Source organism: Exiguobacterium sp. HSB13 (assembly GCF_056764755.1).
The window spans coordinates 168,639-225,693 of sequence record NZ_JBUZOM010000003.1 but is presented as its reverse complement, the minus strand read 5'-3'; the positions used below and the strand labels follow the sequence as shown (position 1 = coordinate 225,693).

57 protein-coding genes and 3 riboswitches (2 of these 60 only partly in view) are annotated in these 57,055 nt (G+C 46.7%); of the genes, 30 read left to right on the top strand and 27 right to left on the bottom strand.

What is annotated here, in order from left to right:
* From ACZGCQ_RS14700 to ACZGCQ_RS14685, 4 genes are all read left to right on the top strand, one after another.
* A protein-coding gene (locus tag ACZGCQ_RS14700) for a S1C family serine protease (RefSeq protein WP_481266717.1) crosses the window boundary here: on the top strand, window positions 1–450 show its end. 840 nt of this gene lie to the left of the window's left edge; the window shows 450 of its 1,290 coding nt (coding positions 841–1,290); the start codon falls outside the window, past its left edge; it ends in the stop codon at window positions 448–450.
* Between the two features lie 143 nt (window positions 451–593).
* Complete coding sequence (locus tag ACZGCQ_RS14695) at window positions 594–755, top strand: CxxH/CxxC protein (protein ID WP_023469838.1); 162 nt, start codon at window positions 594–596, stop codon at window positions 753–755.
* A 72-nt stretch (window positions 756–827) separates the two neighbouring features.
* A complete protein-coding gene (gene rlmH, locus ACZGCQ_RS14690) occupies window positions 828–1,307 on the top strand; it encodes a 23S rRNA (pseudouridine(1915)-N(3))-methyltransferase RlmH (RefSeq protein WP_023469837.1) in 480 nt (159 codons plus the stop codon).
* A 119-nt stretch (window positions 1,308–1,426) separates the two neighbouring features.
* Complete coding sequence (locus ACZGCQ_RS14685) at window positions 1,427–2,605, top strand: protein kinase family protein (protein ID WP_481266716.1); 1,179 nt, start codon at window positions 1,427–1,429, stop codon at window positions 2,603–2,605.
* A gap of 129 nt (window positions 2,606–2,734) precedes the next feature.
* On the opposite strand, the gene ACZGCQ_RS14680 is transcribed toward ACZGCQ_RS14685, so the two are convergent.
* Window positions 2,735–4,504, bottom strand: a complete 1,770-nt coding sequence (locus ACZGCQ_RS14680; protein WP_481266715.1) for a hypothetical protein — start codon at window positions 4,502–4,504, stop codon at window positions 2,735–2,737.
* 271 nt (window positions 4,505–4,775) lie between these two features.
* Here ACZGCQ_RS14680 and ACZGCQ_RS14675 point away from each other — a divergent pair, with 271 nt between their 5' ends.
* Window positions 4,776–5,534, top strand: a complete 759-nt coding sequence (locus ACZGCQ_RS14675) for a hypothetical protein (RefSeq protein WP_481266714.1) — start codon at window positions 4,776–4,778, stop codon at window positions 5,532–5,534.
* 103 nt (window positions 5,535–5,637) lie between these two features.
* A complete protein-coding gene (locus ACZGCQ_RS14670) occupies window positions 5,638–6,036 on the top strand; it encodes a GNAT family N-acetyltransferase (RefSeq protein ID WP_481266713.1) in 399 nt (132 codons plus the stop codon).
* Between the two features lies 1 nt (window position 6,037).
* Here the strand turns inward: ACZGCQ_RS14670 and ACZGCQ_RS14665 are convergent, their stop codons facing one another.
* From ACZGCQ_RS14665 to ACZGCQ_RS14650, 4 genes are all read right to left on the bottom strand, one after another.
* Window positions 6,038–6,412 carry a hypothetical protein gene (locus ACZGCQ_RS14665; protein ID WP_481266712.1) on the bottom strand — a complete coding sequence of 125 codons (375 nt, stop codon included), beginning with the start codon at window positions 6,410–6,412 and terminating at the stop codon, window positions 6,038–6,040.
* A 27-nt stretch (window positions 6,413–6,439) separates the two neighbouring features.
* Window positions 6,440–6,592: a hypothetical protein gene (locus ACZGCQ_RS14660; RefSeq protein ID WP_481266711.1), complete on the bottom strand. Its 153-nt coding sequence runs from the start codon at window positions 6,590–6,592 to the stop codon at window positions 6,440–6,442.
* Window positions 6,593–6,748: 156 nt separating this feature from the next.
* Window positions 6,749–6,988, bottom strand: a complete 240-nt coding sequence (locus ACZGCQ_RS14655) for a hypothetical protein (protein ID WP_481266710.1) — start codon at window positions 6,986–6,988, stop codon at window positions 6,749–6,751.
* A gap of 15 nt (window positions 6,989–7,003) precedes the next feature.
* Complete coding sequence (locus ACZGCQ_RS14650) at window positions 7,004–7,624, bottom strand: HNH endonuclease family protein (protein ID WP_396133879.1); 621 nt, start codon at window positions 7,622–7,624, stop codon at window positions 7,004–7,006.
* Window positions 7,625–7,816: 192 nt separating this feature from the next.
* On the opposite strand from ACZGCQ_RS14650, the gene ACZGCQ_RS14645 reads away from it, so the two are divergent.
* From ACZGCQ_RS14645 to ACZGCQ_RS14625, 5 genes are all read left to right on the top strand, one after another.
* Window positions 7,817–8,014, top strand: a complete 198-nt coding sequence (locus ACZGCQ_RS14645) for a hypothetical protein (RefSeq protein ID WP_481266709.1) — start codon at window positions 7,817–7,819, stop codon at window positions 8,012–8,014.
* Window positions 8,015–8,096: 82 nt separating this feature from the next.
* A complete protein-coding gene (locus tag ACZGCQ_RS14640; protein WP_481266708.1) occupies window positions 8,097–9,284 on the top strand; it encodes a DUF4317 domain-containing protein in 1,188 nt (395 codons plus the stop codon).
* A 192-nt stretch (window positions 9,285–9,476) separates the two neighbouring features.
* Complete coding sequence (locus ACZGCQ_RS14635; protein WP_481266707.1) at window positions 9,477–10,541, top strand: alpha/beta hydrolase; 1,065 nt, start codon at window positions 9,477–9,479, stop codon at window positions 10,539–10,541.
* Between the two features lie 16 nt (window positions 10,542–10,557).
* Window positions 10,558–13,317: a glycoside hydrolase family 3 protein gene (locus tag ACZGCQ_RS14630; RefSeq protein WP_481266706.1), complete on the top strand. Its 2,760-nt coding sequence runs from the start codon at window positions 10,558–10,560 to the stop codon at window positions 13,315–13,317.
* 31 nt (window positions 13,318–13,348) lie between these two features.
* Entirely contained in the window at window positions 13,349–13,861 is a 513-nt protein-coding gene (locus tag ACZGCQ_RS14625; RefSeq protein ID WP_481266705.1) for an SF0329 family protein, read from the top strand.
* Window positions 13,862–13,906: 45 nt separating this feature from the next.
* Here ACZGCQ_RS14625 and ACZGCQ_RS14620 read toward each other — a convergent pair whose 3' ends face one another.
* Window positions 13,907–14,902: a tRNA dihydrouridine synthase gene (locus ACZGCQ_RS14620; RefSeq protein ID WP_029343007.1), complete on the bottom strand. Its 996-nt coding sequence runs from the start codon at window positions 14,900–14,902 to the stop codon at window positions 13,907–13,909.
* A 230-nt stretch (window positions 14,903–15,132) separates the two neighbouring features.
* On the opposite strand from ACZGCQ_RS14620, the gene ACZGCQ_RS14615 reads away from it, so the two are divergent.
* Together ACZGCQ_RS14615 and ACZGCQ_RS14610 are read left to right on the top strand one after the other, a co-directional pair.
* Window positions 15,133–15,627 (top strand): LURP-one-related/scramblase family protein, encoded by a 495-nt coding sequence (locus ACZGCQ_RS14615; RefSeq protein ID WP_047394907.1) that lies wholly within the window; start codon window positions 15,133–15,135, stop codon window positions 15,625–15,627.
* Window positions 15,628–15,645: 18 nt separating this feature from the next.
* On the top strand, window positions 15,646–16,167 hold the full coding sequence (locus ACZGCQ_RS14610; RefSeq protein ID WP_481266704.1) for an NUDIX hydrolase: 522 nt from the start codon (window positions 15,646–15,648) through the stop codon (window positions 16,165–16,167).
* Between the two features lie 42 nt (window positions 16,168–16,209).
* On the opposite strand, the gene ACZGCQ_RS14605 is transcribed toward ACZGCQ_RS14610, so the two are convergent.
* Window positions 16,210–17,433, bottom strand: coding sequence for an MFS transporter (locus ACZGCQ_RS14605; protein ID WP_050678565.1), 1,224 nt, complete (start codon window positions 17,431–17,433; stop codon window positions 16,210–16,212).
* Window positions 17,434–17,611: 178 nt separating this feature from the next.
* Window positions 17,612–18,151, bottom strand: coding sequence for a histidine phosphatase family protein (locus tag ACZGCQ_RS14600; protein ID WP_481266703.1), 540 nt, complete (start codon window positions 18,149–18,151; stop codon window positions 17,612–17,614).
* Window positions 18,152–18,360: 209 nt separating this feature from the next.
* Window positions 18,361–18,438: riboswitch (glycine riboswitch) on the top strand.
* Window positions 18,439–18,598: 160 nt separating this feature from the next.
* On the opposite strand from ACZGCQ_RS14600, the gene ACZGCQ_RS14595 reads away from it, so the two are divergent.
* Window positions 18,599–19,966 carry an amino acid permease gene (locus tag ACZGCQ_RS14595; RefSeq protein ID WP_481266702.1) on the top strand — a complete coding sequence of 456 codons (1,368 nt, stop codon included), beginning with the start codon at window positions 18,599–18,601 and terminating at the stop codon, window positions 19,964–19,966.
* Between the two features lie 40 nt (window positions 19,967–20,006).
* On the opposite strand, the gene ACZGCQ_RS14590 is transcribed toward ACZGCQ_RS14595, so the two are convergent.
* Window positions 20,007–21,536, bottom strand: coding sequence for a cryptochrome/photolyase family protein (locus ACZGCQ_RS14590; protein WP_481266701.1), 1,530 nt, complete (start codon window positions 21,534–21,536; stop codon window positions 20,007–20,009).
* 244 nt (window positions 21,537–21,780) lie between these two features.
* On the opposite strand from ACZGCQ_RS14590, the gene ACZGCQ_RS14585 reads away from it, so the two are divergent.
* The gene (locus ACZGCQ_RS14585) at window positions 21,781–23,274 is read left to right on the top strand and encodes a malate:quinone oxidoreductase (RefSeq protein ID WP_481266700.1); all 1,494 of its coding nucleotides are present in this window, start codon (window positions 21,781–21,783) and stop codon (window positions 23,272–23,274) included.
* A gap of 44 nt (window positions 23,275–23,318) precedes the next feature.
* On the opposite strand, the gene ACZGCQ_RS14580 is transcribed toward ACZGCQ_RS14585, so the two are convergent.
* A complete protein-coding gene (locus ACZGCQ_RS14580) occupies window positions 23,319–23,861 on the bottom strand; it encodes an ECF transporter S component (RefSeq protein ID WP_481266699.1) in 543 nt (180 codons plus the stop codon).
* Between the two features lie 250 nt (window positions 23,862–24,111).
* On the opposite strand from ACZGCQ_RS14580, the gene ACZGCQ_RS14575 reads away from it, so the two are divergent.
* Entirely contained in the window at window positions 24,112–24,681 is a 570-nt protein-coding gene (locus tag ACZGCQ_RS14575; RefSeq protein ID WP_481266698.1) for a hypothetical protein, read from the top strand.
* 43 nt (window positions 24,682–24,724) lie between these two features.
* Here the strand turns inward: ACZGCQ_RS14575 and ahpF are convergent, their stop codons facing one another.
* From ahpF to ACZGCQ_RS14545, 6 genes are all read right to left on the bottom strand, one after another.
* Window positions 24,725–26,254, bottom strand: a complete 1,530-nt coding sequence (ahpF, locus tag ACZGCQ_RS14570) for an alkyl hydroperoxide reductase subunit F (RefSeq protein WP_411212228.1) — start codon at window positions 26,252–26,254, stop codon at window positions 24,725–24,727.
* 14 nt (window positions 26,255–26,268) lie between these two features.
* Window positions 26,269–26,832, bottom strand: coding sequence for an alkyl hydroperoxide reductase subunit C (ahpC, locus tag ACZGCQ_RS14565; protein WP_023469815.1), 564 nt, complete (start codon window positions 26,830–26,832; stop codon window positions 26,269–26,271).
* A 221-nt stretch (window positions 26,833–27,053) separates the two neighbouring features.
* On the bottom strand, window positions 27,054–28,454 hold the full coding sequence (gene gnd / locus ACZGCQ_RS14560) for a decarboxylating NADP(+)-dependent phosphogluconate dehydrogenase (RefSeq protein WP_481266697.1): 1,401 nt from the start codon (window positions 28,452–28,454) through the stop codon (window positions 27,054–27,056).
* Window positions 28,455–28,474: 20 nt separating this feature from the next.
* A complete protein-coding gene (locus ACZGCQ_RS14555; protein ID WP_238238290.1) occupies window positions 28,475–29,821 on the bottom strand; it encodes a GntP family permease in 1,347 nt (448 codons plus the stop codon).
* 24 nt (window positions 29,822–29,845) lie between these two features.
* Complete coding sequence (gntK, locus tag ACZGCQ_RS14550) at window positions 29,846–31,387, bottom strand: gluconokinase (RefSeq protein WP_481266696.1); 1,542 nt, start codon at window positions 31,385–31,387, stop codon at window positions 29,846–29,848.
* Window positions 31,380–32,096, bottom strand: coding sequence for a GntR family transcriptional regulator (locus tag ACZGCQ_RS14545; protein ID WP_432238582.1), 717 nt, complete (start codon window positions 32,094–32,096; stop codon window positions 31,380–31,382). Before ACZGCQ_RS14545 ends, gntK begins: the two co-directional genes overlap by 8 nt.
* A 182-nt stretch (window positions 32,097–32,278) precedes the next feature.
* Between ACZGCQ_RS14545 and ACZGCQ_RS14540 the strand changes: the two genes are divergently transcribed.
* From ACZGCQ_RS14540 to mmuM, 4 genes are all read left to right on the top strand, one after another.
* Window positions 32,279–33,193: a ketopantoate reductase family protein gene (locus tag ACZGCQ_RS14540; RefSeq protein ID WP_481266695.1), complete on the top strand. Its 915-nt coding sequence runs from the start codon at window positions 32,279–32,281 to the stop codon at window positions 33,191–33,193.
* 205 nt (window positions 33,194–33,398) lie between these two features.
* Entirely contained in the window at window positions 33,399–34,865 is a 1,467-nt protein-coding gene (locus ACZGCQ_RS14535; protein ID WP_481266694.1) for a polysaccharide pyruvyl transferase family protein, read from the top strand.
* Between the two features lie 109 nt (window positions 34,866–34,974).
* Window positions 34,975–35,076, top strand: a riboswitch (SAM riboswitch).
* 77 nt (window positions 35,077–35,153) lie between these two features.
* Complete coding sequence (locus ACZGCQ_RS14530; RefSeq protein WP_481266693.1) at window positions 35,154–36,557, top strand: amino acid permease; 1,404 nt, start codon at window positions 35,154–35,156, stop codon at window positions 36,555–36,557.
* Window positions 36,532–37,467, top strand: a complete 936-nt coding sequence (gene mmuM, locus ACZGCQ_RS14525) for a homocysteine S-methyltransferase (RefSeq protein WP_481266692.1) — start codon at window positions 36,532–36,534, stop codon at window positions 37,465–37,467. Before ACZGCQ_RS14530 ends, mmuM begins: the two co-directional genes overlap by 26 nt.
* 67 nt (window positions 37,468–37,534) lie before the next feature.
* Here mmuM and ACZGCQ_RS14520 read toward each other — a convergent pair whose 3' ends face one another.
* On the bottom strand, window positions 37,535–37,957 hold the full coding sequence (locus ACZGCQ_RS14520) for a MarR family winged helix-turn-helix transcriptional regulator (RefSeq protein ID WP_029342988.1): 423 nt from the start codon (window positions 37,955–37,957) through the stop codon (window positions 37,535–37,537).
* 182 nt (window positions 37,958–38,139) lie between these two features.
* On the opposite strand from ACZGCQ_RS14520, the gene ACZGCQ_RS14515 reads away from it, so the two are divergent.
* The gene (locus ACZGCQ_RS14515; protein ID WP_481266691.1) at window positions 38,140–38,595 is read left to right on the top strand and encodes a CBS domain-containing protein; all 456 of its coding nucleotides are present in this window, start codon (window positions 38,140–38,142) and stop codon (window positions 38,593–38,595) included.
* Between the two features lie 27 nt (window positions 38,596–38,622).
* Window positions 38,623–39,861, top strand: a complete 1,239-nt coding sequence (locus ACZGCQ_RS14510; RefSeq protein WP_050678549.1) for an MFS transporter — start codon at window positions 38,623–38,625, stop codon at window positions 39,859–39,861.
* A 49-nt stretch (window positions 39,862–39,910) separates the two neighbouring features.
* On the opposite strand, the gene ACZGCQ_RS14505 is transcribed toward ACZGCQ_RS14510, so the two are convergent.
* On the bottom strand, window positions 39,911–40,336 hold the full coding sequence (locus ACZGCQ_RS14505; RefSeq protein ID WP_481266690.1) for a DUF1801 domain-containing protein: 426 nt from the start codon (window positions 40,334–40,336) through the stop codon (window positions 39,911–39,913).
* A gap of 85 nt (window positions 40,337–40,421) precedes the next feature.
* Between ACZGCQ_RS14505 and ACZGCQ_RS14500 the strand changes: the two genes are divergently transcribed.
* Entirely contained in the window at window positions 40,422–40,769 is a 348-nt protein-coding gene (locus ACZGCQ_RS14500) for a hypothetical protein (RefSeq protein ID WP_481266689.1), read from the top strand.
* 66 nt (window positions 40,770–40,835) lie between these two features.
* Here ACZGCQ_RS14500 and ACZGCQ_RS14495 read toward each other — a convergent pair whose 3' ends face one another.
* Window positions 40,836–42,008, bottom strand: coding sequence for a M20 family metallopeptidase (locus ACZGCQ_RS14495; protein ID WP_481266688.1), 1,173 nt, complete (start codon window positions 42,006–42,008; stop codon window positions 40,836–40,838).
* Window positions 42,009–42,147: 139 nt separating this feature from the next.
* Window positions 42,148–42,978, bottom strand: a complete 831-nt coding sequence (locus tag ACZGCQ_RS14490) for an SDR family oxidoreductase (RefSeq protein ID WP_481266687.1) — start codon at window positions 42,976–42,978, stop codon at window positions 42,148–42,150.
* A 135-nt stretch (window positions 42,979–43,113) separates the two neighbouring features.
* Between ACZGCQ_RS14490 and ACZGCQ_RS14485 the strand changes: the two genes are divergently transcribed.
* Window positions 43,114–43,983: a hypothetical protein gene (locus ACZGCQ_RS14485; RefSeq protein ID WP_481266686.1), complete on the top strand. Its 870-nt coding sequence runs from the start codon at window positions 43,114–43,116 to the stop codon at window positions 43,981–43,983.
* A gap of 83 nt (window positions 43,984–44,066) precedes the next feature.
* Entirely contained in the window at window positions 44,067–45,929 is a 1,863-nt protein-coding gene (gene htpG, locus ACZGCQ_RS14480) for a molecular chaperone HtpG (protein ID WP_481266685.1), read from the top strand.
* A 65-nt stretch (window positions 45,930–45,994) separates the two neighbouring features.
* Here htpG and ACZGCQ_RS14475 read toward each other — a convergent pair whose 3' ends face one another.
* From ACZGCQ_RS14475 to ACZGCQ_RS14465, 3 genes are all read right to left on the bottom strand, one after another.
* Window positions 45,995–47,578, bottom strand: coding sequence for a Na+/H+ antiporter NhaC family protein (locus tag ACZGCQ_RS14475; protein WP_481266684.1), 1,584 nt, complete (start codon window positions 47,576–47,578; stop codon window positions 45,995–45,997).
* Window positions 47,579–47,689: 111 nt separating this feature from the next.
* Window positions 47,690–47,868, bottom strand: a riboswitch (Lysine riboswitch).
* Window positions 47,869–47,961: 93 nt separating this feature from the next.
* Window positions 47,962–48,699 (bottom strand): uracil-DNA glycosylase family protein, encoded by a 738-nt coding sequence (locus ACZGCQ_RS14470; RefSeq protein ID WP_047394122.1) that lies wholly within the window; start codon window positions 48,697–48,699, stop codon window positions 47,962–47,964.
* Window positions 48,700–48,823: 124 nt separating this feature from the next.
* Window positions 48,824–49,144 carry a heme oxygenase gene (locus ACZGCQ_RS14465; protein ID WP_023469797.1) on the bottom strand — a complete coding sequence of 107 codons (321 nt, stop codon included), beginning with the start codon at window positions 49,142–49,144 and terminating at the stop codon, window positions 48,824–48,826.
* A gap of 89 nt (window positions 49,145–49,233) precedes the next feature.
* Here ACZGCQ_RS14465 and ACZGCQ_RS14460 point away from each other — a divergent pair, with 89 nt between their 5' ends.
* From ACZGCQ_RS14460 to ACZGCQ_RS14440, 5 genes are all read left to right on the top strand, one after another.
* Window positions 49,234–49,893: a class I SAM-dependent methyltransferase gene (locus ACZGCQ_RS14460; protein ID WP_481266683.1), complete on the top strand. Its 660-nt coding sequence runs from the start codon at window positions 49,234–49,236 to the stop codon at window positions 49,891–49,893.
* Between the two features lie 12 nt (window positions 49,894–49,905).
* Complete coding sequence (locus ACZGCQ_RS14455; protein WP_481266682.1) at window positions 49,906–50,787, top strand: ABC transporter ATP-binding protein; 882 nt, start codon at window positions 49,906–49,908, stop codon at window positions 50,785–50,787.
* Complete coding sequence (locus ACZGCQ_RS14450; protein ID WP_029342975.1) at window positions 50,784–51,590, top strand: ABC transporter permease subunit; 807 nt, start codon at window positions 50,784–50,786, stop codon at window positions 51,588–51,590. Before ACZGCQ_RS14455 ends, ACZGCQ_RS14450 begins: the two co-directional genes overlap by 4 nt.
* 124 nt (window positions 51,591–51,714) lie before the next feature.
* Entirely contained in the window at window positions 51,715–52,788 is a 1,074-nt protein-coding gene (gene rlmN / locus ACZGCQ_RS14445) for a dual-specificity RNA methyltransferase RlmN (protein WP_023469793.1), read from the top strand.
* 63 nt (window positions 52,789–52,851) lie between these two features.
* Window positions 52,852–54,288, top strand: a complete 1,437-nt coding sequence (locus tag ACZGCQ_RS14440; RefSeq protein ID WP_481266681.1) for a DEAD/DEAH box helicase — start codon at window positions 52,852–52,854, stop codon at window positions 54,286–54,288.
* Window positions 54,289–54,309: 21 nt separating this feature from the next.
* Here the strand turns inward: ACZGCQ_RS14440 and ACZGCQ_RS14435 are convergent, their stop codons facing one another.
* The 4 genes from ACZGCQ_RS14435 to ACZGCQ_RS14420 form a co-directional block, all read right to left on the bottom strand.
* Entirely contained in the window at window positions 54,310–55,626 is a 1,317-nt protein-coding gene (locus ACZGCQ_RS14435; protein ID WP_481266680.1) for an NAD(P)/FAD-dependent oxidoreductase, read from the bottom strand.
* 76 nt (window positions 55,627–55,702) lie between these two features.
* Window positions 55,703–56,338: a nitroreductase family protein gene (locus ACZGCQ_RS14430; RefSeq protein ID WP_023469790.1), complete on the bottom strand. Its 636-nt coding sequence runs from the start codon at window positions 56,336–56,338 to the stop codon at window positions 55,703–55,705.
* A 49-nt stretch (window positions 56,339–56,387) separates the two neighbouring features.
* Window positions 56,388–57,023 (bottom strand): nitroreductase family protein, encoded by a 636-nt coding sequence (locus tag ACZGCQ_RS14425; protein ID WP_050678777.1) that lies wholly within the window; start codon window positions 57,021–57,023, stop codon window positions 56,388–56,390.
* 1 nt (window position 57,024) lies between these two features.
* Window positions 57,025–57,055, bottom strand: partial view of a MarR family winged helix-turn-helix transcriptional regulator gene (locus ACZGCQ_RS14420; RefSeq protein WP_029342970.1) — the final stretch only. Its footprint extends 425 nt past the window's final position; the window shows 31 of its 456 coding nt (coding positions 426–456); the start codon falls outside the window, past its right edge; its stop codon occupies window positions 57,025–57,027.

Genomic DNA, 57,055 nt, shown 5'->3' with positions numbered 1-57,055 from the left:
CAATTGATCGGGATCAACTCGATGAAGATTGCAGAAGCAAGTGTTGAAGGAGTCGGATTTGCGATTCCGATCAACGAAGCGTTACCAATCATGCGTGACCTCGAGCAAAATGGTGAAGTCGTTCGTCCACAGCTCGGGATTCAGATTCGTGACGTGCAGGAATTCCCAAGCGGGTACCGCGAAGATCGTCTGAAATTACCGAATGATGTCACGAAAGGAATCGTCGTCGTTGGTCTAACCCGTAATAGTGGAGCCGAAAAAGCGGGAATGAAGGCAAACGATGTCATCGTTGAGATCAACGGAAAAGCGATCGCATCGTTCGCGGATTTAAAAAGTGTCCTCTACCGGGATGCAAAAGTCGGTGATACAGTCAAAGTCACGTTCTACCGTGGCGGTGAAAAACAGACAGCAGATGTGAAGTTGTCGGCTCAGTCACCAACTGTTCAATAAGGCATAACCTGAAAAACCATCCACAGGTCCGACCTGTGGATGGTTTTTTGAGTGAGGAAACCTGCCCTTTTCCGGTCAGGAAGGTTGATATTTGTTATACTGGAAGCGGATAAATGTGGATAAGTGAAAGGAGGAGACCACCTGTGGATAAGTACGTTTGTTTAGAACATGTCGAGCTCGCACTTGACGAAATCGTGGATGAAACAGAACAATACCCGATTCTCGATCAGCTAAATCCAGAAAAAAACATCACCTGTGAATACTGCGACGCACCGGCAACATATCTTGTGTCAAGCAAAAAATAAATATCAACATGTGGATTTGTGGATAACTCTGTGGATAACTCCTGAATTTTCTGTCAGAAAGCGAGAAAAAAGATGCAAATTACCATCATTACGGTCGGAAAGCTAAAAGAGAAGTATTTGAAGCAAGGTATCGCCGAATATACGAAGCGTCTCGGCGCCTACTGTTCGATCCAAGAAATCGAGGTCGCGGACGAAAAGGCACCAGAGCAGTTGAGTGAAGCGGAGATGGCGCAAGTGAAGAAAAAAGAGGGCGAACGGATTTTAGCGAAGATCGGACCTGACGTTCATGTCCTTGCACTTGCTATAGAAGGAAAACAACGAACGAGCGAACAGTTCGCAAAAGAACTCGATCAACTCGCGACATACGGCAAGAGTAAAATTGCTTTCGTCATCGGTGGATCACTTGGTCTCGCACCAGAAGTGATGCAGCGTGCGAATGATACGATCTCGTTCTCGAAGATGACATTCCCACATCAATTGATGAAGATGATTCTCTGTGAACAGATTTATCGGGCGTATCGGATTAATCGGAATGAACCGTATCATAAGTAAATTAGAAATATGAATAAGTGATGATAATGTGGTATTTTTCAGAATCATGTTACCTTTACTTATTCATTCCATCTCATTATTTATATTTTTGGGAACAATTTCTTGAAAGGATGAAATAAATGATAATATCAAGAGAAGTAGAAAATACAGTAGTTAGTATATTAGAAGAAATTGATTATTTAGACTTCCATCCAAAATATTTAGATATTTATAATGACATTGAACATGAGATAATAAAAGCTCTACTCATCAAGCTTCATTCCAATATTTCAGAATCCATTAAACAAATGAATACTAGACTACCTACAAAAAATGGAACAGCTCATTTTTGGGCTGATCCAAGTCGTACGCTACTCAGATGCATTGAGGTGTCTGAATTTTTATACCATAAGTTAAAGGATACTGATACACCGATTCATATTGATGATTATTATGTGAATGTATTTAAACAATGCGAAGAGTTTTTAAGCATGAGTGGCGGAAGTACAATACCCGCTGATATGGAAAAGATAAATATTTATTATAAAATGCCAATTTTTTCATTGGCTCATAGTATAAAAATCAAATCTCCTTCATTTAATAATCAGGTAGTTATGAGACATTTTGATGAAGGTTCTTATGCAAATATTTATAAGTATAAGGATTCTTTTTATAATAAACATTTTATAGTGAAAAAGGCGAAGAAAGACTTAACTAGTAAGGAAATAGAAAGATTTAAATTAGAATATGAAACGTTAAAATTATTAAATTCTCCCTACGTTGCTGAAGTTTTTACGTATAATGATGATCAGAATCAATATGTGATGGAATATATGAATTGGAATCTTTATAAATACATAACTGTAAAGAACTCTGAACTTTCGATTGATGATAGAAAAAAGATAGTTTATCAAATCTTCAAAGCGTTTGAATACATACATAGCAAAAATCTTCTTCACCGTGATATTAGTCCTAATAATATTCTTTTAAATGAATATGATGACGCGCTTGTAGTAAAAGTTTCAGATTTTGGGTTAGTCAAATTAGAAGATAGTCAATTAACGGCACTAGACACAGAGTTTAAAGGAAGATTCAACGATCCTACTTTAAAGCATTTAGGCTTTCAAAAGTATACTTTGCACCATGAAATTTATGCTCTTACCTATGTAATGTATTTTGTTATGACTGGGAAGATTACTATAAAAAGGACAAGTAACGATGGTTTAAATCAGTTTATTGATGCTGGTCTAAATCATGATTACAGCGTACGGCCAAAAAATGTGCATGATTTAAAGAACTTATTCTTAAAAATTGTTTGAATCAATAGTGAAATTTTGATTTATCATTGAGTTTTATTAAAAGTATAATAGCTTAAAAAACTAATAATAAATGAAAATAAGTTAATTGTAATTTAATATGCGGTTAGTACATAACTAACCGCATTCCAATCAAGGTAAGCAGGTAATATGAGCTATTATGCCTAACTCTTTACATGTCGAGATAAAGGAAGAGAGTAGCCATAGTATTTGAATGATTTCATTACGACAATGATGACCTTCCCTTAAATTTATCAATCCCTCTTCTAAAGCACTCTTTGATAAAAAATTTACTACGATATAGATTTCTTTAAAAGAGTTCGGAGAATTCAATGTTTTAATAAGGGATCTCCCTCCACTTTCGATTGAATCTCCTATTCGTTTTAATGCAATATTAGTACCACTTATACTATTGTTCCATCTTAACAACTTACGATTTAAATCAGTAGTTGACATATTCATGTTCCCTATATTCTTCAATGCTTGACTAATAACTACATGAAAATCAGATGCGGAAAGACTACTACTTCCATTCTTGGCATGGTAGTAACATACACTTTTAGAGTTTTTTATAGAGATAAAATCTGCAAATTCATTTCCCAAATCATCACAGAATAAATAATCTACATTTGTCGCAAGTGTATTTTCGATAAAAAAGAAGAGAGAATTTCGATCAAATTCTGTGGAAGTAGAAGCATAGTTTCCTTTCTCGGAATTGACTGTACTTAGAGAATCATAAGGTTCTAGCACATCTAGTAATGTATCTAAGTTCCCTAATAGTTGGGTATCTTTGAAAAGTTTTTTATTAGCATAGACATAGTTTATTTCTGAAAACGTAACAATAAAGTTTTGATTCTTATTAATGTACTCCATGAAACTCATTGTTTTTGATTGATACTTAATAATTATATTTTTTAATTTAATTGAATTTAGAGAAAGAGAAGACTGATTTTTTTTAAGTACTAAGTTTTTATCTGTTAAATTGATGATTTTGTGAAAATTCGAAAGTGAATCACTATTATTTTCTTCAAGTTCAAAAAAAGTATTAAATTGCTCAAGATAATTATCTAAAGAGATTTTTTTTTGCTTTTTTTTATAAAAATAAGTAGTTTCTTCAATTAGTCCATTTTCCAAATCCTCAATTAAATCGTTAAAAACGAATAAAATTGAAGTAGGTTTTAGTCTGTGAAGCTCTTCCCGAGTATTTACAGGTAAAGCGAAATTATCAAGATAAGATTCTGTTAATTCGAATGAATTAACAATATCAACAACTTCGATTGACCATCTAACATACTCATCAAAAGATACTTTTCCACCTAGTCTGTTTATTTTTGAAGTATTTAAAGCTAATGAGATTCTTGTATCATAATTTTGTATCCTTAAGTTATTTACAATATATTTACTGGAATAAATCGGTGAAAAAGATTTACGTAAATCAATTGCTTCTATATTACGTTTTCTCACAACATCATTATTAATATCCATATTTAACATTGACAATTTTTCAAAAGACGAATCAGTGTTTAGAAATAAACGAGAAATTGTTGCATAATCGATTTCAGTTATTAAGTCTTTTAATAAAGTGTTAAGTCCACTGATATTTCTTTTATTGATTATTAGCATATTTGAGTATTGAATCATCAATAAGTATGCGTATTTTAACTCTTTTTCATCTCCAGAATTATTTAAAAAGTTTGGAGTATCTTTGTATTTAAATATACAAAGTGAATATGAAATATCTATACCATCTAACGAATATAATTCATTGACTACTCTTGTTGTATATGACCCGAATTTTTTGGTCGATATATTAGTAAATAACTTATTAATAAATGTTTTTGAGAGTTGAGCATTAAGATGGTAGAAGTATGCTGCTTCGCTTAACGACAGTCTTTCTATCATATTTCAATCCCCTTAAGTGAAAAGAATAATTTTGTAAATATTATACCATTTATGTTTATTTATTATATGAATAAATAGATTTATTATTTGTTTTGAAAATCATAAAATAAACTTCATTTAAATGTAGTACGGAGAGCCGTATCATAAGTAATATGTAGAGTTTATTTTTTTTCGGCGGTAAAGCACATCTTAAGTGTCTTTGAAGCTTTATTCTATAAGTCAACGTTTCAATTAATAAAAAATACATGAAAACCATGGAGGTGTAGAACTGATGGGCGCTTGGGGAGTAGCGATATTGTCTGATGACATAGCAGAAGATATTAGCTTTAGATATAAGGATTTATTAGGCGACAATTTTACGAATGAAGAAGCAACGAAAGTTGTTATTGAAGAATACTTAGATGAGATAGACGATGAAGAGATTACAGCTTTTTGGTTATCTTTTGCCTTAATACAGTGGAAATTAGGAAGACTTCAAGATGAAGTGAAACGTGAGGCATTGCATATCATTGATAGTGGTGTTGACCTTGATCGTTGGGAAGAAGATCCTAAATTGAAAAAGAAGCGTGAAGTCATTCTTTATAAATTGAAAGAAAAACTTAACTCTCCGCAGCCACAAGCCAAAAAAGTACCAAAGAGATTTATAGCTGAAACAAATTTAAAGACTGGTGATGCGATCAGTTATCAATTACCATCAGGTGATTTCATGATTCTTAAGGTCATCGAAATCATTGAACAATGGACGAAAGATCGATATCCTCTTTTTGAAATATGTGATTGGATAGGGAAAGAAATTCCTTCAAAAGATCAAATCGATCTGTTAGATTTCAGAACAGAAATGCAAGCAGATGGAGAGTTATTATTTGATAAAGTAGCTGTTTATCCTGCAGGAAAAAGAGACAATCCAGCTAAACGCATAAAAGTAATAGCAGAGAATGTATCGATAAAATTAGAGACAGGCACTCCATATACGCTATTAACGTGGAAAGACTTAGATGAATACTTAACTTGGAATCGTTATATAGAATAAACATTAGAAATGAGTGAAGGACATATTGATTATTCAGTTCATTGAAGAGGAAACACGTAGTCAGGTTAAAGCCTTTTTTACCAATCACTGGGGCAGTTCGCAAATGGTAACGTCTACAGGTGTTCATGATTGCAGTCTCTTAGACGGATTTTATGTCATGAACGATGATCATGAAATCATTGGACTGATTACCTATCATATGACTTCACAGACGTGCGAAATCATTTCGCTGGATAGTCTTGAGGAAGGAAAAGGAATCGGCTCACAATTGATGCAAGTGGTAGAAGAAAGGGCAGCACAGCAACAATGCGACTTGCTGACACTCGTTACGACGAATGATAATGAGCATGCGATACGTTTCTATCAACATCGGGGATATACAATATCGCAGTTGATTCCGAATGCCGTGGACTTTGCACGCAAAATAAAACCGGAAATCCCGTTATACAATGAAAAGGGAGTTCCGATTAAAGACGAAATCGTCTTGATAAAACATTTATGAGTTACTTATTCGTTGTTGATGTTAGAACTTCTAAATAATCTTTCTCACTCTTGAATTGATCATTCACAATCAAATCTGGTGAAATCAAATAGGTTCCGGCATATTCACCGTACTTAATTTTGAAATAGCATGTCTTAGGTGCGAGTAGACTTTTCGATGGATGAATTTGCTCTCGTAATAGTGGCGTCCAACCTGATTGATCTTGTGAATTAGCAAAAAAGACAACAATCGATTGATCAGCTTGAATCAATAGTACAAGATCGTTGTCTTGTAAACGCGATGGATTGACGTGGGCGAGGATCGGATCGACAGACTTAGCGATAAACCCGCCAATAGTAGCGTGTGACTGCTGTTCCTTGATGAATTGTTGAATCATAGTTATCCCCCTGACTGTACCTATAGATTACTCCGACTTTTCTTTTGTGCTGATACCAATACCGAAACCAAACAGCATGATGATACCCGTAACGAGTAACGCAGGCACATGACCTTCTAATGCCATGTAGAGACCTGCACCACTTAAGATGACGCCGGTTGGAATCAAAACGTTTCGCATGAAGTATTCCTCCCGAAAGGATAATGACGTTGTTTTCACTATACCGGATAGAACGTCAGATAAAACGCATGCTTTAGTAAATAATGATAATCTGATTTTGAATATGCAGAACGAAAACAGACGCCGTCCATTAACTTGGACAGCGTCTGTTTTTCATTATGTTCGCTCTAGTACATTGACGAGCATCTGATGGATGACGTCATGATCCCGAACGTCATGGACACGATAACTTCCGGGTAACGTATAGACGTCTATCGCCCCGACGTAAGCAATCTTCAGTTCCAACATTCCGTCCTCCTGACATGTCGTCCGGAGTTCGAGTTCACCGCTGATGACACCGACTTCTTGCGTCATGACACCATGTGTGGCGGTAAAGGTAGAGGTTTTCGTTTCCATCGAATCGACTCCTTTTTAGTATGTACATGTGTTCAACATCGTTTGTAAGGCGGTTTTTTCACTCGATTGTAAGCTGAGGTTCCAACGACTCTTCGTATTGATCCACATCTTCGAGTAAGCGCAGCTCGCACCTGCTCTTGTCGGCTTCCATGTCGACGGATCCTGATCCCCTTTTGAACGGTTCGAGCTTGCAGAGACAGCAATCAATTGCGGACCTGTTAAATCGTTTGCGAACGCTTGACGTGTCGTTGTCGTCCAGCTGCTTGCTCCTGAACGCCATGCTTCGGCAAGTGGTACGACGTGATCGATGTCGAGGTCAGACGGGTTCGTGAATGTCAGTCCGTCATAGTAACTATACCAAGAACCAGATGTAACGGGACACGATCCGACATATGAATCAGCGTCACGTTTTAAGACGACTTGTCGTGTATCACAGCCGCTTCCTTGACTGATCCAGTGCGGGAACAAATCACGCGAATAACCGGTCATGCTGCCTTCTGTTTTAACAGTTAAGGCATCGAGTTGAGACTGTGCCGTCGCTTTCGACGAGATCCCTGAGGGCAGTGCGGAAACGGATGTCGTATCGAATTGGAAAGCGGTCAGGCAGACGAGCGTAGTGATGACGATGGACTTGATGGCTTTGAACACGTGTCATTCCTCCTATGTATGAGACGAGATGATGTGAAGACACCCTTCACAATTTTTAGTATGGCATCACTTATTTAGGAGAAAATGAATATCGTGTAAATGTTATTAAAATTAAACTTTTGTCATTATATTGAAGGGTCTGATGTTAGGATTTAGGTGGAGAAGAAAGGGGACTACATAATGAACGAACGAATCAGAGGATGGTTGATCGTGTTCGGTATCTTTTTAGTCGTAAGTGGCACGTTGACGGAAGCACAACGTTATTTCAACACAAAAGAACTAGAAAATTGTATCACGCAAGCTCGCGCTGCCCACCAGGAATATGAATATGAGATCGTTAATCCTGTCACACGCGCGTATTCGTTCCGTGCGCATTGATTTTCTAAAAGATGTCGGGTCATCTCGCATATGGTACGCTTTTCAGGAAGCAGGATTTTAATGATTTGAGGAGCTGGTATGCATGAATAAAAAAGACATCGCCGACATCCGTCGTCACTTCAAGATGGATGCCGATTTACTAAAAATCCATGAAATCTACAACGTCTATATCCGAAAAGAGACGAGCGAAATCTATCATGAGGAAGCCCGACCGTTTCCATTGCTTGATCCGGAACAACAGGAGCTGTTCCTCGCGAACTTCAAGAAAGTATTAGGTGGAAAACTCGACGTCAAGCTGTTCGAGGTCAAGTTCACGCATCCGGAAGAAGGAGAGACGAGTCACACACAGCAGCTCCTTTACGAAGGACTGTATGCGGAAGAGCCGGAGGACTGGGTCGAGCAGATGCAGACGATGGCGTTGAAGATGGTCCAGGACATCCAGTACGAGAACGACCTCGTCGTCACATTCATTCGTGGGCAATACTATAAAACAACGAAGCGCCAAGCGGACGAGACAGAGATCGATCCGAATGACGACGTCTATACGACACCGTTCATCCTCGGTAGCCTGAACTTAACGGAGTTACCGAAACAATCACTCGTCTTTGATTTTGTCGAACGGGAATTCAAGTCGAACTTGTTCATCAATCCGGTCATCAAACTGGCGTCGCCGATTGGTGGATTCCTCTTCCCGACCTTCACCGACAATGCAGCAGACGTCAATCATGTCTTGTATGCGGCGGGCAAGCCGAATAAACCGGATTTTGGCTTCCTTGAAAATGTCTTGAACGGTCAACCGATCGTCACGGCAGATGAGGATAAAGCGATCTTCGAGGAGATCGTCAAATCGGTCGTCGGTGAATCGATGGATACGAAGACGTTAGCCGGTGTCTATGAAAACATCAATCAGTTGATCGTCGTCGAAGAGGATCAGGATGAGGAAGAAGTACCGATGCTCGACGTTCAGGAAGTCGAGCGTGTCCTCAAGGCAAGTGGTGTCGAAGACGTCAGCACGGAACAAGTCGAACGGGCATTCAAGACGGTCGTCGACGATCCGACATACGAGATGAAAGCGAGTAACATCGTCCCGAACTATGAAGCGAAATCGATTAAAATCAATACGAAGGTCGCGAACATCGCGATCAGTCCGCAAGACTTGAAGTACGTCAAACAAGTCAACTATCAAGGGAAACGCTGCCTGTTGATCGAGGTCGAGGAAGACACGGTCATTGATGGTTTTACAATCGTTTCACAAGAACAATTACGATGAGGATCAGCGCAGGCGACTGCGCTGATTTTTTTAGGTGAAACATTTGCTTCTCCTGTCAAAGACAGGTATATTGTGATGTAAGCGGTCTCTTTTTTTAAAAAAGAGGCATTCGAAATTTTTTTAACCGTTATCGAAAGCGCTTTCGATAACGGTTTGACCAGAAGGGAAGCGATCCATTTGTCTACCGCATCGATGCAAGACTTACTGCGGACGTTACGAAATTGTTCATCGATTCATCAAGACGGACTCGAAATCGTCGATAAGCCGATTCCTGACGTCTCGACTCCAGGAACACTCGATCCGCGTGTCCGTGAGGTCGTTCTCACGCAGCGTCCATCGGTCTCGATTCCAGAAGGGGCGTCGCCAGTCGAACTGGCACGTGCCGGCATGGGGTGGGACAACGAAGACGTGTCGACACGACAGATTGCGACGGACGTCCTCGCGATCCCAAGACCCGGTACCACGATCGAAGCACGGCTGTATCGTCCGGAAGCGGCGCGTCCGCTCCCGCTCGTCGTCTATTTCCATGGCGGTGGTTTTTTCGGTGGCACGCTCGAGACGGTCGAGAACCCATGTAAGGCATTAGCCGATAAGGGGAACGTCGCCGTCTTGTCGGTTGGTTATCGATTGGCGCCAGAGCATCCGTTTCCGACAGGGCTTGAGGATTGTCATGCAGCGATCGATTGGGCAGTCGAACACGCTGATCGACTTGGGATTGATCCAGGTGCGATCGCTGTCGCCGGTGATAGTGCCGGTGGGAACTTGGCGACGGTCTGTTGTTTGCTTGACCGCGAGCGTCCGACGCCGTACATTCGCTATCAAGTCTTGTATTATCCAGTCGTCAATGTTGGGGAACATCCGAATTCGGAATATGACTGGACGCTTGAAGTGTATGATCGACAAACGGAACCGGAGCTACTCGAACGGATCATTCTCTCGCTTCAAGATGAAGAAGGTATCCTCGAGCAATGGTATGTCCAAGCGAGTGATTCGAAGGATCGACGGATTTCACCGTTGTTCGCGACGCTCGACGATCTACCAGAGGCACTCGTCATTACGGGAGAGTTTGATTACTTACGTCTTGAAGGAGAAGCGTATGCGAAAAAACTGGCGCGCGCCGGCGTTAAGACTCGTTATCTCCAGTACCGCGGGATGGAACATGCCTTTCTTGATAAACTCGGTCTGTATCCGCAAGCCGAAGACAGCTTAGACGAAATCGCGAAAGACTTAAAACGACTCTTTTCTCAAACTAACTAACAAAGGTGGATGACGTATGACATACACACTCGATTGGCAAGCCTATACAAAACTCGCACGACAAACCGTCGCGGAAGGGGCGGTCCTTTTACAAAATGATGGTGTGCTCCCGTTGCAACCCGCATCGACGGTCGCTGTCTTCGGACGTAATCAGTTCAACTACTATAAAAGTGGAACAGGATCAGGCGGGATGGTCAACGTTACGAACGTCGTCAGTCCACTCGATATGCTACGCGAAGACGTGACGCTGAACGCAGACGTCCTCAAGGCGTACGAGAACTGGCTTGAAGACCATCCGTTTGACCAAGGCGAAGGCTGGGCGGCCGAGCCGTGGTCGCAAGAAGAGATGCCGCTTGACGCGACACTCGTTCAACAAGCAGCGCTTGATTCCGATGTTGCCTTGATCATGATTGGTCGTACGGCTGGGGAAGACCGCGACAATACAGCGGATCCAGGGAGTTATTTTTTAACGGAGACGGAACAGGAGATGCTCCGACTCGTGACGACACACTTCAAACAGACCGTCGTCGTCTTGAACGTCGGGAACATCATCGATATGCGCTGGGTCGAAGAGACGGCGCCAAGTGCTGTCCTTTACGCGTGGCAAGGAGGAATGGAAGGGGGAACTGGACTGAGTGATCTCTTGCTCGGCCGCGTCTCACCGTCCGGAAAATTACCGGATACGATCGTCCGTTCACTCGATGATTATCCGTCGACACCCCACTTCGGTCATGCTGATCGTGCGCTGTATCAAGAAGACATCTATGTCGGGTACCGTTATTTCGAGACGTTCGCACCGGAAGCGGTCTTGTATCCGTTCGGGTACGGATTATCGTATACATCGTTCGACCTGACGACAGATGTGACGACGTCAGCTGATGCTTGGACGATTACAGCGACGGTGACGAATACCGGGCAGACGAGCGGGAAGGAAGTCGTACAAGGTTATCTCGAGAAACCACAGGGACAACTCGGGAACCCAACGCGTCAACTCGTGACGTTCGGCAAGACAGAAGAACTCGCACCGGGCGAGCAAGAATCTCTCACACTCGTCGTACCGTTCACCTCGTTTGCGAGTTATGACGATAGTGGCGTCACTGGGCATAAATCGTCTTATGTCGTCGAACCGGGCACGTATCAGCTTTATCTTGGAACGGACGTCCGGTCGGCGGTTCCAGTCGCAATCCATTCCGTCGAGACGCTTGACGTCACGGACGTCTTAACGGAAAACATGGCGCCGGTGACGGCGTTTGAACGCATCAAACCACAAGCGACCGAAACGGGATATACGGTGACGTATGAAGCAACACCACTGCGGACGATCGATTCGGAACAGCGTCGTCAACAGGAGCGTCCCGTTGAACGGACACAAACGGAGGACGCCGGTTGGAAGTTACGCGATGTCAAAGAAGAACGGGTCACGCTCGAGACGTTCCTCGATCAATTGACGGATGCGGATCTCGCGGCAATCGTCCGGGGGGAAGGGATGAACTCACCGCGCGTTACACCGGGAACGGCGGGCGCCTTTGGTGGCGTGACGACAGAACTCGAAGCACTTGGTATTCCAGCAGGCTGTTGTGCGGATGGTCCGTCTGGGATCCGGATGGACATCGGGACGAAAGCCTTCTCGTTACCGAACGGAACGTTGCTTGCTTCGACGTTCAACACGACGTTGATCGCCGATCTATTTGAGATGACAGGTCTTGAGTTACGAAAGAACGAGATTGATACGTTGCTTGGACCCGGGATGAATCTTCACCGCCATCCACTCAATGGACGGAACTTCGAGTATTTCTCGGAAGATTCGTATCTGACTGGAAAAATGGCCGTGGCACAACTCGACGGCATGCATCGGGTGGGTGTGACGGGAACGTTGAAACACTTCAGTGCCAACAACCAAGAATTCCACCGGCATGATCTGGATTCAATCGTATCAGAACGGGCGTTGCGTGAGTTGTACCTGAAAGGGTTCGAGATGGCCGTCAAAGACGGGAAAGCCTACTCGATCATGACGACGTATGGTGCCGTCAATGGCATCTGGACTGCCGGCTTATACGATCAGAACACACGTATCTTGCGCGATGAGTGGGGCTTTGACGGGATCGTCATGACGGATTGGTGGGCGAAAATCAACGCCGAAGGTTTGGAAGCAAACCGTCAACAAACGGCGACGATGGTCCGTTCGCAAAACGATCTCTACATGGTCGTCGGTGAACCAGGAACGAATCCATTCGAGGATGATACGTTGACGGCTCTCGCCGACGGAACACTTCGACGTTCCGAGTTACTGCGGAGTGCCGCGAACATCTGTCAGTTCCTGTTGCGTTCACCAGTCATGGACCGTGTGATGGGAACAGCAACATCGATTGAGGTCCTCGGGGCACCGGTCGAAGAAGAGACGCTCGAAGATCAAGCGGTCTCGCACCAACGTCTCGTCAGCGGAGATGCCTTCCCGTTAACGGACGTCACGACGACGACAGGCAGCAGTCACGTCTTCGCTGTCACGGCGGAAGAGACAGGAATGTACCAGGTCACGTTGACGGCACGTTCGAATGCCGGCGAACTGGCACAGATGCCGGTGACACTATTTGCGAACAACATGCCGGTCGCGACCTTCACCTTCAACGGAACGAACGGTGAATGGGTCAGCCAGACGAAGGACGTCTTCGTCTTCAATCCGCATAACTATTTAAAACTCTACTTTGCACTCGGCGGTCTCGAGTTAAAAGAGTTGACGTTCACGCTTGCGGAATCGTTTCATATGAAGAACGGCTAATCACATTAGTCGGACGGAAAGGACGGATCGCTTGCAGTTTTCCATCATCAAAAAACGGGTCGAGCAACTGCTCGCCCCGTCGTTACAGGGACGGATTGCTTTTCATGCAGCTGTCTACCGGATTCAAGATAGTCCTAGTCGTGTCTGGGTGACGTTTGACGGAGAAGAGATTCTCGGAGCAGACGACTTTCACTTCGAACGGGAAGTCGATCGGCGCTATGCGTTACAAGCTGCACAGTTACCGGAAAAACCAGCCGGATTGCTATGGCAGTTCGACTGGTTAAAGCAGTCGCATGCGTTATCCGCTGAGATCGAACGACAAGTCAAACAAGACGGATACTTGGAAAACTACGAGATCCAACAGGACTTGTTGCAGTACCCGAACCTCGCATTCGAACAAGCGCTTGTTCATCCACATCCTTTCATCCGTGGTATCGCACGGCTCGATCGGCGACTCGGCAAACGACGTTTCCTGTTGCTGACGCATCAGTCTGACTTTGAACAATGGTGTGCGAATACGCGGCAAACCGTCGAACGCTGGTGATACGAAAAAGCACGCTTCCTCAAGACGAGGAGGCGTGCTTTGCTGTTAGATTGAAAACGAGTTGACCTCGTGAATCCCTTCTTCTTCAACGAAAGCGTCGAGTAAAGCACGCACTTCGTCCGTTGAGTTCGTCTCCATCAATTTGACCCGCAGTTCACTCGCACCGCGGAATCCGCGGACATAAATCTTGAAGAACCGGCGTAATGGCTTGAAGAGACGGGGCTCGAATTGAGCCGAGTAATGATCGTGCAGATCAAGCTGCAGACGTAACAAATCGAGGAGTTCTTGGCTCGAATGTTCTTTTTTCTCGACTTCGAATGCAAACGGATTGTGGAAGATCCCGCGACCGATCATGACACCGTCGACACCGTATTTCTCGACGAGTTCAAGACCGTGTTGGCGATCGTTGATATCCCCGTTGATCGTCAGTAACGTCTGTGGTGCGATTTCATCACGTAACTTCTTGATTTCCGGAATCAATTCGAAGTGCGCTGGAACGGCACTCATCTCTTTACGTGTCCGGAGGTGAATCGAGAGGTTCGCGATATCTTGCTCGAGGATGTGGCGCAACCAATCGTGCCACTCTTCGACCTTCGTGTAGCCGAGACGTGTTTTGACGCTGACTGGAAGACCGCCCGCTTTTGCAGCTTGGATCAGTTCAGCTGCCACTTCCGGACGATTGATCAAGCCGGAGCCTTTACCGTTAACAGCAACGTTATGGACGGGACAGCCCATGTTGATGTCGATCCCGCTAAAGCCCATCTCTGCCATGCCGATACTCATTTCGCGGAAATATTCCGGTTTGTCACCCCAAATGTGAGCGACCATTGGTTGTTCATCCTCCGTGAACTCAAGACGTCCACGGACGCTCTGTTTGCCTTTCGGATGACAATAGCTTTCTGTATTCGTGAATTCCGTGAAGAAGACGTCCGGACGCGCCGCTTTTGCGACGACGTGGCGGAAGACGACGTCGGTGACGTCTTCCATCGGTGCTAAGACGAAAAATGGTCGTGGTAAGTCCTGCCAAAAGTTCTTTTTCATAGTATATTAAACCCTTTCCTTAAGGTAATGCACATGTGTGGTTAAAGAATTTCATCAACTATACACTTTAAGCGCTCTCGCTAAAAAGTGCAAGTAAGGGATACGATTCACTAGATGCAGGAGGGAATGAAGGAAATAAGAGAAAGTTGGACGGAGGTAGTTTCCAGATATTGAATCTTTTCCGTCGATGATCGCGTAAATGAGACTATACATTAAAGGAGGAGACCGGTATGCATACACTCTACATGAAAGAAAAAGCGTTTAGTTTACGTGGACGATTCTCGATTCAAGACGAGGCAGGGCACGACGCCTATCACATCGAGGGCAGCTTTATGAAACTTCCGAAGTCGTTCAGCGTGACGAACCGAGATGGAGAGGAAGTCGCGGAAATCACGAAGAAAACGTTCAGTTTCCGACCGGTCTTTTATGTCGAAGCAGCAGGGCAATCGTTTGAAATCATTAAAGAGTTCACGTTCTTCAAGGACCGCTATACGATCAACTCGGATCAATTCGAAGTGACGGGTGACTGGTGGGATGTTGATTTTGAAGTCCTACAACAAGGGCAACGGATTGGTCGCGTTCAGAAAAAATGGATTTCTTGGACTGATCAGTACATCATTGAAGTCGAAGATGAAGCGATGGAAGAATTGTTGATCGCCCTCGTCGTCGCGATTGATTGCGTCAAGGCGGAGGAAAGTTCGAACTCTACATCTTTCATTGATTAAAAAGGGGAATGATTTAGGATGGAACAGTGGGACGTATATACACCAGATCGCAAGAAAACAGGACGACTCTGGACACGGGGAACGCCACATACAGCCGGGGATTATCACATGACGATTCACGTCTGTGTCTTTAACGCCAAAGGAGAGATGCTCGTCCAACAACGGCAACCGTTCAAATCTGGTTGGCCGAACATGTGGGATGTGACGGTCGGCGGCAGTGCGATTAGTGGGGATACGAGTCAGATGGCGGCGCAACGTGAATTGGCGGAAGAACTTGGACTCGACATCGATTTCATGGGCATTCGTCCCCATTTGACGATTCCGTTTGAAATCGGTTTTGATGATTATTATCTCGTCGAGCAGGAAGTGGATCTGTCGACGTTGACGCTACAGGAAGAAGAAGTCCAGCGTGTCGCCTGGATGACAGAAGAAGCCATTGTCAACGGGATCGAAGAAGGATGGTTCATCGGGTATCATGAATCATTGATTCGACTATTGTTTGCCCTTCGTCATAGCTACGGCGCCCATAATGAAGTATAAAAACAAGCCCTTCCGGTGATTTCGGAAGGGCTTGTTGGTGGATTAAGCGGATTTTCGAAGTGCATCCGTCCGTTTTGGTTTTGTTTCTGGTAAGAAGAACGTGAAGAACAGATACACGGAACAGCAGAGGAAGAAAACGATCATCGAGACCGTATACCCCGCATGTCCGAGTGCGTAACTCCAAATGATCGTAAAGATCGTCTGCGTCGCATAAGCGATCGCCCAGAATAGACCAAATAAGACGGTGATCTTTTGCGGTGTCATGCCTTTTCGTTCGTGTGCCAAGTTCATGAAGATCGGATACTGGATGTACATCGCAAATCCGGAAATGAACGCAAAGACATATGAAACGAGTGGCGAGATGTTTCCGAACAAGACGGTGACGAGGAAACTCGCGATCATGACCGTCCCGCTGATCAACAGAATCGGTTTACGAGGTGTTCCTTTGTTACCGATGCGTAGACCAACGAACGTACCGACGATTCCAGCACCTGAGACCAACAGGTTGACGAGCGAACCGTTCAACTGCGTGTACGTATCGAAAACGGGTTTCAAGCCGACGAGCGATAAAATATAGAGCGTCAGGAAACCGCCGAAGGCAACCGCATATTTCCAAAGGAACGGATCGCGGACAGCATCTCCATAACCATAAGGCGTTTCGTCTGCGTCCGCAGCATCGTTCAACTCGAACGATTCACTGCCGATCCACCATGCAAAGAAGAGGATTGCTGTCAGACTCGCGAAGATTGTCAATGTCAGTTTCCAGTCACTGACGAATTGATCAGCGAACAAGGTGAACAAGAGTGACACGACGAATGCACCTACGTTATACGATACGGTATTGAAAGCGTTGATCCGTAATTTTTCAGCCGGATCCTGGACGTAACGTGTCACGACCGGATTCATATAGACGATGACCATCGAACCACCGAGTCCCATGACCATGCGAGCGACTGTATACGCCCAGTAGTTCGGTAGATAGATGGCGACGATCGACATCATCAGGAACAACAATGCGAGTAACGGTGCTTTTTTCGGACCGAGCTTCATCAAGATGAGCGCAGCGAGAATGTTCGCGAAAACACGTGCCGTCGTGATCGAATAGTTGACGAGTTGTGAGATGAGGGGGTCAACGGTCTGATTGCCGAAGAAATGCGCCGTGATTTGTGGTGTCAACGACGAACCCGCGACCCAGTTCATGGCGAAGGTCGCATAGGCGAACCAGAGGACGATCATCATGAAATAGCCTTTTTTTGTGGTAGACATAAAAATCCCTTCTTTTCTGAAGTTCCGCTTCATACATGAATCGAAAACTACTTAACTTTATTATCAATTCATTCAATATAAAGCCGTTCCGAAGGGAAGTAAAATAGATAGTTCTTATGCTTTTCATAAGTAAAAAGAATAGATTATATCAAGTCATATGCCTAAAATGAATAGATTTTCAAAAAGCTTCCAAGTGTTCGATGATTGTTTGTTGTTGAATACGTGTCACCTTAAAAATATCCGGATTTTTCAGCTGTAAACTTTCTTTGAATCCAAAAGTAGGATCAATTGAATGCAGATATAAAGATAATAAATTCCCGTGTGTCACGAGAATCGATCCATCATGCTGTTGCAACGCTTCCTCAACGACACGCGTGATGCGTTTAGTTGCTATCCGGCTAGATTCACCACCAGGACACGTATAGTCTGGATCGCTGAACGTTCGACGAAGATGGTCCTGCCAATCGTCAAGTGGAACAGCACTTAACCGTCGTTCTTTTAAGTCCTCTTCTTGTGCAACCGACAGTTTCAGAGCAGTCGCAAGTGGTTGAATCGAGTCGAGCGCACGGCGATACGGACTCGAAATAAGATGCGTGATCGGAAGCTCAAGTAGCTGTGTACACAGTCGTTGCGCCTGTTCCTCTCCACGAGGTGTTAACGGGTCTTCCGATGCTTGACCAGTCGTTTCGCAGTGGCGAATCAAGTAAAGCGTCGACATGAATGTTTCATCCTTTCGTGATCAAGTGTTGCTGTATGATTTCTGGAAAAGATGGTAAAGTCCTTTTCATGAATTGAAAAATCATTTTGAAAAAGGCGTTGACAAACGCTGTCGAGATTACTAGAATTAGAAACAATTCATCGATGCAGCGACGCATCGGATAATCAAATAAAGAGAAAGCTATGATTGTCATGGGTCACACTATGGCAGGAGCAGCTTCTGGAGAGACCGTGTCGACACGGCGCCGAAGGGTTCACAATCTCAGGCAAACGGACAGAAGAGTAATCACATGCAGCGACGGGCATTCATGGAATGTCGTAGTGGCGTGTATGGGTTATTCCTTTGATTTTGTTGAGATTGGACATTCGTCCAGTCTCTTTTTTTCTTTTTCAGGACCGACAGAACGGTCTGAAGCGTAGAGAAGCCATCATAAGGAGGAGTTCAGGTTTGGAACAGCAAGGATTAAAGCGGGATTTATCGAATCGTCATGTACAGTTGATTGCTATTGGTGGAACGATCGGAACGGGTTTGTTTTTAGGATCAGGTAAAGCGATCCAACTCGCCGGACCATCGATCATTTTTGCCTACTTACTCGTCGGGATCGCGATCTTCTTCGTCATGCGTGCACTTGGGGAATTGTTATTGTCAAAAGCAGGTTATCAGTCACTCACGGATATCGCAGAAGATTATCTCGGACCACGTGCCGCATTCGTGACCGGTTGGACGTACTGGTTCTGTTGGATCATGACGGCAATGGCGGACATCATCGCCGTCGGTCTGTACGTCAAGTATTGGTTTGATATCCCGCAATGGATTCCAGCCGTTCTTGCGCTCTTGATTTTACTTGGCTTTAACTTATTGACTGTTAAATTGTTCGGTGAACTCGAGTTTTGGTTCGCCTTGATCAAGGTCGTGACGATCCTTGCCTTGATTGGTGTCGGAATCGTCCTGCTCGCGATTGGTTTTAAAACGGACGCCGGTCCCGTGACCGTGTCGAACCTCTGGTCACATGACGGATGGATGCCAAACGGGATTTCTGGATTCTTGCTATCGTTCCAAATGGTCGTCTTCGCCTATGTCGGTGTTGAGCTCGTTGGGGTATCCGCAGCAGAAACAGCGGATCCGAAGAAGAACATTCCGTCCGCGATCAATAAGATTCCGCTTCGGATCTTGTTCTTCTATGTCGGTGCCTTACTCGTCCTCTTGATGATCAACCCATGGACAGGATTAAGTGCGACAGAAAGTCCGTTCGTCAAGACGTTCAGTCTGATCGGGATTCCACTCGCAGCAGGAATCATCAACTTCGTCGTACTGACATCTGCTGCTTCTGCATGTAACAGCGGAATGTTCTCGACGAGCCGGATTCTGTATAACCTGGGAAATCAACAGCAAGCATCGAAAAAGTTCTCGAAGTTGAACAAAAACCATGTTCCGGCAAACGCCTTGTTCGTCTCGACGATTGTCGTCTCAGTCGGTGCCTTGCTCAGTAAACTGTTACCAGGACAAGCATTTAGTATCGTCACGACGATCAGTGCGATCTGCTTCATCTGGGTCTGGGGTGTCATCCTCGTCTGTCATCTCCGGTACAAGAAACAAAATCCGGAATTGCATGCAGCATCGACATTCAAAGCACCATTGACACCATTCGTCAATTACCTCGTGCTCGGATTGTTTGCGGTCATTCTCGTCGTCATGCTGTTTGCTGACGATACACGTCCAGCCTTGTTGCTGACACCGGTTTGGTTCCTCGGACTATTCGGACTGTACCACCTTCGGAAAAAGAAACAACAAGCAGCTGAACAAAAAAGTGCGTAAGCCAAAACAAGCCGGTCGGATCTAATCCGACCGGCTTGTTTCATGGTGTATCGAAAGCACCATCCTGTAGTTGTTTCCGAAGTGCTTTCGCTTTCTTTCGAATATCGCGTTTGCTGTCCGCATCGCGCTTTCCCCATTGCCGATACATCATCGACATCCGCTGATTATCAGCGAAGCGTTTTTCGTGCCGGTCGATGAAGTCCCAGTACAAGGCGTTAAACGGACAGGCATCCTCTCCGAGCATGTCCTTTTGATGAAACGGACATCCCTTGCAATAATCACTCATCTTATGGATGTAATTCGCCGAAGCGATGTACGGTTTAGTCGATAATGTTCCTCCGTCGGCATGAAGCGCCATCCCGAGGACGTTCGGTAAGACGACCCAGTCATAGGCATCGATGTACATCTCGTTGAACCAATCTGCTGTCTGTTGCGGCGAGATCGCAAACAGATTAGCGAAGTTCCCGAGCACCATCAAGCGTTGGATATGGTGATTATGGGCATGATCGACAACAGGACGTAACGATTCAGCGACACAGTTCATGTTCGTCTTCCCGGTCCAGAAAAAGTCAGGTAAATCCGCTTCATGACGTAGCGCATTAACGGAAGCATAGTCCGGCATCTCGGCTAGGTAGACGGCACGCATGTACTCGCGCCAGCCGAGGATTTGTCGAATAAAACCTTCGACCGCATTGAGCGGAGCATCTTGATCTTCGAGGGCGGCTTCAACTTGACGAATGACCTCTTCTGGTGTCAGCAAGCCGAGATTGATTGCTGCAGACAAGAGCGAATGCGATAACGTATCTTCGCCGGTCAGCATGGCGTCTTGATACGTCCCGAACGTCTCGAGTCGTTCTTCGATGAAACGATGGAGAGCCCGCGTCGCTTCCTTTCGTGTAACCGGCCAATGGAAGGAATCAAGTGCTCCCGGATGATCAGAGAAATCACGCTCGACCTTGTCGATGACGTCCTTTGTGATGCGATCGGGACGAAACTGAACGGGATCCGGAAACGTCGTCCCGGACTTTGCTGGTTTTCGGTTCTCGGCGTCAAACGACCACTTTCCACCAATCGGTTTGGAGCCGCTCATGAGAACGTTTCGTTCCTTGCGCAGCTCACGATAAAACCGATCCATCTTGTAGGGCTTGTCGCCGATTGCTTCGACCGCTGCTTCCTGCGTCAGTAAAAACAACGGCACGTCGGAACAGACCTCGACTGTGATCTTCTTCGGTAAAGCGTCTTGCCACTTGTGCATCGCCTTTCGCATCGGTTCGTCCGTGATCGCCGTATAGAATACATGATCCGGATCATGATCTTCCCGGTGCGCCTTAAATGCCTGATCGAACGAATCAGCTTCCCGGTAATCGACGGTGAAACCTTTTTCGCGCAGTTCTTCCGCAAAATGTCGCATCGCTGAGAAGACGAGGACGAGCTTTTGTTTATGGTACGTCTTCCACTTAGAGCGCGAGGTCGCTTCGACCATCAGGATGACGTCGTCTTGTTTGTTTGCTTCCTTCAATAAAGGGAGATCGTGATTCAATTGATTGCCGAATATCCAGCGTGTCGCCATGAGTGTTCCTCCTTTTACTTTCGTTATATGATTACCGTTTTTCGTCAAAGTCATGCCTGATTGTATGCCGGCTGACAAAAATCTTCTTACCTGAATCGTCGCTTTTACACATTTCTGAATGTAAAAGAAGTTCCTTTCTGTGCAAGCTATGATAGGGTTATAATGGAAAGGTAAGTTGTCGTCATGAGGGGGAAGTTTTTCATGACAGGTAGTCCATAATATCAACGGGGATAGGAAGGATATCATGAGCAGTATGCCTAAAAAAACAGACGTTATTTTAATTGGTGCCGGAGTCATGAGCGCGACGTTAGGGGTCTTGTTAAAAGAACTCGCGCCTGAGATGAACATCAAGGTATTCGAGAAACTCGCGAGTGCCGGGGAAGAAAGCTCGAATGAGTGGAACAATGCCGGAACAGGTCACGCCGCACTATGCGAACTGAACTATACGACAGAGAACGCCGATGGTTCGATCGATATCAGTAAAGCGGTCAAAGTAAACGAACAGTTCCAACTGTCACGTCAATTCTGGTCGCATCTCGTTAAGGAAGGTGTCTTGCCGAATCCGAAAGAGTTCATCATGCCGATTCCACATATGAGCATGGTCGAAGGAACGGAAAACGTCGAATTCCTGAAAAAACGATTGGAAGCGCTATCAGCGAATCCGTTGTTTGCGGGAATGGAATATTCAAAGGATCCAGCGAAATTAGCCGAGTGGATTCCACTCATCATGAACGGTCGGACATCACCCGAGCCGATCGCTGCGACGAAAATCGATTCAGGAACGGACGTCAACTTTGGTGCGTTGACACGAATCCTGTTTGAATATCTCGCACAGCACGATGTTACAATCAACTACCAGCACGGTGTCGAGAATTTGAAGCGTGTTGACGGTGGTTGGGAAGTCAAAGTGAAGAATGAGCGCGATCACCGGATTGAGCATCATACGGCGCAGTTCGTCTTCATCGGGGGTGGCGGCGGTAGTCTACCGTTGCTGCAAAAAACAGGCATCGAAGAATCGAAGCAAATCGGTGGTTTCCCGGTCAGCGGCTTGTTCCTCGTTTGTAAAAATCCTGAGATCATCGAGCAGCACCATGCGAAAGTCTACGGAAAAGCGAAAGTCGGAGCACCACCGATGTCAGTACCGCACTTGGATACACGATACATCGATGGGAAGAAATCGCTTCTCTTCGGACCGTTCGCTGGCTTTTCACCGAAGTTCCTTAAGACAGGATCGAATCTTGATTTGATTGCGTCCGTCAAACCGAACAACGTCTTGACGATGCTTGCTGCGGGAGCAAAAGAGATGGGATTGACGAAGTATCTGATCGAACAAGTCCTCTTGTCGACGGAACAACGGATGAACGAATTACGAGAGTTCATTCCGAATGCGAAGACAGAAGACTGGGATGTCGTCGTCGCTGGTCAACGTGTCCAAGTCATCAAGGATACACCACAAGGAAAAGGGACACTCCAGTTCGGAACAGAGGTCGTCAGCGCAGCCGACGGATCTGTCGCTGCCTTACTCGGGGCGTCTCCAGGTGCCTCAACAGCGGTTCCCGTCATGCTTGAAGTACTCGGAAAATGTTTCCCGTCCGAATTACCGGCGTGGGAAGCAAAAATCAAGGAGATGATTCCGTCTTACGGAATCTCGCTTGTTGAACATCCGGAGCTGTTCGAACAGATCCATGCAGAAACAGCCAAAACGCTTGAGCTTGAACAAGGTCAACCGATTCGCTAAACGAAAACCGTCCGACTCTACGAGGAGCCGGACGGTTTTTGGATTTAGCGGAAGTTACGGAAGAAACGCGTTTTCTTTAAGGCAATACCGACTGGAATCGCAACGAGGATTCCGACAACGTTTTGTGTGATGTTTCCTGGAATCGAAGCGATTGGTGCGACCCAGTTGCTGTAAAGAATACCTTCACAAACATAGTAAACAGCAAGCATGACAGGAGCAGAAACAATCATTGCAAAAATATTTAAGCCAGGGTTGTCTCCTTTGTATCGCGAAGACCAGGCGATACGCCCGACAATATATCCTTGGAGTCCTCGAGCTACGATTGTAAATGGAGCCCAGAGTGTCCATCCACTGATAAGATCAAATAATCCCATACCGATTGCTCCGGCAATCAGTGCTGTCCGTGGACCGAATAAAATCGCGATGAGAAAGAGCATTGCTGTTCCCATATGAACGAGACCACCGCTTGAAGCGATTGGCAATTTGATATTGATGAATAGTGTCGCAACAAGAACAAGTGCGATTGACATCGCAGTGATGACGAGCTGGCGGGTACGAGTGCTAGAATACGGTGCTGCTTTTTGCATGTGGCTAACCTTCTTTATGATAGATTTTAAGATAGCTTTAATCTATCAGATGCCTGGACTAGTCAAAAGTGTCAACTTTGAATTATTTATAGGGGTCAGATTGACTAAAAAGTCGTCATTCGTTCTTAATTCCAAAAGAGTTTAATCTATTTATACAGTCTTAAATGAAAAAGTCTCCAAAACGGTTGTCGTTTTCGAATCTATTCCTCGTTTTTTTCTTACAATGAATAGCGAAAGGAAGGGGAAGTCAATGAAATATCAGATCGTGACAGCCGTTCTCATACTTGCTTCATTGTCACCAGTCACATCGGAGGCAAAGGACCAGACAACACAACATCAACGCTATTACGTAGCATATGAAAAAATCGTGCGAGAACTGAATCGGACACAGGAAAATGCGGACGTCACATTGCTTGCAGCAAATCAATTCGCAGACGAGGACTGGGTTTCGCCAAAACGTTTTCAGGAACGAGTAGTCAAACGGTTAAAGCCGTTGCATGTTCAACTGAGTATTTATGGAGATAGTCAACGAGCACTTGAACGAACACAAGGTGGAAAAGAAGTTCGGATCACGGGAAATTTCGAAACGGAACTTTTGGAGCGAAGTGAGCGACAATGGTTCTCTGATGTCTTTTCGATGACGTCTCAAGGCATCAATGATGGCATTTGGATACAGAAAGGATTCGATGGTACCCGAATCGATGCAGGACAAACGATGGTCGTAACGGTCAGTGGTACATACGCGAAGCAAGGCATCTTAACAAAGCACCACATCACAAAAGAGTTTCATTGTTCATCCGTTGGTGAAATCTACTATTGAAATAGAAAAAGAGCGAAACTCGTCCGAGTTCCGCTCTTTTCGTTTAATTTCGGATCAAATGATCGAAAGCACCCAATGCAGCTGTTGCACCAGATCCCATCGAGATGATGATCTGTTTATACGCGCTATCTGTACAGTCTCCTGCTGCGAAAACGCCTGGTACGTTCGTTGCGCCGTGGCGATCGACTTGGACTTCACCGAACTTGTTACGGCTCACCGTTTCACCGAGCCAGTCCGTGTTTGGTACGAGACCAATCTGGACGAAGACACCTTCAAGCTCGACGTGACGTTCAACGTTCGTTTCGCGCTCGATGTACGTGATCCCGTTCACTTTGTCCGTTCCTGTGATTTCCTTCGTTTGTGCGTTGACGACGACCGTGACGTTCGGAAGCGAAGCGAGGCGTTCTTGAAGAACAGCGTCGGCTTTTAGTTCCGGTGCGAATTCAAGGACCGTGACATGTTTGACGATTCCCGCGAGATCGATGGCTGCTTCGATCCCTGAGTTTCCGCCACCGATGACTGCTACACGTTTTCCTTCGAACAATGGGCCATCACAGTGTGGGCAGTAGGCGACACCTTTATTCTTGAATTCGAGTTCGCCTGGGACACCAACGTTACGCCAGCGTGCACCTGTTGAAAGGATCAAACTCTTCGTCTTCAAGACAGCACCATTCTCAAGCTCGAGCTCGAGGAGGTCCTTCTTCTCAAGGCGAGTTGCCCGCTGCAGGTTCATGACATCAATGCCATATTCCTTGACGTGCTCCTCAAGACTTGCGACGAGTTTTGGTCCTTCCGTGTACTTCATGCTGATGAAGTTTTCGATGCTCATCGTATCCATGACTTGTCCACCGAAGCGCTCTGCGACGATTCCTGTCCGGATGCCTTTACGAGCTGCATAGATGGCAGCACTCGATCCAGCTGGACCACCACCGACGACAAGGACATCGTATGGATCTTTATCAGCGAAATCAGAAGCATCGGCACCTGTGCCAAGCTTCGCCAAGATTTCTTCAAGTGACATCCGTCCGTTACCGAATGCTTCGCCGTTGACGAAGACCGTCGGAACAGCCATGATCTCTTTTTGTTCGACTTCTTCCTTAAATGCCGCGCCATCAATCATCGTGTGACTGATGTTCGGGTTGAGGACGCTCATGACGTTCAATGCTTGTACGACATCTGGGCAGTTGTGGCAGCTCAAGCTGATGTACGACTCGAAGTGGTACGTTTCTTGAATGCCTTGAATCTGCTTGATGACTTCCGCATCGACCTTCGGTGCTCGACCGCTGACTTGTAGCAGAGCGAGAACGAGGGACGTGAACTCATGACCGAGTGGAATTCCCGCGAACGTGATGCCGCTTGTCTCACCGACACGGTTGACTGTGAAACTTGGTGTCCGGGGAAGGCTTGCCTGCTCGACGGAGATGCGTGGTGTCATGCTTGCGATCTCTTCGACGAGTGCGCTCATCTCAAGCGAGACGGCGTCTGTCCCAGCGCTAACCGCTAGGACGAGATCGCCTTCGAGAAGCTCGAGGTATTGCGCGAGTTGTGCTTTAATGTCTGGTGCTAAAGCCATCGCGAATCCGCTCCTTAAATTTTTCCGACGAGGTCAAGGCTTGGTGTGAGTGTTGCAGAGCCTTCTTCCCATTTCGCTGGGCAGACTTCGCCTGGATTGTTACGTACGTATTGTGCTGCTTTGATTTTGTTGACGAGCGTGCTTGCATCGCGACCGATACCGCCTGCGTTGATCTCAACTGTTTGGATGACGCCGTCTGGGTCGATGATGAACGTACCGCGGTCAGCAAGACCATCTTGTTCGTTCAAGACTTCGAAGTTACGTGAGATGACGTGTGATGGGTCGCCGATCATGACGTACTCGATTTTACCGATTGTTTCTGATGTTTCGTGCCATGCTTTATGTGTGAAATGCGTATCTGTTGAAACAGAGTAAACTTCAACGTCAAGCGCTTTGAGTGTTTCGTATTGGTTTTGGAGATCTTCGAGTTCTGTCGGGCAAACGAATGTAAAGTCTGCAGGGTAGAAACATACGACACTCCATTTACCGCGAAGGTTGGCATCCGTTAGGTCAACGAATTCTCCGTTGTGGAATGCTGATGCGCTGAATGGTTTTACTTCACTTCCGATTAAAGACATGATAAAAATCCTCCTCAAGGGTTCTATATTTAGAATCTGTTCTAGTGCATACAAGGAATCTGTATTTATCACACTAGAATAATTCTAATCTAATACTAATTTCATATAGACCAACACTTTTGTCAAGGTATAATCGGCAATTTCTTATTTCAGGAAAGATTGTGTGAACAAAAAAAGAAATCCCGACGCCTAAATGAAACAGGAGTCGGGAGCTGTATTCCTTATTGCCAGTCCGTGTGGAAAATCCCTTCGCGGTCTGTCCGAGCATACGTGTGAGCTCCGAAATAATCGCGTTGCGCTTGCAACATGTTGGCATTCGAATTCGCTGTCCGGTAGCTATCATAATACGTCAACGACGTCGAGAGACACGGTAGAGCGAAACCAGACAAAGCACCCTCAGCAACGACGTGACGTAACGATTCTTGATACGCTTGTACTTTCTCAGCGAAGAACGGGGCGAGCATCAAGTTCGAGAGGTTCGCGTCGTTTTTGAATGCTTCACTGATGACGTTCAAGAAGTCGGCCCGAATGATACATCCGCCACGGAAAATCAAGGCGATCTCTTCAAGGCGTAAGTTCCAGTCATACAACTCAGATGACGTCCGGTACTGAGTAAAGCCTTGCGCGTATGCCGCGACTTTCCCCATATAAAGCGCTTGACGAATTCGTTCGACCCACGCGTCTCGCTCAAGCGTTGACAAGTCTTCTGGTCCCTTCAGGACAGCAGACGCTGCGACGCGTTCTTCTTTAACAGCCGAGAGGTAACGTGCGAACAAGGCTTCCGTGATGATCGAAGAAGCGATCCCATTATCAATGGCTTGTAGGCTCGTCCATTTTCCGGTTCCTTTTTGACCGGCTTGATCGAGAATGACATCGATCAACGGTTGTCCCGTCTCGTCATCCGTTTTCCGGAGGATATCCGCTGTGATCTCAATCAAGTAACTTTTCAGTTCGCCTGCGTTCCACTCAGCGAAGATGTCTGCGACTTCCGTGACATCAAGTCCGAGACGGAAGCGAAGGAAGCTGTACGCTTCTGCGATCAGTTGCATGTCGGCATACTCAATGCCGTTATGGACCATCTTGACGAAGTGACCAGCGCCCTTCGGACCAATATAGACACAACATGGATCTCCTTCGACATGGGCGGCGATCTTCGTCAAGATCGGTGCGACATGGTCGTAAGCTTCTTTCGATCCACCCGGCATGATCGCAGGACCGGTCCGCGCACCGACTTCACCACCCGATACACCAACGCCGATGTATTCGATCCCGTGGCGTTGTAACTCGTCGAAACGACGCTCTGTATCGAGGAAGTGAGAGTTCCCACCATCCATGATGATATCGCCTGTTTCGAGATGCGGAAGCAACGATTCGATGACTGAATCAATCGCGCTACCAGCCGTGACCATCATGAAGATTTTACGTGGGCGAGCGAGTGATTGAACGAATGCTTCAATGTCGTAGTACGGATGAAGGGGTAGTCCTTCATCATGTGCGACGAGATCGTCTGTTAAATCACGTGTGTAGTTATAGATGGCGACTTCTTCTTGATGACTTGCCATATTCAGTGCCAGGTTGCGTCCCATGACGCCAAGCCCGATGACTCCGATAGAATGTTGCATAAGTAGAACGACTCCTTTTCTTAGACGACGAGGCTGAGGAGAAGAACGAACCCAAGTCCACAAACGGAAATGATCGTCTCAAGCACAGTCCATGTCGCAAACGTTTCTTTTAATGATAATCCGAAATACTCTTTAAACATCCAGAAGCCTGCATCATTGACGTGTGAAGCGATCAGACTACCTGCACCAGTCGCGAGAACGACGAGCGCTAAGTTGACGTCGGATTGCTCCAGTAACGGAATGACGAGACCTGCCGTTGATAGGGCAGCGACTGTCGCGGAACCGAGTGAGATCCGGAGAATCGCAGCGATCAACCAAGCGAGTAAAATCGGGGATAACGCCGATCCCTCAAATAATTGGGCAACGTATTTCCCGACACCGCCGTCAATCAAGACTTGCTTGAAGGCACCGCCACCACCGATGATCAACAGCATCATCCCGATTTGAGCGATCGCCGTCGTGCAGGATTCCATGACAGACTGCATCGGAATCTTACGCGCAATCCCCATCGTATAGACCGCGACGAGTAACGAAATCAACATCGCCGTTGAAGCGTTCCCGATAAACTCGATTGCCGAGATGACGCTATTTTCACCCCAACCGAGTGTTTCTTGTAAAAGTGTGAAGATCGTTGCGATCGACATCAAGAGGACCGGTAGCATCGCCGTGAAGACACTGATGCCGAAGCCTGGCGTCTCTTCTAGATCAAATTCTTTTTGTTCCCCGAGTGAAGCGATGTTACCTGTCCGTGTAAATGATTCAGGAACAAGTCGTTTGGCAATTTTCGTAAAGATAGGACCGGCGATGATGACCGTCGGAACAGCAACGATGAAACCATATAGTAAGACTTCCCCGATATTGGCTTTATACTCCCCGGCGATGACGGTCGGACCCGGGTGAGGAGGTAAGAAGCCGTGCGTGACGGACAGCGCTGCGACCATCGGGATCCCGAGATATAGGATCGAGACGCGGAGCTGACGTGAAATCGCAAAGACGATTGGAATCAACAGGACGAGTCCGACTTCGAAGAAGAGGGCGATCCCGATGATGAATGAAGCGACAACGACCGCCCACTGGATGTTCTTTTCCCCGAATCGGGCGACAAGCGTCATGGCGATTCGCTGCGCCCCCCCGGCGTCAGCGATCAGCTTTCCAAGCATGGCACCAAGACCAAAGATCAATGCGAGGTGACCAAGCGTTCCTCCGATACCGGCTTCGATCGTTTTGACGATCTGATCGAGCGGCATGCCGAGTAGTAGTGCAACGCCAAAGGAAACGATGATGAGTGAGACGAACGTATTTAATTTCAACCCCATGATGAGAACGAGCAACGCGACGATCCCAATTCCTACGATGACTAAAGGCATGATGACTTCCCCCAAAAGATTAAGTTAGTTTTCTTCTTGAATCAAGCTCCGTTGATACGTAGCGATTCGTTTGTGATCCTCAGACAATGTCCGAGCTAGACTAATGAAAATCGGTAAAAGCTGACGGTATTCATGCATAGCTTCCTCGTTTGGTACATGGCGATGCGTTTCTCCGATCATCTCAGAGACGACTTCGAACGAATCGACTTCCCCTGTCGCATACAGTCCGAGAATACAAGCACCAAGACATGAACTTTCAAAACTTTCCGGAATGACGACTTCCGACTCAAAGATGTCCGCCATCATTTGGCGCCAGACTTCGGACCGGGCAAACCCACCCGTTGCTTGAATCCGTGTCACGGGACCGTCCATGCACTCGACGAGGGCGAGGAAGACGGTATAGAGATTGTAGATGACGCCTTCTAGTGCCGCCCGGATCATATGCTCTTTTTTGTGCGAGAGCGTCAAACCGAAGAACGAACCGCTGACATCCGGATTCCATAGCGGTGCTCGTTCACCGGACAAGTAAGGGTGGAACAATAGCCCGTCGGATCCCGGACGGACACGTTCGGCAATCTTCGTCAGGACGGCGTACGGATCGATGCCAAGGCGTTTTGCTGTCTCGACTTCTGCTGACGCGAGTTCGTCTCGGATCCACCGTAAGACCATTCCGCCATTATTGACCGGCCCACCGATGACCCAGTGGTCCTCGGTCAGCGCGTAACAGAACGTTCGTCCCTTTTCATCGGTCTGCGGACGATCAATGATTGTTCGGATGGCACCACTCGTTCCGATCGTGATCGCAATTTCCCCTTTGCGAATCGCGTTAACACCTAAGTTAGAAAGGACACCGTCACTAGCGCCGACTAAGAACGGCGTATCAACGGATAGTCCCATTTGTCGGGCGTAATCAGCATTCAATCCGGTACATGACGTCGTCGTCGGTACGGGTTCCGATAAGTAGCTTGCATCGATGCCTGCGACATGTAACGCGCCTGTATCCCAGCCTAATTCATGAATGTTGAAGAGACCGGTCGCTGAAGCGAGAGAGTGGTCGATGACATATCTGCCGAACAATCTTTGGAACACGAATTCCTTGATCCCGACATATTTTTTCGTTTGAGCGTGGAGCTCCGGACGATCTTCGACGAGCCAACTGATTTTGCTGAGCGGTGACATCGGATGGATTGGTGTTCCGGTCCGGTGATAGATCGATAAACCATATTGTTCTTTAATCTTGTTCGACCATGCTTCACTCCGGCTGTCCGCCCACGTGATGCAGGCAGTCAATGGTTGATGTTGTGCATCCATTGCGATCAAACTGTGCATGGCACTGCTGAACGCAACGAACTTCGGTGGCATGCTCGGATGACGTTTCGTGATTAAGCGAATGGATTCGAGAACCGCATCGAAAATTTCTTCCGGATTCTGCTCCGCCGTCGAGCGGTTTGGTGTATGGAGTGGGTAACCGACGTTCGTTTGTCCGACAACCTCTCCTTTTGTCGTAAATAAGACCGCTTTCGTACTCGTCGTTCCGATATCGACGCCTAACATGTATTCAGTCATGTGAATCGACTCCTTTCGACATCATTTGTTGCGTTTTCCAGAGATCTTCGACTTCCTGGACGTCATCAAAGTTCTGATGCAAGGAAGCAACCATCCGTTCACGATCCCCTGTCTCGATCGCTTCGATGTACAAGGCGTGGTTCGCGAGGATGCGTTCGAAGTCTTCGATGTCTTCCTCGAATCGTACCCGCATCGATAGGAGGATGAAACTTTCCATGACCGGTTTGAGATTTTGCCAAATCATGCTGACATATCCATGATCAATCGAGCGGATGATCGTTTCATGAAACAGTACATCCTGGAAGGAGAATTCATCAGCATCCTTATATTTGATGGCAACCTTCATCATCTCGAGAATTTTACTGAGTTCCCGGACGAGTTCAGACCGTTCGATCTTAACGAGTCGTTCGAAGACGAACGTTTCGATGAGTAGCCGGACATCATAGATTTCCTGAATGTCGCGCTCGGACAAACCGACGACGACCGCTCCCATTCGCTCGAGACGAATCAATTGTTCGGATGCAAGGACCTTTAACGCATCACGGACGGGCGAGCGACTGACTGAAAAATCAGAGGCTAATTTGTTCTCAGATAAGATGGTACCGCTTTCAATCTTTCCTGAAATGATGCGCATCCGTAGCTCGTGTGCGACACGATCTCCGGCGGAAGCTTTCGATAACCACTTCAAGGGGTATAACAGTTCTGACATAGAATCACCTGATTTCTAAAGTGAGTATACTTGTATACAAGTTAGTATATACGTTTTTTTCTAAAATGCAAACGCTTAACTTAAAACAAATCGATCCACGCAGAAATCAGGAAAACGGTTCCAAATATGTTAGGGTAAAGGAGTAAGCAACGTACAGAACGGGTAAGGAGGAGATAGTACATATGAACATGTTAGTTGTAGGTGCAGGGGCAGTTGGAGGCTATTTCGGAGGTCGTCTTGCTGAGCAAGGAGAACAGGTGACCTTCCTCGTCCGTCCGAAGCGATATGAACAACTACAAAAAACAGGACTTCACATCACTAGTCCTCACGGTGATATTAAGCTCATGCCTCAGTTGATAACACGAGACATGCGACCAAATCAGACATTTGATGTCGTCTTGCTTTCGACGAAAGCTTATCACTTAGAGGATGTTTTAGAGGATCTTGCGCCATTCGTTTCGAACGAGACGTACATCATTCCTTTGTTGAATGGCATGCAACACATACGACAGTTAACAGAAGTCTTTGGAGATGATCGAGTACTAGGAGGTCTTTGCTTCATTGAGTCGACGCTTGATGCAGAAGGGCGCATTTTACAGACAAGCCCATCCCATCGGCTGTTGTTTGGTTCACGAACCGGTAAACCAACAGCGCGTCTAGAGGAAATCGCAGCGTGTTTTGCGAAAGCGAAGGCACCAATGACGTACTCGATGCATATCATGGATGACATGTGGCAAAAGTATCTCTTCATTTCGACATTCGCGGGCGTGACGACGCTATTTCGCTCAGCAATCGGTCCGATTCGGGAAGAAGCTGTCGGGCGTCAAATGATCCTAGACGTCATGGCGGAAGCGAAACAGGCGATGGAAGAACAAGGCGCAGTCTTTAATGACGATGTAGAAGCGGTGCTGTTGAAACAGATGCATGGAATGGAAGACACGATGAAATCGTCGATGTTACGGGACATGGAAAAGGGTCAGCCAGTCGAAGTGGAACATTTTTTCAGTGTGTTATTGAAGCCTTCTACGACTGATCAGATGAATGCCTTGAAATTAGTCGAAGCGAATCTGCGCATGTATCTCAAAACGATTAAATAGTTACATTTTTCTATTTTAGAAAAATTATGGAGTAATGCAAATGTTTCGTTTTGATGACGAAAGACCTGTTTCCCTTAGGAATCGTTGACTTCCGAAATAAAATTCATCTATTCTTAATGAGATTGAAAAAAACTGATAATATATTTTTCCGTATTTTTTTCTTGCGAGGACGAATAAAGCAGACGAGAGGGGAAGTTTATCCATTATGAAACGTATTATTATTCGTGCAGGTATGACACCATTCGAACAGTTCGATGCTCCTTATTTGATGAAACATAATTCCATTGGAGGAAACGTTGGAAATCTTATCTATCAATACAGTATCTTTCGGACGTTAATGACAGAAGGTACGACGATTACACCTGACTATTACTATTACGACGAAGAACGGGCAGACGAAATCAATGCCAACTTTGATCTTTATGTCATTCCGTTAGCGGACGCATTCCGAAAAGAATTCGTACCGACGTTACGGAAATATACACGTCTCATCAAAAAATTAAAGATTCCAGTCGTCGTCATCGGTGTAGGATTACGTGCACCGTTTGAACCAGACTTAGATGGTGGATTCCCATTCGATGAAGATGTTAAAGCATTCGTCAGTGCCGTTCTCGAGCGCTCAAGCATGCTTGGTCTTCGCGGAGAGATCACATCGAAATACTTAACACGTCTTGGTTTCCGCGAAGGGATCGATCATCGTGTCATTGGATGTCCTTCGATGTACGCGTTTGGTCGCGACTTGCACATCCGTGAAACGAACATTACACCTGAGTCGATGATTACGGTCAACTCGTCACGTTTGGCTCCACAAAACGTTCTTGATTTCATTACACGCGGAATGGAAGAATACCCGAATCATTACTTCATTCCCCAATGGATGAAGGAACTGAAGTTGACGTACACAGGAACGCACCCGATCGCAGATCTTTCAGTGACGAACTATCCGGTGAAGATGTCGGATCCTACTTACATGAATGATCGGGTCCGTTTCTTCTTGAACGCACAGACATGGTTCGATTTCATCGGACAAGCAGACCTTAGTTTTGGTGCGCGCTTGCACGGAAACATCACGGCGACGCTTGCGGGTACGCCGAGCATCCTCATTCCAAAAGATGCACGGATGCGCGAATTGACGGATTACCATCAGTTGACGCATATTTGGGCGAACGATATCAAAGCAGATACACAATTATCTGACGTCGTAGCCAATGCTGACTTCCAAAGCCCAGTACGTGTTCAAGCGCGTAACTTCGACAATTTCGTCGACTTCTTGAACGTCAACGATCTTGAGCATATCTATCAAGAGACGAACTATCCTGAAAATGTACCGTTTGACCGTCAAATGGCGCAAACCGAGTTGCTCCCACCGGTTCAACCGATTTCTGGCGTAAGTCTTGAAGAAGCAGTCGCCCGTTTCGAACGGTTCTTCCCGGAACAAGAGAAGAAGATTGCGGATGCGCAAAAACAAACAAAAGCACAATTAGCTGAAAAAGATAAAAAAATCAAAGCATTGCAGAAACAAACAGGAACGGCTCAAAAGGATCAAGAGATTGCGGCGCTCAAAGCGCAACTGGCTGCCCAAACGAAGAAAATGAAACATCAGCAAGGGACATTGAACCGGAAAGCGGTTCGTGCAGCCTTGAAAACAGCGGATTTATTCGCTAAAAAATAAGACCTCCAAACATTCCGGATCAATACGATGCGGAATGTTTTTTGGATAGTAGTATTCTGAATTGTGTTGACAATTCGAAAAAGACTTGATAGGGTTAGGAACAATTACATACTTATCCAGAGAGGTGGAGGGACTGGCCCTATGAAACCTCAGCAACAGGTCGAAAGATACTGTGCTAATTCCTGCGGGTGCTGCACCCGATCGATAAGATTTCCGAATTGTCGACCGACGCATCCGTGAGGATGCGTTTTTTATTTGAAATAGGTGGAATGAGGAGGAAACGAATTCATGAAAACGAGTGGGGCTTTTCGACGCAAGATGGAATCACGTCATCTGATTATGCTGTCGTTAGGTGGTGTCATTGGAACAGGATTGTTTTTAAGTACAGGTTATACGTTAGAACAAGCAGGACGGGTCGGGACGATTTTGTCGTATTTGATTGGGGCAGTCGTCGTCTACTTAGTTATGTTAAGTCTCGGTGAACTCGCCGTACACATGCCGGAAACCGGTTCATTTCATAAATACGCAACGAAGTACATCGGACCCGGCACCGGTTATACGGTGGCCTGGCTCTACTGGCTGACGTGGACGGTCGCCCTTGGTTCAGAATTCACGGCAGCAGGCATTTTAATGCAACGTTGGTTCCCGTCGATTCCGGTTTGGATGTTCAGCGCCTTATTCGCTGCGATGATTCTTGGTATCAACGTCTTGAAGGTTCGCGTGTTCGCTGAAGTCGAGTTTTGGTTTTCAGCGATTAAGGTCGTGACGATCATTGCTTTCATTTTACTTGGTGCGGGAGCCATCGTCGGCTTCATTCCACTGCAAGATGGTAGCCCAGCCCCATTCTTTTCTTCGTTAACCGAAGGCGGGCTGTTCCCAAATGGCGCTTTCGTCATCTTCATGACGATGCTTGCCGTGAACTTTGCTTACTCGGGAACGGAACTGATCGGTGTAGCAGCAGGTGAAGCAGTCGATCCGAAACGGACGATTCCGCTTGCGATCCGGACGACGATTTTACGACTGGTTCTCTTTTTCGTCGGTACGATCATCGTGTTAGCCGTCTTATTGCCAACGGAAGGGAAAGGCGTACTCGAAAGTCCGTTCGTCGCCGTGTTTGAACGGATCGGTATTCCCTATGCAGCAGACGTGATGAACTTCGTCATTTTGACAGCGATCTTGTCGGCAGCGAACTCTGGACTTTACGCCGCCTCTCGGATGCTCTGGTCGCTTGCGAACGAACGCATGATTCCACGCTTCTTCGCCCAGGTGACGCCAAGTGGGGTGCCACTTCGAGCTGTATTGTTCAGCATGCTTGGCGGAGGACTTGCCTTGCTGTCTAGCATCTATGCAGCAGGAAGTGTCTATATCGCGCTCGTCTCGATTTCCGGTCTCGCTGTCGTCGTCGTTTGGATGAGTATCAGTGTTGCTCAGTATCGTTTCCGGAAACAATTCCTCCGTGAAGGGCATACGGTCGACGAATTGGTCTATCGCACACCACTCTTCCCATTCGTACCGATCGCCGCTTTCGTCGTTTGTTTGATTTCTCTGATTGGTATCGGATTTGATCCGACACAACGAATCGCCTTGTACTGTGGTATTCCATTCATCGTGATCTGTTATATCGTTCATGCGTTCACGAATTCTTCTCAGAAACGGAGTGTTGAAGATGTCCCGAATCAAAAATCCAGTTGATCAACGATTACAGGAAGTTCCCTTTCTTATTTTAGATGGTGCCCTTGCAACCGAACTTGAACAGAAGGGATTCGACCTGAACGACCCGCTTTGGTCAGCACGTCTCTTGATCGAAGCACCGGAACAGATCGAACACGTCCATCACGATTACTTTGAAGTAGGTGCCGATGTCGCGATCACTTCAAGCTATCAAGCAAGTATCGAAGGATTCAAGCAACGTCATATCACGACAAAGGAAGCACAGGCGCTGATTCGACAAACAGTCACCTTGGCGCAAAACGCACGCACGCGTAGCGGGAAAAGTAACGCATTGATCGCGGGATCAGTGGGTCCTTATGGTGCCTACTTAGCAGATGGTTCTGAGTATCGCGGTCATTATGGGGTGTCAGTGGATGTGCTAGAAGCCTTCCACAGACCACGGATCGAAGCGTTGATTGAAGCGGGAGCGGATCTGCTGGCATTCGAGACGATTCCGTCGCTCGAGGAAGCGGTCGTGTTGTTCCGGATTCTCGAAACGTATCCGGAAGTGTCCGCTTGGCTGACGTTTTCGCTTCAAGATGCGACGCACATTAGTGAAGGAACGGCACTTGCGACGTGCATCGAGACAATTGGACAACATCCACAGCTCGCAGCAATCGGTGCAAATTGCTTTCCGGCATCTTACGCGACTGACTTTATCCGTCACGTCAAGGCGTTGACAGACGTGCCAATCATCGTCTATCCGAACTCTGGTGAGGTCTATGATCCGGTCGCAAAAACATGGTCGGGTACGAATCAGTGTACGTCGTTCCAAACCGTCGCGAAGACATGGTATGAGGCAGGGGCACGATTGATCGGTGGTTGTTGCCGAACGTCACCTGAACACATCGCACAAATTCGTTCGGTTTGTCAGGTTACTCATACATCATGAATAATGACGAAAAAACGGACGCGAAATCGATTGATTTCGCATCCGTTTTTTTAATGGTGTGATTCCGTTATCGTTCGCGCAAGGCACGATTAAATTGTTGGAGCAGGCGTCCAAAATCTTCGGCATCATCCGATGGCCAGTCCGTCAGGAGACGTTCGATGCTCGCGAGGCGCGCTGTCCGGTAAATCGTGAGCTCTTCTTGTCCTTTATCTGTGATGTGATAGAAGAAGGCACGTCCATCTGTCGGATCTTTTACTTTTTCAACGAGTTGCTTCTGATCGAGTGCCGCAGCTTGGCGACTGACGGTCGAGACATCAAGCTGAAGTTCACGGGCAAGTGTTTTAACACCGACCTTGCCGGAATCCGCTAATTGTCGCAGTAACAGGTAGGAAGCACGATCCAAATTACGATTGTCTGCCGTCGCTGTCGTCAAGCGCCGGATCAGGATCGCTAACTCCAATTCAATGGTTTCAAGTGCTTGTTGAGACATCGGGTATCTCCCCTTTCAAAAAAGTCTCTCTGTCCCTCATGATTACCCAATGTGGATAAGCTGTCAATGTGAAAAGCAGGAGGCTTGACAGAGTTGTAGTTGTATTATACAATCATTTTTGTTCTTTTAATTGTATCATACAACTTTTTCATATGAGAAACGAACGACAAAGGAGAATTCAGATGAAAGCTTATGAGTCGATGAAACAAGAGGTCATCACGGTAAACGATACAGATCTGATTCGGACGGTCATCGAACGATTCATTCAGTCTGGTATTAGCGGCGTTCCTGTCATCAATGCTGAGCAGGAGGTCGTCGGGTATATCAGTGATGGAGATATCATGCGCGCGATAGGAAAACACAAGGACATCATCGTCGATACATTCTTATATGTAGATGTCATTAAAGGAGACGAAGAAGATTATGAAGATCGGATTCGTCATATCTTGAATCGACCTGTCATGGAACTGGCACGCCGGAAAGTCGTAACTGCGGACGCTGACACAGAAATGGAAGAGATTGCAGCAACGCTCGGCGCAAAACGGATTAAAAAGCTTCCAATCCTTCAAGCAGGACGTCTTGTTGGGATCATTAGTCGAGGCGACGTCATTCGCCATTCGTTTAAACAGTTCATGTAACACATTCATATAGAAAGAAGGGACACTATGGCACTTGCTGAAAAAACAACGACGCTTGAGCCGGAAACGGTATTAGCAGAAAGCAAACATGGATTATTCCATCAACCGGTTGCTGTCTGGGCAGTCTTTTTCGCCAGTATTACAGCATTCATGGGAATGGGGCTCGTCAATCCCGTCTTACCGACGATTGCCGAGAATTTAGAAGCGTCAAAAAGTGAAGTAACGCTCTTATTTACAAGTTATAACGCCGTCATGGCATTCGCGATGTTGATTACAGGCGCGATCTCATCACGGATTGGTCAAAAAGGAACATTGATGCTCGGGATTGCCGTCATCGCAATCGTTGCTGGTTTTGCTTCGCAAGCAGACAGCATTTGGACGCTCGTCGCGTTACGTGGTGGTTGGGGACTAGGAAACGCCTTGTTCGTCGCAACAGCACTCGCTGCGATCGTTTCGCTGTCATCAGGCGGAACCGCAAAAGCCATCATTTTGTATGAAGCAGCCGTTGGTCTTGGGATTTCGATTGGACCACTATTAGGCGGAACGCTCGGTTCGATCACGTGGCGCGCCCCATTCATGGGTGTTGCGACAATCATGGTCATCGCGTTCCTCGTCTTGCTCTTCTTGATGCCAAAACCAGCAGCATCTGCTGCACCGAAACAGAAGTTATCATTAAAAGCACCGTTCCAAGCGATGAAGCATCGTTCGCTATTGACACTCGGAATCGTTGCGGCACTTTATAACGTTGGGTTCTTTACAATCATGGCCTATGCACCATTCGTCATGAAACTACCAGCGCAAGGACTTGGCTTCGTCTTCCTCGGTTGGGGAATGTTGCTTGCGATCACATCGGTCTTGACGGCTCCGAAACTAAAACAATGGTTCGGAACAATCAAAGCGATGGTCATGATGTTGATCACATTCGCAATCTTGCTTCTTTTAATGGGGATCTTCACGGAAACGCCAGCTGTCGTCATCGTCTGTGTCATCTTAGCGGGAGCCGTGCTTGGGAATAACAACACGCTCATCACGACAGCTGTCATGGACGCAGCACCTGTCGAACGTTCGACAGCATCTGCGGCATACAGTTTCCTACGTTTTCTCGGGGCAGCCATCGCGCCATTCATGGCCGGTAAATTGGCTGAAATCTTCAACGCAAACCTACCGTTTTATGTCGGAAGTGGCTTTGTCCTCTTATCCGTCATCATCATCGGGGTCAATCTCAAACACATTCGCCATATCGACCGAACAGAAGGCGGACATTAATTTCAAAAAACAGCCGAAGCGAATCTGCTTCGGCTGTTTTTGATTGAAATCAAGAAGGGTACCTGTCTCTTAACGTGCGGATCGAGTGCTCGATCATTTCCCGAAGTACGTCTAAATCGATGTCAGTCAGTCGTTTTACGTAGAGGCAGGATTTACCGCGTCGATACGTACCGAGACGGGCAAGTAGTCGTTCTGAGACTTCGTCTTCACCAAGCGCGAGATAAAGGACGAGATTCGTCTTGCGCGGAGAAAAGCCAACATAAAAGCTGTCGCCCTCGCGACCAGAGGCATAGCGATAATGGTAGGAACCAAAACCAATCAAGGATGAACCCCAAAGGACGGCTTCGTATTTCGTGACATCTTCGAAGAACTGACGTAATGTGATACCATCTGCTTGACGTAGTGGCGGTTCGACTTGTGCCAGAAAGACATCAACGGACTGTTCGGTAGGACCTGTCTTTGGCGTATCAGGCATAAGCAGACTCCTTTCGAATGAAAAAGATATTGATTACTTTCGAGAAGTGCTAGTAAATATCCTGTGGCTCAGAGGTGGAAATCGAATGAAGCATCGCATCGTGTTTCGAGGTGAAGAAGGTAGTGTATCATGGTACATCTTACATGTCTATCCAACGCAAGAAGAACTAACGATTCAGATGAAGGGACAAGATAGTGAACACAACATTTCAGTTTCATTTGACAAATATGATCTGTTCATCCGTGATTTTGCTCGCGTCCATGAGTCGTTACACGGTGAAGTCGTATTCGAGCAGGGCGTGATTCGTCTCCGTTTACGATATGACCGGCTTGGTCGTGTTTTCATCAGTTGGTCTGACGGACAAACAAGTCAAGAGTTTCGTAGTGATCAAAGTTATTTAAGTGAGGCGTTGGCCCAACTTGGTGTGTACTAAACTAAACACAGTAAAAGTAAAAGGAACGACTTTAGGTATTGCACCCGAAAGTCGTCCCTTTTTTATTTAAAGCGATGGAAGTGATTGATGTAATGGTGTGTTGATCAAGTTGAAGCAAAACGAAATCGTTTGTTCATACTCGGACAACGGAATCGACTCATCGACTTGATGTGCGAGACGGAAATCATGGAAAGAAGCAATCGCAATCGGAAATGCTTTTTTCGCTTGGCTGAACATCGCACCATCCGTTCCACCTGGGATGGCGATTTTTCGTGGTGTCACGCCGCTGACCTGTTCCATCGTATCTGCGACCTGTTGTAAGAAAGGTGCTTGTTCATCGGTTTCACAAGAAGGAATATCCTTAATGACGGTCACGCTCATGTCAAAGTCGGGATCTTCTGCAACAAGTCGACGCTCAATATCCGTAAAGGCAGCAAGTACGTCCGCTCGACCGAATCCAGGAATCGTCCGGATATCCATATAAAACGAAGCCTGACTCGGAACGACGTTTGGTCCCTCGCCTCCTGAAATCGATGTGATTGACGCCACGACCGGGCCGAGTGCCGGGTGATGATTCGTCGTGATCGAGAAACGTTCTGACTTCACTTCTTGGATGACGCGATACACGTCATCAATCGCATTACGTCCGAGTTGCGGGGCAGAGCTGTGTGCACTTTTCCCGCGACATGTCACTTCGATCCCGACAACCCCTTTTTGTGCATAACCGATCATCCCACTCGTCGGTTCTGTGATCAGTAGAGCATCTAAATCATCCGCATGCCCTTGTTCCGTCAAATGCCGAGCTCCTGTCATGCCATTTTCTTCATCGGATGTAATCAGAAGTTTGACGGTGTTCGGACGGTTTTGACGTTCCTTGTATTGAATGAGCGCTTGCACCATCGCCATGACCCCTGATTTCATATCTGAAGCCCCACGACCATAGATGCGGCCGTCTTCGATTTCACCACCGTATGGATCTTTCGTCCAGCCGTTCCCTTGCACAGGAACCGTATCGAGATGACCAGATAGACCGAGGACAGCAGGACGTGAAACCTCCTCGCTCGCAGGAACAGACGCAACAAGACAGATTCGTTTTGGTGAGACTTCGATCCATTCTGTCGAGATGTGATGATCAATTAGTACATCGTACACATAACGTGCGACGGCTTCCTCTCCGTCCGTCGGATTAACGCTTGGAATTTGAAGACATCGTTGTAAGTAAGTAATTGCTGTTTGCATAAGTATTTCCCCCTTTACCTATCCTGTACCCTGATAAAAATACTTCAGGGAGGTAAACGAATTCGGAAAATAATTTACGGGGCTGAACGTCTTGAGATAAAAGAAAACGGTGCAACCAGAGGGTTACACCGTACCTTGCTCATTCACTTTTTTCTGCTTCGTCTTTCCATTTCGAATCGATTAACATCTCTCCCGGCCATGTATAAGCCATGATACCGCCGTCTGCTGTGATGTCCTCACCTGTGACATATGAGCTGTCGTCAGAAGCAAGGAAGAGGGCGACCGTTGCCATCTCGCGTGGTTTACCGAGTCGTCCGAGTGGTGTGATCCAAGCGTTCGCATCGCGGAACTGTTTACCTTGCTCTTTTTCTTTTTCACCAACAAGTGTATCGATGAGTGGTGTTTCGATTGTTCCTGGCGACAACGAATTGACACGAATGCCATGACGCGCATAATCGATTGCCATCGCGCGTGTGAAGTTCGCAATCCCGCCTTTCGCTGCGTTATAACCGGACCGGTTCAAGTCAGCTGCACGACCAGACATCGATGACGTATTGATGATTGAACCACCGTTATCAAGCATGAGTGGAATCAAGAATTTACTGACGAGGAATGTACCGCGCAAGTCGACCGCGATGATCCGATCGAAGAGATCGATGGGATACTCATGGACTTTCCCGCCTTGTTCATCGATTCCGGCATTATTGAAGAGGACGTCGACCGTACCGTATGTCTCTTTGATGTGCTTCGCAAGTTGCTCGACACTCTCGACGTCTGAGACGTCGACATGGACGGCTTCCGCTTTTCCACCGTGTTGTGTAATCTGTTCTACTGTTTGTTGTGCTTTCTCAAGTGAGACATCGGCACAGACGACCGTTGCTCCCTGTTCTGCGAAGACAAGCGCGGTCGCTTGTCCAATCCCTGTTGCCGAGCCGGTAATGACAGCTACTTTTTGATCGAGTCTACCCATTGCTAAATCCCTCCTAAGTCGTATCGTTCACCTTATGAAACATTCCCGGAGAAATGGAGATTAAACCCATCGATGCGTCTAGTGTTAGTGGATAGGGGGTACATCTACAACAGCACAATCGCTGTAAAAAGGGAGATGAGAACGCTGACATCCGATCAATGGCAACTTGCCAAAAAATTATTACAAGAAGCCGTCCAGTACCAAATGACACTCGAGAAGAGTGCATTCGCAAGTGAATTGATCGATCAAACGACACCTGTCCTCTGGTTTGGTGATGCGACGCGTAGCAGTTGGGTGACAATCGCGACGAACCCATCCCGATCGCAATTTTTAGACCGAACAGGTGCATTACGATTTGACGAGACCGGTCCGCTCTTCATTCGTCCGAAATCGATGGCATGGGAGGCTTATCTACAGGAGGAAACGCTGACAGATTCGATTCGGCGATTTAACGATTATTTCAAACAACCGAACATTTACCGGACTTGGTTCGGTCGACCAGGTGGCGGTAAGCTCGAAGGATTCTTGAACGGACTCGGTGCGTCATTTTACGAGAAGACGCTTAATCCGGTCATTCACCTGGACTTTTTCCCGTTTCCGACACACCATTACATGGGAGCAATTAAAGAACGTGGAGTGTTGGAAGATAGTCCGTTCGGTCAAACATTTTTGTTACGCCTGCTCGAACTGTTTTCGATAAAAGGAATCATCCTACTCGGGAAGGAACATACGGAACGATTTGCGAAGCTAGAACCAGACATCGGTTGGACGATCTATCAACCGACGGATTATCCAGACGCGATTTTTCAAGTCAGCTTCTCATCACGATTTCAGGTACCCGTTGTCGGGCTCCACTTCAAACCAAGTGAGCAGTTTATCGGTCTCGGTAATCGAAAGGATGAGAACGGCGTCAGTCATGGCACCTATGGGTCAGCAGAGCACTTACGTCAAATTGGAAAGATTGTCTTTGAAAAAGTCGCGACATACAGTGAAAAAGGAGATTGACAGATATTTCGAACTCCCTAATAATAGGAGGTGAATTAGCACTCTATATGATCGAGTGCTAAAAAAAGGGAGGCAGAATGAGCATGGAAACGAAACAATTTAAGGCGGAATCAAAACGATTGCTGGAGATGATGATTCATTCCATCTATACGCATAAGGAGATTTTCCTGCGCGAATTGATCTCAAATGCAAGTGACGCCATGGATAAGATGTACTATAAAGCATTGACGGACGAGACGATTTCGTTCGAGAAGGAACACTACAAAATTACGATTGAACCAAATAAAGAAGCGCGACAGCTCATCATTCGGGATACGGGAATCGGAATGACGAAGGACGAACTAGAAGAGAATCTCGGTACGATCGCGAAGAGTGGATCGCTTGCCTTCAAGGCAGAGAACGAGGCACAAGATGGTCATGATATCATTGGTCAATTCGGTGTCGGATTCTATTCTGCATTCATGGTCGCAGACGTCGTCACCGTCGTTACGAAACCATTCGGCAGTGCAGTCGCTTATAAATGGGAGTCTCGTGGTGTCGAAGGCTATACGATCGAGGAAGTCGACAAAGAAACCGTCGGAACGGAGATTACGCTCCATATCAAGGCGAACGAGGAAGAGGAATCGTATGACGAATACCTCGAGACGTATCGTTTGCGCAGTATCATCAAAAAATACTCAGATTTCATCCGTTATCCGATCGAGATGAAGGAACTCGAGCGTCAGCCAATCGAAGGCAGTGATGAGACGGAAGAGATCGAAGTCGTCAAGACGATCAACAGTATGGTGCCAATCTGGCGGAAGAACAAACGGGAATTGACAGACGAGGACTATACGAACTTCTACCAAGAGAAGCGGTATGGTTTTGACACACCGGCAAAACATATTCATATCAGTGTCGATGGTGCCGTTCGTTATCAATCAATCTTATTCATTCCAGAGCAGGCACCGTACGATTATTATTCGAAGGAATTTGAAAAAGGTCTCGAGCTTTACGCGAATGGTGTCTTGATCATGGAAAAATGCAGTGACTTGTTGCCGGATCATTTCAGTTTCGTCAAAGGAATGGTCGACTCGGAGGACTTATCGCTCAACATCTCGCGTGAACTTCTACAACACGATCGTCAATTGAAGCTGATCGCGAAAAACATCCAAAGTAAGATCAAGACACAACTTGAAGCCCTCTTGCGTGAAGATCGCGCGAAGTACGAAACGTTCTATCAAGCGTTCGGACGTCAGCTGAAGTTCGGTATGTACAATGATTACGGCATGCACAAGGAACAGGTGCAGGACCTTATCCTCTTCTACTCGGCGAAGGAGAAGAAGTTGATTACACTCGCGGAATACGTCGCAGCAATGCCGGAAGATCAAGCGCATATCTACTACGCCGCTGGTGAGAGTACGAATCGTTTAGATAAATTACCACAATCCGAGCTCGTCCGTGATAAAGGATACGACATCTTGTACTTCACGGAAGAAATCGATGAGTTCGCGATTCAGATGCTCGTGACGTACAACGAGAAGACGTTCAAGTCGGTCACGAGCAGCGATTTAGGGATTGAAGCAGAAGAAGCGGAGACGACGGACGCACAAGCAGAGATGTTCCAAGCGATGCAGGAAGTGCTAAGTGGACAAGTCAAGGAAGTTAAGGCATCGACGCGGCTCAAATCGCATCCCGTCTGTTTTGCGACGGATGGCGCCGTCTCGATCGAGATGGAGAAAATCCTGAAGGCGATGCCGAATAACGAAGGGGTAGAAGCGGTCAAGATTCTTGAATTGAATCCGTCACACGCGGTATTCGACTCTCTTGAAACGGCGTATCAAAACGATCGTTCGAAATTCGAGCGCTATACCAAACTGATGTATCAACAAGCATTGCTTGTCGAAGGGCTTCCACTCGAGGATCCAGTAGCGTTTGCGAATGATGTGTGTTTACTGATGGTGTGAAACGAATAGATATAAAAAAGGCATTGGATGCGCGCATCCAATGCCTTTTTTCGTAAAATGCTACATTAATCGGTCTGTAAATCCGAAGCGGTTTCGCCTTTTTTCGAGAGAACGTTCAAGACGACGACGAAGAGTACGAATGTGACAAGAGCTCCGATGAAACCGAAGACCGAAGACTCCGTGAAACCGATGACTAAATAACCGACTGCCGCAGTGACGGCACCGACTAGCGCATATGGTAATTGTGTCGTAACGTGATCGATATGATGGGATCCAGCCCCTGTCGAACTGAGGATCGTCGTATCGGAAATCGGTGAACAATGGTCACCGAAGACAGATCCAGCAAGAACAGAAGCAAGCGTCGGTAACAAGAGTGAGGCATCGACAGCCATGACGAGATCCGCACCGATTGGCAACATGATCCCGAATGTGCCCCAACTTGTTCCTGTCGAGAATGCCATCAAGCCGGCAATCAAGAATAACAAGAACGGCAAGTACGAAGCAGAAATCGAGTTGCTGACGAAGCTTGCAAGATAGTCACCGGTTTTCATGTCACCGATGACAGCAATGATCGTCCAAGCGAATAACAGAATCACGACTGCTGGCCACATCGAACGCATACCAGCAACGATGCTTGCCCGGTAATCGCGACCCGGAATTTTCCGTCCGATCAGCATCAGGAAAGCAACGATTAAACTAATGACGACACCAGCGACAAGTGAGCGTGTGACGTCTGTCGATTCAAATGCTCCAATTAAAGTAAACGGGCGGTTGTCGGCTGCAAGTGCCTGGGCACCTGTTCCGAGTAATGCACTGATCGTAGCAATGACGAGCACGACGATCGGAACGACGAGATCCCGGACTTTTCCGTTCGTATGTTCGTTGACCTCTTTTGCCATCCCCATCGGTGTTCCTTTCGAGGCATCGAAGAGTTCACCTTTCGCGGCACGCATTTCGTGTTGCTTCATCGGTCCGACAGAGATGCCAGAGTAAGCAATGTAAAGTGTTAACAGAAGAGCGAAGATCGCATAGAAGTTCATTGGAACGATCATCATGAAGGCACTAAACGCTGAATAATCCGTAATCGAGTGGGTCGTTAAGATACCAGCAATGATGGAGATGATGAATGCGCCCCAACTCGAAAGCGGACTGATGACACAAACAGGCGCAGCTGTTGAGTCGATCAGATAGGCAAGTTTCGCTCGTGAGACACCGCGACGATCCGTTAACGGACGACTAACGTTTCCGACAGCAAGACTATTGAAGTAATCATCGATGAAAATCAAGATACCGAGTCCGAAGGCGACTAAGCGTGCACCACGCGCCGTTTTGACGTGCGTAGAAGCCCATTCACCGAAGGCACGAGCGCCACCTGATGTCTGAATGAGCGTGGAAAGGACGCCGAGCAATAACAAGAAGACAAGTAATAAGACGTTCCACTCGTTCAAGGCACCGTCCGCCCAAAACAGGCTGAAGATGTTCTTGCCGAGATAGGTTACCGTATCGATCGGATTAAAACGGTGGAGTAACAGGGCACCGACGAGAATGCCGACACCTAACGAAAGAACGACCTTTCGTGTAAAGATGGCTAATAAGATAGCTAGTAAAGCAGGTACAAGGGCAATGATGGAATCTGAATAGTTGACCATGAAAAATATCCTCCTCTTTAATAAATGGCTTAAAGATGAGACCCCGCGGCACAAAAAAAGCAAGGGCACCGGCAACAAAGCCGACACCCTCGCTGGATGCGTCTTTCTTAGCCGAATTGGAGCGCTCCATACAAGTACTATGTATGGCAATCGATCGGGTGTTTCCCGAATCGACCAACGACGATATGTTAGACACATACTGTCATTTCGGCGATGTCACCTTTCCTGTAGTCGTCTTCGTTGTCATCCTCGGACCAAGTACTGATTGAAATCGCGCCTCTACCTCATCGATAGAATAGTCATATTCTGTTCTTATGGACACTTTATCATGTATTTCAGAAGCGATTCAACCATATTTTCTGATAATTTAATACAAAAACGATTTATTCAGCAAAATGTTGAATGAGCTGTTTCATCAAATAGGCTTGATTTTCCTCGAATTGCTTTTTCCGATGACCATTTGCACCAGAGGGATGAGGGAATCCCGAAAGAAGCTGATGCTGTTCGATTCGTCCGTCATGAATCAACCCACGGACTTGTGTCTCGACGACACGACCGAGCGGAATCAATAGCGCCGGTTCGCGTAGCTGATTGATTTCAGCGACGAAGTGTTCTTCTGCATAATGTTTTAGCAAAGGACTACGGCTGATTTTCGGTTGATGACCCGAGTAATTCTTTTCGCGATAAAAGACGGGTTGCTTTAACAGCGACGTCGGTTGCAATAATTTTTGATGTTGATGAAATAAGCTAGCTGTCGTCTCAATTCCGAGCAATGCTGGAAGTTCGAGTGTATCAAGCATCTGAACGAGGTTACGTCGCATCGTTCCAGCAAAGCTTGCTGTATATTTGACGAGGCGTGCTGTCTCTTCTAATGAAACACCATGATGGAGGGCATCCGTCGCTTCTTCGAAAGCGATTCGCATCTGTTCAAAACCTGGTGTGATCCCGATAATAACGACTTTTGCTTCAGTATTGACGTATTCGCCAATCGGAGAGTAATAGACGGTCAGTTCGTTCTCCTGTTGCAATAAAAAATCGTCCGTCCATAATTCATCACGTCGTAACGTACGATCGTCAGGTAAGCTACGAATGGCTTGTTCAAATATAGTTAATGAATTCATGAAGGACCCTCTCTCTGTGTAATGGCACTATGATAACAAATAATACCATTTGAGACAATTCGACCCTTTCACTATTTTTGTAAAGGTATATAAAAAAGGACTCGAGACGAGTCCTTTTCGTGCATCATGCGCGTTCTTTAACCGAAGCGACTTCATAGGTCAGAATCTCGCTGCCGAGCATTGGCGATTCTCCAGCTTCACTACTCGCAGGTCGACTATGTGACGCTTTAAAATCGTCACTCTCCCGCCACGCTTGAAAACTCTTCATATCTTCCCAGTACATGTTGACGTTCATTTCATCGTGTTCTTCGATATTTTGCGTCAATAAGACCTCGACGCGGATGAATCCGTCCATCGTATCGAGTCCACTTGGACGCGTAAAACGAGGAGCGAGAGCTGCAGCCATCCCTTTTTTGACTTTAATCCGGTTCGTAACGACGATCATCATAAAATCCCCTTTCAAAAAACGAGTAACGTACTTCTTCAGTATAGTACGATGAGGGAAAGAATGCCGGAAAGAAGGAACAAAAGACGATGAATGAACAGGAATATGATCAACGATTACGAATCGAAACCATTGAGATGCAACACCTTTATGGTGTATTTAGTCACTACAATCGCTATGAACCGACGCCTTATGCGGCACTCGACGAATTATGCGAAACGTATTTGTTTCAAAAAGAGGACACTGTCATTGATTTCGGGTGTGGGAAAGGGCGTTTAAACTTTTACTTACATGACCGATTCGATTGTTCCGTCATCGGAATCGAGATGAACGGACAATTTTACGAGGACGCACTTCGGAATATGGCGAACTACCAAAGTCGACGGAAGCGGCGTTCCGGAAGTTTGCGATTTGAACAGACGTATGCCGAGCAGTATGCCATTCCGAATGAGGCGAATAAGTTTTATTTCTTCAATCCATTCTCTTCACAAATTTTCATGAAAGTGATCGATCACATTTTAAGTTCGGTCGAACGTTCCCCGCGTTCGGTTGATCTCATCTTGTATTACCCGACCGATGAATACCGGGAGTACTTGGAGCGCCATACCGTATTCGAGCAAATCGATGAGATTCGATTACGAGACTTCTACGAAAAAAATCATGACGAGCGGTTCGTCATCTATCGCTTTGATCCGAACAAACTGCTTCAAAACGGGTATCAATACAGTGATGAGAAAAATAGGGGATGAGGAGGTCGGACGATGATCCGTTTGGAGCATGTCACGAAAGAGTTTGCACCGGGGCGTGGAATATTCGATGTCAGTTTTACAGTTGATCCGGGTACGATATTCGGTTTCATCGGACCAAACGGATCTGGAAAATCAACGACACTCCGACATTTAATGGGACTACTGGCGGCGGATGCTGGAAAGGCGACGATCGGTGGTTTTGATTGCTGGAAGCAAAGTAAAGAAGTGAAGCAGTTGGTGGGTTACTTGCCGGGGGAGATTAGTTTACCTGGAGACATGACAGGAGCAGACATGCTCGATTTGATGCAACGACTACATGGTAGCGACCCGACACGGCGGCAACTGTTGTTGAAACGATTTCCGTTTGAGACGAAGACGAAAATCCGCAAGATGTCAAAAGGGATGAAACAAAAACTGGCACTAGTCGGTTGCTTTATGAAGGATGCATCGGTCTATCTACTCGATGAGCCAACCAGTGGACTTGATCCTTTGATGCAAGAGCGTTTTTTAGAGTGGATCGAACAGGAGAAGCATGCTGGAAAAGCGATTCTGATGAGTTCACACCACTTTCCGGAGATGGAAAAATCGTGCGATCGAGCGGCTTTAATCAAAGCAGGGCGCATCATCGTCGAATCGGATATTCATGAGTTGGTTCGATCGAGTCGAAAGACGTATACGATCGTCTTCCGAACGGAGGTGGAAGCAGCACAGTTCGCGATGCAAGTCGGTGTTGAACCGAAGCGGCTAGAAGTCAGTTTTCAAACGGACGAGACACTGAGCTTAAATCAGGCGATCGCTTATTTGACCCAGTATGATGTACGGCTGATTCGTCCGTCAGCAGATGATCTAGAACAGGTCTTCTTGCATTATTATGGAGAGGAGGAATCGTCGTGATAGTGCTGATCCGCTCTTTATTCAAGCAGGTCAGAAAGCCCGTGCTTGCTTATGCGATTGGAACGAGTCTCTACTTATTGATGCTTGCGTTGCTTTATCCATCGATGATGAAGACCGGTTTGCTAGAAGCGAAGCTAGAAGCGTTACCTCCGGAAGTCTTAAAAGCATTTCAATACGATAAGGTGACAGGATTCGATAATGTACTGGATCTGCTCGGTGGGAACTATTATGGACTGATTTTTCAAGTCATTGCGAGTCTATTCCTGCTCTCATTAGCAGCGCGCCTCGTTGCGCGACCGATCGACAACGGAGAGCTGATCGTCTATCTCGCAGCCCCGATCACACGGAATGCGTATACGTTTGCTGTCGCGATCGTCATGGGTATCGCAAGTATGGTTCTCGTAGGACTGAATGGACTTGTCTTGATGGTGGCTGACTGGTGGATGACAGATATTTCAATCAATGACGTCATCTTATGGCGGATTCAACTCAATGCGCTATTGTTACTCTTGGCGATCGGTGCCTTTACGTTATTCGTTGCGACGTTATTTGATGAAGAACGTCGTGCTTTTTCGCTTGCCGGTAGTGTACTGGTTCTATCGATCGTCCTGACGATTCTGTCGGAACTAAGTGACAAGACGGAGTGGCTCCGTTATCTATCCGTCTTCTCCTTATTCAACACGACGCAACTATTAGAAGGAACCGATCATTTTCTTCTTCACTCCATTCTTTTACTCATTCTCTGTCTCGTGTTCTTGACCGGGGCATTTGTTCAATTCGGGCGTCGGAGTCTGTCGATTTGATCGAAAGTGGCGCAAAAACTTTACAGAAAGTGAACATTTAGGATTTGAACGTTGCGTCACGCGCTGATTTTTACTAAGATAAAGGAATGTTGTAGTTCTGGAAAAAGAAATGAGGTCTTTCGAAATGAATAAACCATCCATTTATGGATTAACGCTTGAGCAGATGACAGAATGGTTATCGAATCAAGGGCACAAACCATTCCGTGCCAAACAAGTATGGGATTGGCTCTACCGTAAACGTGTCACGACTTTCGCGGAAATGACGAATGTCAACAAGGATTGCCTTGAGTTGTTAGATCAGAGTTTTACGATTGACTCGATGACAGAAGCGGTCAAGCAAGAATCAGCAGACGGAACAATCAAGTTCCTTTTCAAATTATATGATGGCAACTTGATTGAAACGGTTCTGATGCGTCATAAGTACGGTCTTTCTGTCTGTGTTACGACGCAGGTTGGCTGTAACATCGGCTGTAGCTTCTGTGCAAGTGGTCTCATCAAGAAGAGCCGTGACTTGTCAGCAGGCGAAATCGTCGAGCAGATCATGAACGTCCAGCATCACCTCGATGCCGTCGGTAACGAAGAACGTGTCAGCCACGTCGTCGTCATGGGTATCGGTGAACCGTTCGATAACTTCGACAACATGGTCGACTTCTTGAACGTCATCAAGGACCACAATGGTCTTGCGATCGGCGCGCGTCACATCACGGTTTCAACAAGTGGTTTGGCAGACAAGATCTACAAGTTCGCTGACTTGAAACTCCAAGTCAACTTAGCGATTTCGCTTCACGCACCAAACAATGAATTGCGTACGCAAATCATGAAAATCAACCGGGCGATCCCGCTTGAGAAATTGATGCCAGCGATCGACTATTACGTTCAAACGACGAACCGTAAAATCACGATCGAGTACATCTTGCTTCGTGGCGTCAACGACCAAAAAGAACATGCGGTCGAACTTGCGAAATTATTTGAAGACAAACGTCACCTGACGTATGTCAACTTGATTCCGTACAACCCGGTCGATGAGCACGGTCAATATCAGCGCAGTACGTCTGAAGACATCACGACGTTCTACGATACGTTGAAAAAGAACGGCTTGAACTGTGGTGTTCGTCTTGAGCACGGAACAGACATCGATGCTGCGTGTGGTCAATTACGTAGTAAGCAAATCAAAAAAGATAAAGTAGCATCCAAATAATTCGTTGGGCTTCTCATCGTTTCGGTGGGAAGCTTTTTTTACGATAAGAAATGAGGACATTCTATGACACGTACACAATTTAATGATTTTAACTTAAGCACACCGATTCTCGATTCGATCGAGCAACTCGGTTACACGACACCAACCGAAGTCCAACAATCGGTCATCCCCGTAGTATTATCCGGAAAAGACGTCATCGTCAAATCACGGACGGGGAGCGGAAAGACGGCATCGTTTGCGATTCCACTTTGTGAACTCGTCGAGTGGGAAGAAAATAAACCACAAGTCTTAGTTTTGACACCAACACGTGAGCTCGCCTTACAGGTCAAAGAAGATATCATGAATATCGGACGCTATAAGCGGATCAAAGCGACAGCGGTCTTCGGCAAGCAACCGTTCCGCGGGCAAGTGACGGAGCTCAAACAAAAGACACACGTCGTCGTCGGAACACCAGGGCGTGTACGCGATCATATCGAGCGGGGCACGTTATCACTTGAGAAAGTCCGTTACGTCGTTTTAGATGAAGCGGATGAAATGCTGAACATGGGCTTCCTCGATCAAGTCGATGCCATCTTGTCCGAGTTACCAAAAGAGCGGATGACACTGTTGTTCTCGGCGACCTTCCCGGAAGATATCGAACAGTTGAGCAAGCGCTACATGGATGCACCAAAACGAATCGAAGCAGGCGAGACGGTCGTCTCGACGATCACACATAGTTATATTTCAGTGACGGATAAGACAAAATTCGCGATTTTGAAAGATGTTCTCGTCGCTGAAAATCCGGATCGCTGCATGATTTTCTGTCGGACGAAAGAACACGTTGATTTCGTCGCGAATGGTCTCCGCGCCCATGACTATCCGGTTGAAGCAATTCACGGTGGAATGGAACAAGACGATCGACTCGATGCGATGAAAGCCTTCCGTGCCGGGAAGTTCCGAATTCTTGTCGCAACAGATGTCGCGGCACGTGGGATCGATATCGAGAACATCACGCACGTCATCCAGTATGATCTCCCTGTCGAACGAGAAAGCTACGTTCACCGGACCGGTCGGACGGGGCGTGCAGGAGCAGCAGGACAAGCAATCAGCCTCGTCACGCCGGCAGACGAACGTCGCCTGAAGGAAATCGAGCAGTATCACGGGAAACTGACACGTCGCCAAGCACCGACAGAAAAGGACTTGATGCGAACAGCGGATGCATTCGAGGAGAAGATGGCGACGGAAGATACGCGTTCTTCGAAAACGGAGCAGCTTGATGCGGACATCATGAAATTGTTCTTTAACGGCGGGAAAAAGAAAAAACTCCGTGCCGTCGACTTTGTTGGAACGATTGCGAAGATTGAAGGCGTCACAGCCGACGACATCGGCATCATCTCGATTCAGGATACGTTGACGTATGTCGATATCCTCAACGGGAAAGGTCCGCTTGTTCTCCGAGCGATGAAGACGACGAAGGTCAAAGGGAAACAATTGAAAGTGTACGAAGCATTCAAGAAATAAGACAAGCCGGTCATTCTCCGCTTAGGCGAAGAGGGACCGGCTGTTTTGCGTCAAGGCATGCCCAAGATGGAGTCCACTTGCGGCTGCTTGGGCAAGAGAGTGTGTGGCACCGGAACAATCTCCGATCGCATAGACACCGGGACATGTCGTCTCAAACGTCTCTGACGTCTCAAGCATCGGTGCGTAAAACTTGCCGTCTAGTCCATAAAGCAACGTATCTGCTGGAAGTTCCGTCTCAAGGAGTTGCTCAAGGCGGTCTAAAAACCCTTCTAAAACGAGCAGGTCTTCTGCAGGCACTTCCGCGTGTAAATCTCCAGGGGAAGCAACCAGCGAAGGGATGATTCCGTTATGAAGCAATTGATCTGTTGTCGTCGTTTGCGATTTTCGAAAATCACCGAGTCGTTGAACGACGATGCGATCCTGCCCTTGATTGATTCCTCCGATGACGCGCGTGGCATACTCATTCGCTTTAGCTAGTGTTGAAAAATAACGCGGGAGAAATAGTGTAAAGTTCAGATTTGTCGAGCCGTCTGCCGTCTCGTGGACGTTTTGACCGTCCGGCATAACGAGTCCTTCTTGATATTTGCGAATGATCCGTCCGCGCGGATTCATGCAATAGGTGACGGCTTGACCGTAAGGCGAGTCGTAACCGAGCTTCGTCTCGAACGTCTCCTGTAACAATGTCCGAAATAGTGCCTCATCCGTCTCAATCCGCACCCCGAGATCAAGTCGGGTCCTCTGTGGGGTGACACCAAGCGTCGCTAACTGTTGCAACGTAAAGTCTGCACCAGAACGACCTGTCGCGAAAACGATTCGTCGACTCAGAAAGGTCTCGTCCGCTGTTTTAATCGTAAACGGCTCTGATTTTGTGATCTGCTCGATTGTCGTTTCGAACCGGGCATCGAGTCGTGGCAATAAGGTGTCTTCAAACGCCGTGAAGACGACAGCGGTCCGTACTGTGCCTAAATGACGGACGGTCGTCTCGACCGTATGCAGACCGGCGCGACGGGAACGAGACGCTACAGTAGGGGAATGCGTGGAATAGGTCTCAACCGCTCCTCCACCATATGTACATAAGAGATCATCGACTTCTTGGAACAGTCGCCGTGTCGTCTCTTCGCCGATTTTTGAGACGAGTTCGCCGCCGAATCCCGTTGCATAATTGAACTTTCCTTCTGATTTGCCAAGCCCTGCGAATCCAAGATACGCATCTTCTGCCGTTCGTTCACGGATTGGTTTTCCGGCGTCAATCAATAAGACGCGTTGCCCATCTTCAACAAGCTGATGAGCGAGAAAAATTCCTGCCACACCGGCTCCGATAATCGTCACATCATACATCACAGACGCCTCCTTTTCTTTGAGTATACAAAAAAGCCGGATTCCTGTGAAAGGAATCCGGACTGGGTGATATCGCTTATTTCCACTCAGCGATGTCAGCGATTGGTAGACGAACCGATGGGTATCCTGCGTCAACTGCTTTACCGATTGAAAGCAGCATGACTGGAAGATAACGTTCTTTTTCAAGACCGAATGCTTCTGCGATTTGGTCTTTTTCGTAACCACCAATTGGGTTTGTATCGTAACCGTGTGCACGAGCGACGAGCATCAATTGCATTGAAACGAGACCTGAGTCGATCAAGATGCTATCACGCAATGTTTCAACATCTTCTGGACGGTAGAAACCTTTGATGGCTGGTACTTGGCGATCGCGTACTTCTTGTGGCATAAGACCTTTTTCAACAGCCATATCGTAAATTGTCTCGATGCTATCGACCGCGTTCATGTCACCGAAGACCGCGATGACAGCAGAAGATGTCTCGACTTGGACTTGGTTGAATTTCGCAAGTGGTGCGAGCGTTGCTTTACCTTCTTCGCTATCGATGACGAGGAAACGCCATGGTTGCATGTTGACTGAAGATGGAGCAAGTGTTGCTTCTTCAAGGATTTGTGTCATTTCTTCTTTTGAAATTTTTACGTTCGTGTCGTAGTTACGAATCGAGCGGCGTCCTTTAACGATTTCCATGAAGTCCGTTGTTGTTTGAGTAGTCATAATTATTCAATCTCCCTTGTGTGTGTTCTCTTTTTATAGTGTGAAAAACTTATTTCCAGTCTGCGATGTCGTTGATTGGCAGACGAACAGATGGGTATCCTGCGTCAACCGCTTTACCGATTGATAGCAACATGACCGGTACATAACGCTCTTTTTCAAGACCGAATGCTTCTGCGATTTGGTCTTTCTCGTAACCACCGATTGGGTTCGTATCATATCCGTGTGCACGAGCGACGAGCATCAATTGCATCGAGACGAGACCCGAGTCGATCAAGATGCTGTCTTTTAAATCGTTCGCTGATACGCTGCTGTACATGCCTTGGATCGCAGGTACTTGGCGATCGCGTACTTCTTGCGGCATGAGCCCTTTTGCGACAGCTGTATCGTAAATGTTTTCGAGTTGATCAACCGCGTTCATGTCACCGAAGACGGCGATGACAGCAGAAGATGTCTCGACTTGGACTTGGTTGAATTTCGCGAGTGGTGCGAGTGTCGCTTTGCCTTCTTCGCTATCGATGACGAGGAAACGCCATGGTTGCATGTTGACGGAAGAAGGTGCGAGTGTTGCTTCTTCAAGGATTTGTGTCATTTCTTCTTTTGAGATCTTCACGTCTGTATCGTAGTTACGGATCGAACGGCGTCCTTTGACGATTTCCATGAAGTCTGTTGTTGTTTGCGTTGCCATATTAAATCGACTCCTCTTTTAATTTAGGTAAT

Excerpts from the sequence above, each read along its gene's own strand:
- rlmH (WP_023469837.1), top strand. The coding sequence starts at position 828 with ATGCAAATTACCATCATTACGGTCGGAAAGCTAAAAGAGAAGTATTTG.
- ahpF (WP_411212228.1), bottom strand. The coding sequence starts at position 26,254 with ATGGCTTTAGCACCAGACATTAAAGCACAACTCGCGCAATACCTCGAG.
- ACZGCQ_RS14540 (WP_481266695.1), top strand. The coding sequence starts at position 32,279 with ATGAACATGTTAGTTGTAGGTGCAGGGGCAGTTGGAGGCTATTTCGGA.
- ACZGCQ_RS14545 (WP_432238582.1), bottom strand. The coding sequence starts at position 32,096 with ATGTCAGAACTGTTATACCCCTTGAAGTGGTTATCGAAAGCTTCCGCC.
- htpG (WP_481266685.1), top strand. The coding sequence starts at position 44,067 with ATGGAAACGAAACAATTTAAGGCGGAATCAAAACGATTGCTGGAGATG.
- ACZGCQ_RS14475 (WP_481266684.1), bottom strand. The coding sequence starts at position 47,578 with ATGGTCAACTATTCAGATTCCATCATTGCCCTTGTACCTGCTTTACTA.
- ACZGCQ_RS14620 (WP_029343007.1), bottom strand. The coding sequence starts at position 14,902 with ATGAAAAAGAACTTTTGGCAGGACTTACCACGACCATTTTTCGTCTTA.
- ACZGCQ_RS14680 (WP_481266715.1), bottom strand. The coding sequence starts at position 4,504 with ATGATAGAAAGACTGTCGTTAAGCGAAGCAGCATACTTCTACCATCTT.
- ACZGCQ_RS14640 (WP_481266708.1), top strand. The coding sequence starts at position 8,097 with ATGAATAAAAAAGACATCGCCGACATCCGTCGTCACTTCAAGATGGAT.
- ACZGCQ_RS14645 (WP_481266709.1), top strand. The coding sequence starts at position 7,817 with ATGAACGAACGAATCAGAGGATGGTTGATCGTGTTCGGTATCTTTTTA.
- ACZGCQ_RS14685 (WP_481266716.1), top strand. The coding sequence starts at position 1,427 with ATGATAATATCAAGAGAAGTAGAAAATACAGTAGTTAGTATATTAGAA.
- mmuM (WP_481266692.1), top strand. The coding sequence starts at position 36,532 with ATGTCCCGAATCAAAAATCCAGTTGATCAACGATTACAGGAAGTTCCC.
- ACZGCQ_RS14600 (WP_481266703.1), bottom strand. The coding sequence starts at position 18,151 with ATGTCGACGCTTTACTTGATTCGCCACTGCGAAACGACTGGTCAAGCA.
- ACZGCQ_RS14435 (WP_481266680.1), bottom strand. The coding sequence starts at position 55,626 with ATGTATGATGTGACGATTATCGGAGCCGGTGTGGCAGGAATTTTTCTC.
- gntK (WP_481266696.1), bottom strand. The coding sequence starts at position 31,387 with ATGACTGAATACATGTTAGGCGTCGATATCGGAACGACGAGTACGAAA.
- ACZGCQ_RS14665 (WP_481266712.1), bottom strand. The coding sequence starts at position 6,412 with ATGATTCAACAATTCATCAAGGAACAGCAGTCACACGCTACTATTGGC.
- ACZGCQ_RS14590 (WP_481266701.1), bottom strand. The coding sequence starts at position 21,536 with ATGGCGACACGCTGGATATTCGGCAATCAATTGAATCACGATCTCCCT.
- ACZGCQ_RS14635 (WP_481266707.1), top strand. The coding sequence starts at position 9,477 with ATGCAAGACTTACTGCGGACGTTACGAAATTGTTCATCGATTCATCAA.
- ACZGCQ_RS14655 (WP_481266710.1), bottom strand. The coding sequence starts at position 6,988 with ATGGAAACGAAAACCTCTACCTTTACCGCCACACATGGTGTCATGACG.
- ACZGCQ_RS14490 (WP_481266687.1), bottom strand. The coding sequence starts at position 42,978 with ATGGGTAGACTCGATCAAAAAGTAGCTGTCATTACCGGCTCGGCAACA.
- ACZGCQ_RS14605 (WP_050678565.1), bottom strand. The coding sequence starts at position 17,433 with ATGTCTACCACAAAAAAAGGCTATTTCATGATGATCGTCCTCTGGTTC.
- ACZGCQ_RS14585 (WP_481266700.1), top strand. The coding sequence starts at position 21,781 with ATGAGCAGTATGCCTAAAAAAACAGACGTTATTTTAATTGGTGCCGGA.
- ACZGCQ_RS14630 (WP_481266706.1), top strand. The coding sequence starts at position 10,558 with ATGACATACACACTCGATTGGCAAGCCTATACAAAACTCGCACGACAA.
- ACZGCQ_RS14535 (WP_481266694.1), top strand. The coding sequence starts at position 33,399 with ATGAAACGTATTATTATTCGTGCAGGTATGACACCATTCGAACAGTTC.
- ACZGCQ_RS14470 (WP_047394122.1), bottom strand. The coding sequence starts at position 48,699 with ATGAATTCATTAACTATATTTGAACAAGCCATTCGTAGCTTACCTGAC.
- ACZGCQ_RS14580 (WP_481266699.1), bottom strand. The coding sequence starts at position 23,861 with ATGCAAAAAGCAGCACCGTATTCTAGCACTCGTACCCGCCAGCTCGTC.
- gnd (WP_481266697.1), bottom strand. The coding sequence starts at position 28,454 with ATGCAACATTCTATCGGAGTCATCGGGCTTGGCGTCATGGGACGCAAC.
- ACZGCQ_RS14460 (WP_481266683.1), top strand. The coding sequence starts at position 49,234 with ATGAATGAACAGGAATATGATCAACGATTACGAATCGAAACCATTGAG.
- ACZGCQ_RS14675 (WP_481266714.1), top strand. The coding sequence starts at position 4,776 with ATGGGCGCTTGGGGAGTAGCGATATTGTCTGATGACATAGCAGAAGAT.
- ACZGCQ_RS14455 (WP_481266682.1), top strand. The coding sequence starts at position 49,906 with ATGATCCGTTTGGAGCATGTCACGAAAGAGTTTGCACCGGGGCGTGGA.
- ACZGCQ_RS14660 (WP_481266711.1), bottom strand. The coding sequence starts at position 6,592 with ATGCGAAACGTTTTGATTCCAACCGGCGTCATCTTAAGTGGTGCAGGT.
- ACZGCQ_RS14615 (WP_047394907.1), top strand. The coding sequence starts at position 15,133 with ATGCATACACTCTACATGAAAGAAAAAGCGTTTAGTTTACGTGGACGA.
- ACZGCQ_RS14555 (WP_238238290.1), bottom strand. The coding sequence starts at position 29,821 with ATGCCTTTAGTCATCGTAGGAATTGGGATCGTCGCGTTGCTCGTTCTC.
- ACZGCQ_RS14515 (WP_481266691.1), top strand. The coding sequence starts at position 38,140 with ATGAAAGCTTATGAGTCGATGAAACAAGAGGTCATCACGGTAAACGAT.
- ACZGCQ_RS14670 (WP_481266713.1), top strand. The coding sequence starts at position 5,638 with ATGGTAACGTCTACAGGTGTTCATGATTGCAGTCTCTTAGACGGATTT.
- ACZGCQ_RS14425 (WP_050678777.1), bottom strand. The coding sequence starts at position 57,023 with ATGGCAACGCAAACAACAACAGACTTCATGGAAATCGTCAAAGGACGC.
- ACZGCQ_RS14485 (WP_481266686.1), top strand. The coding sequence starts at position 43,114 with ATGAGAACGCTGACATCCGATCAATGGCAACTTGCCAAAAAATTATTA.
- ACZGCQ_RS14500 (WP_481266689.1), top strand. The coding sequence starts at position 40,422 with ATGAAGCATCGCATCGTGTTTCGAGGTGAAGAAGGTAGTGTATCATGG.
- ACZGCQ_RS14440 (WP_481266681.1), top strand. The coding sequence starts at position 52,852 with ATGACACGTACACAATTTAATGATTTTAACTTAAGCACACCGATTCTC.
- ACZGCQ_RS14505 (WP_481266690.1), bottom strand. The coding sequence starts at position 40,336 with ATGCCTGATACGCCAAAGACAGGTCCTACCGAACAGTCCGTTGATGTC.
- rlmN (WP_023469793.1), top strand. The coding sequence starts at position 51,715 with ATGAATAAACCATCCATTTATGGATTAACGCTTGAGCAGATGACAGAA.
- ACZGCQ_RS14465 (WP_023469797.1), bottom strand. The coding sequence starts at position 49,144 with ATGATCGTCGTTACGAACCGGATTAAAGTCAAAAAAGGGATGGCTGCA.
- ACZGCQ_RS14430 (WP_023469790.1), bottom strand. The coding sequence starts at position 56,338 with ATGACTACTCAAACAACAACGGACTTCATGGAAATCGTTAAAGGACGC.
- ACZGCQ_RS14520 (WP_029342988.1), bottom strand. The coding sequence starts at position 37,957 with ATGTCTCAACAAGCACTTGAAACCATTGAATTGGAGTTAGCGATCCTG.
- ACZGCQ_RS14575 (WP_481266698.1), top strand. The coding sequence starts at position 24,112 with ATGAAATATCAGATCGTGACAGCCGTTCTCATACTTGCTTCATTGTCA.
- ACZGCQ_RS14530 (WP_481266693.1), top strand. The coding sequence starts at position 35,154 with ATGAAAACGAGTGGGGCTTTTCGACGCAAGATGGAATCACGTCATCTG.
- ACZGCQ_RS14510 (WP_050678549.1), top strand. The coding sequence starts at position 38,623 with ATGGCACTTGCTGAAAAAACAACGACGCTTGAGCCGGAAACGGTATTA.
- ACZGCQ_RS14495 (WP_481266688.1), bottom strand. The coding sequence starts at position 42,008 with ATGCAAACAGCAATTACTTACTTACAACGATGTCTTCAAATTCCAAGC.
- ahpC (WP_023469815.1), bottom strand. The coding sequence starts at position 26,832 with ATGTCTTTAATCGGAAGTGAAGTAAAACCATTCAGCGCATCAGCATTC.
- ACZGCQ_RS14610 (WP_481266704.1), top strand. The coding sequence starts at position 15,646 with ATGGAACAGTGGGACGTATATACACCAGATCGCAAGAAAACAGGACGA.